The organism is Galbibacter sp. PAP.153, assembly GCF_037029175.1.
Lineage (GTDB): Bacteria > Bacteroidota > Bacteroidia > Flavobacteriales > Flavobacteriaceae > Galbibacter > Galbibacter pacificus.
Genome location: NZ_JAZEUN010000027.1, coordinates 1 through 57,671 on the forward strand (window position 1 = coordinate 1; position 57,671 = coordinate 57,671).

53 protein-coding genes and 1 other RNA gene (1 of these 54 running past the window's edge) are annotated in these 57,671 nt (G+C 38.1%); 25 read left to right on the plus strand and 29 right to left on the minus strand.

From position 1 onward, the window contains the following. Both msrA and UXI14_RS15450 read right to left on the minus strand, forming a co-directional pair. Window positions 1–667: peptide-methionine (S)-S-oxide reductase MsrA (gene msrA / locus UXI14_RS15445; protein WP_335966893.1), on the minus strand; the 667-nt coding region annotated here is incomplete at its 3' end. A gap of 76 nt (window positions 668–743) precedes the next feature. Then, window positions 744–1,082, minus strand: coding sequence for a DUF6249 domain-containing protein (locus UXI14_RS15450; protein WP_335966894.1), 339 nt, complete (start codon window positions 1,080–1,082; stop codon window positions 744–746). 126 nt (window positions 1,083–1,208) lie between these two features. On the opposite strand from UXI14_RS15450, the gene UXI14_RS15455 reads away from it, so the two are divergent. Together UXI14_RS15455 and UXI14_RS15460 are read left to right on the plus strand one after the other, a co-directional pair. Then, entirely contained in the window at window positions 1,209–1,781 is a 573-nt protein-coding gene (locus UXI14_RS15455; protein WP_335966895.1) for an RNA polymerase sigma factor, read from the plus strand. A 1-nt stretch (window position 1,782) separates the two neighbouring features. Further along, window positions 1,783–2,163, plus strand: a complete 381-nt coding sequence (locus UXI14_RS15460) for a hypothetical protein (RefSeq protein ID WP_335966896.1) — start codon at window positions 1,783–1,785, stop codon at window positions 2,161–2,163. A gap of 4 nt (window positions 2,164–2,167) precedes the next feature. Here UXI14_RS15460 and UXI14_RS15465 read toward each other — a convergent pair whose 3' ends face one another. From UXI14_RS15465 to UXI14_RS15515, 11 genes are all read right to left on the minus strand, one after another. Next, a complete protein-coding gene (locus tag UXI14_RS15465) occupies window positions 2,168–3,358 on the minus strand; it encodes a sensor histidine kinase (RefSeq protein ID WP_335966898.1) in 1,191 nt (396 codons plus the stop codon). A 171-nt stretch (window positions 3,359–3,529) separates the two neighbouring features. Next, window positions 3,530–6,886: a preprotein translocase subunit SecA gene (secA, locus tag UXI14_RS15470; RefSeq protein ID WP_335966899.1), complete on the minus strand. Its 3,357-nt coding sequence runs from the start codon at window positions 6,884–6,886 to the stop codon at window positions 3,530–3,532. A gap of 85 nt (window positions 6,887–6,971) precedes the next feature. Further along, window positions 6,972–7,193, minus strand: a complete 222-nt coding sequence (locus tag UXI14_RS15475) for a DUF2795 domain-containing protein (RefSeq protein WP_008612884.1) — start codon at window positions 7,191–7,193, stop codon at window positions 6,972–6,974. A 130-nt stretch (window positions 7,194–7,323) separates the two neighbouring features. Next, window positions 7,324–7,914 carry a cob(I)yrinic acid a,c-diamide adenosyltransferase gene (locus UXI14_RS15480; RefSeq protein WP_335966900.1) on the minus strand — a complete coding sequence of 197 codons (591 nt, stop codon included), beginning with the start codon at window positions 7,912–7,914 and terminating at the stop codon, window positions 7,324–7,326. Window positions 7,915–7,926: 12 nt separating this feature from the next. Further along, window positions 7,927–8,073: a hypothetical protein gene (locus tag UXI14_RS15485; protein ID WP_335966901.1), complete on the minus strand. Its 147-nt coding sequence runs from the start codon at window positions 8,071–8,073 to the stop codon at window positions 7,927–7,929. Window positions 8,074–8,102: 29 nt separating this feature from the next. Further along, window positions 8,103–8,582: a hypothetical protein gene (locus UXI14_RS15490; RefSeq protein WP_335966902.1), complete on the minus strand. Its 480-nt coding sequence runs from the start codon at window positions 8,580–8,582 to the stop codon at window positions 8,103–8,105. Window positions 8,583–8,597: 15 nt separating this feature from the next. After that, entirely contained in the window at window positions 8,598–10,466 is a 1,869-nt protein-coding gene (locus UXI14_RS15495; protein WP_335966903.1) for an ABC-F family ATP-binding cassette domain-containing protein, read from the minus strand. Window positions 10,467–10,713: 247 nt separating this feature from the next. Continuing rightward, window positions 10,714–11,832 carry a 3-isopropylmalate dehydrogenase gene (gene leuB / locus UXI14_RS15500; protein WP_277900847.1) on the minus strand — a complete coding sequence of 373 codons (1,119 nt, stop codon included), beginning with the start codon at window positions 11,830–11,832 and terminating at the stop codon, window positions 10,714–10,716. Between the two features lie 11 nt (window positions 11,833–11,843). Beyond that, window positions 11,844–12,431 (minus strand): 3-isopropylmalate dehydratase small subunit, encoded by a 588-nt coding sequence (leuD, locus tag UXI14_RS15505; protein WP_335966904.1) that lies wholly within the window; start codon window positions 12,429–12,431, stop codon window positions 11,844–11,846. 5 nt (window positions 12,432–12,436) lie between these two features. After that, complete coding sequence (gene leuC, locus UXI14_RS15510; RefSeq protein WP_335966905.1) at window positions 12,437–13,834, minus strand: 3-isopropylmalate dehydratase large subunit; 1,398 nt, start codon at window positions 13,832–13,834, stop codon at window positions 12,437–12,439. A gap of 8 nt (window positions 13,835–13,842) precedes the next feature. After that, the gene (locus UXI14_RS15515) at window positions 13,843–15,015 is read right to left on the minus strand and encodes a 2-isopropylmalate synthase (protein WP_277900850.1); all 1,173 of its coding nucleotides are present in this window, start codon (window positions 15,013–15,015) and stop codon (window positions 13,843–13,845) included. A gap of 153 nt (window positions 15,016–15,168) precedes the next feature. Here UXI14_RS15515 and UXI14_RS15520 point away from each other — a divergent pair, with 153 nt between their 5' ends. Both UXI14_RS15520 and UXI14_RS15525 read left to right on the plus strand, forming a co-directional pair. Further along, on the plus strand, window positions 15,169–16,713 hold the full coding sequence (locus tag UXI14_RS15520) for a hypothetical protein (protein ID WP_335966906.1): 1,545 nt from the start codon (window positions 15,169–15,171) through the stop codon (window positions 16,711–16,713). A 10-nt stretch (window positions 16,714–16,723) separates the two neighbouring features. Then, window positions 16,724–17,596 carry a DMT family transporter gene (locus tag UXI14_RS15525; protein ID WP_335966907.1) on the plus strand — a complete coding sequence of 291 codons (873 nt, stop codon included), beginning with the start codon at window positions 16,724–16,726 and terminating at the stop codon, window positions 17,594–17,596. Between the two features lie 75 nt (window positions 17,597–17,671). On the opposite strand, the gene UXI14_RS15530 is transcribed toward UXI14_RS15525, so the two are convergent. Further along, window positions 17,672–19,396: a DNA polymerase III subunit gamma/tau gene (locus UXI14_RS15530; RefSeq protein ID WP_335966908.1), complete on the minus strand. Its 1,725-nt coding sequence runs from the start codon at window positions 19,394–19,396 to the stop codon at window positions 17,672–17,674. A 98-nt stretch (window positions 19,397–19,494) separates the two neighbouring features. Between UXI14_RS15530 and rnpB the strand changes: the two genes are divergently transcribed. The 6 genes from rnpB to UXI14_RS15560 all read left to right on the plus strand — a co-directional run bounded on the left by rnpB (window position 19,495) and on the right by UXI14_RS15560 (window position 29,355). Beyond that, window positions 19,495–19,818: RNase P RNA component class A (rnpB, locus tag UXI14_RS15535), an RNA gene on the plus strand. Window positions 19,819–20,046: 228 nt separating this feature from the next. Beyond that, window positions 20,047–20,688 (plus strand): sigma-70 family RNA polymerase sigma factor, encoded by a 642-nt coding sequence (locus UXI14_RS15540; protein ID WP_335966909.1) that lies wholly within the window; start codon window positions 20,047–20,049, stop codon window positions 20,686–20,688. Window positions 20,689–20,735: 47 nt separating this feature from the next. Beyond that, entirely contained in the window at window positions 20,736–21,797 is a 1,062-nt protein-coding gene (locus UXI14_RS15545; RefSeq protein WP_335966910.1) for a FecR family protein, read from the plus strand. 13 nt (window positions 21,798–21,810) lie between these two features. Beyond that, the gene (locus UXI14_RS15550; protein ID WP_335966911.1) at window positions 21,811–25,185 is read left to right on the plus strand and encodes a SusC/RagA family TonB-linked outer membrane protein; all 3,375 of its coding nucleotides are present in this window, start codon (window positions 21,811–21,813) and stop codon (window positions 25,183–25,185) included. 4 nt (window positions 25,186–25,189) lie between these two features. Beyond that, window positions 25,190–26,722: a SusD/RagB family nutrient-binding outer membrane lipoprotein gene (locus UXI14_RS15555; protein ID WP_335966912.1), complete on the plus strand. Its 1,533-nt coding sequence runs from the start codon at window positions 25,190–25,192 to the stop codon at window positions 26,720–26,722. Window positions 26,723–26,835: 113 nt separating this feature from the next. Continuing rightward, window positions 26,836–29,355 carry a phospholipase C, phosphocholine-specific gene (locus UXI14_RS15560; RefSeq protein WP_335966913.1) on the plus strand — a complete coding sequence of 840 codons (2,520 nt, stop codon included), beginning with the start codon at window positions 26,836–26,838 and terminating at the stop codon, window positions 29,353–29,355. 63 nt (window positions 29,356–29,418) lie between these two features. Here UXI14_RS15560 and UXI14_RS15565 read toward each other — a convergent pair whose 3' ends face one another. Genes UXI14_RS15565 through UXI14_RS15575 form a run of 3 tightly spaced genes read right to left on the minus strand, consistent with a single transcriptional unit; the run spans window position 29,419 to window position 31,414 of the window. Next, on the minus strand, window positions 29,419–29,955 hold the full coding sequence (locus tag UXI14_RS15565; protein WP_335966914.1) for an RsmD family RNA methyltransferase: 537 nt from the start codon (window positions 29,953–29,955) through the stop codon (window positions 29,419–29,421). Next, window positions 29,956–30,786 (minus strand): DUF3822 family protein, encoded by an 831-nt coding sequence (locus UXI14_RS15570; protein WP_335966915.1) that lies wholly within the window; start codon window positions 30,784–30,786, stop codon window positions 29,956–29,958. Beyond that, the gene (locus tag UXI14_RS15575) at window positions 30,767–31,414 is read right to left on the minus strand and encodes a hypothetical protein (protein ID WP_277900861.1); all 648 of its coding nucleotides are present in this window, start codon (window positions 31,412–31,414) and stop codon (window positions 30,767–30,769) included. Before UXI14_RS15575 ends, UXI14_RS15570 begins: the two co-directional genes overlap by 20 nt. A gap of 109 nt (window positions 31,415–31,523) precedes the next feature. On the opposite strand from UXI14_RS15575, the gene UXI14_RS15580 reads away from it, so the two are divergent. From UXI14_RS15580 to UXI14_RS15605, 6 genes are read left to right on the plus strand one after another with little or no spacing between them, the layout of a single operon-like run. Beyond that, window positions 31,524–32,954, plus strand: a complete 1,431-nt coding sequence (locus tag UXI14_RS15580) for an ATP-binding domain-containing protein (protein ID WP_335966916.1) — start codon at window positions 31,524–31,526, stop codon at window positions 32,952–32,954. A 50-nt stretch (window positions 32,955–33,004) separates the two neighbouring features. Beyond that, window positions 33,005–33,571, plus strand: coding sequence for a DUF4126 domain-containing protein (locus tag UXI14_RS15585; RefSeq protein WP_335966917.1), 567 nt, complete (start codon window positions 33,005–33,007; stop codon window positions 33,569–33,571). A 51-nt stretch (window positions 33,572–33,622) separates the two neighbouring features. Next, window positions 33,623–34,351 (plus strand): 3-deoxy-manno-octulosonate cytidylyltransferase, encoded by a 729-nt coding sequence (gene kdsB, locus UXI14_RS15590; protein ID WP_335966918.1) that lies wholly within the window; start codon window positions 33,623–33,625, stop codon window positions 34,349–34,351. Next, entirely contained in the window at window positions 34,342–35,061 is a 720-nt protein-coding gene (locus UXI14_RS15595; protein ID WP_335966919.1) for an HAD family hydrolase, read from the plus strand. Before kdsB ends, UXI14_RS15595 begins: the two co-directional genes overlap by 10 nt. Before the next feature lie 24 nt (window positions 35,062–35,085). After that, entirely contained in the window at window positions 35,086–36,168 is a 1,083-nt protein-coding gene (locus UXI14_RS15600; protein ID WP_335966920.1) for an iron-containing alcohol dehydrogenase family protein, read from the plus strand. Further along, a complete protein-coding gene (locus tag UXI14_RS15605) occupies window positions 36,168–36,716 on the plus strand; it encodes a 1-acyl-sn-glycerol-3-phosphate acyltransferase (protein ID WP_335966921.1) in 549 nt (182 codons plus the stop codon). The genes UXI14_RS15600 and UXI14_RS15605 overlap by 1 nt, the downstream gene beginning before the upstream one ends. Window positions 36,717–36,739: 23 nt before the next feature. Here the strand turns inward: UXI14_RS15605 and UXI14_RS15610 are convergent, their stop codons facing one another. From UXI14_RS15610 to gcvT, 6 genes are all read right to left on the minus strand, one after another. Beyond that, window positions 36,740–37,342, minus strand: coding sequence for a GNAT family N-acetyltransferase (locus tag UXI14_RS15610; RefSeq protein ID WP_335966922.1), 603 nt, complete (start codon window positions 37,340–37,342; stop codon window positions 36,740–36,742). A gap of 8 nt (window positions 37,343–37,350) precedes the next feature. Continuing rightward, a complete protein-coding gene (locus UXI14_RS15615) occupies window positions 37,351–37,506 on the minus strand; it encodes a hypothetical protein (protein ID WP_335966923.1) in 156 nt (51 codons plus the stop codon). A 112-nt stretch (window positions 37,507–37,618) separates the two neighbouring features. Next, window positions 37,619–38,332, minus strand: a complete 714-nt coding sequence (locus UXI14_RS15620) for a YebC/PmpR family DNA-binding transcriptional regulator (protein WP_335966924.1) — start codon at window positions 38,330–38,332, stop codon at window positions 37,619–37,621. A 273-nt stretch (window positions 38,333–38,605) separates the two neighbouring features. Continuing rightward, window positions 38,606–38,890 (minus strand): 4a-hydroxytetrahydrobiopterin dehydratase, encoded by a 285-nt coding sequence (locus tag UXI14_RS15625; RefSeq protein WP_335966925.1) that lies wholly within the window; start codon window positions 38,888–38,890, stop codon window positions 38,606–38,608. 57 nt (window positions 38,891–38,947) lie between these two features. Next, entirely contained in the window at window positions 38,948–39,760 is an 813-nt protein-coding gene (locus UXI14_RS15630) for a sugar nucleotide-binding protein (protein WP_335966926.1), read from the minus strand. A gap of 41 nt (window positions 39,761–39,801) precedes the next feature. Next, window positions 39,802–40,890: a glycine cleavage system aminomethyltransferase GcvT gene (gene gcvT / locus UXI14_RS15635; RefSeq protein WP_335966928.1), complete on the minus strand. Its 1,089-nt coding sequence runs from the start codon at window positions 40,888–40,890 to the stop codon at window positions 39,802–39,804. Between the two features lie 286 nt (window positions 40,891–41,176). On the opposite strand from gcvT, the gene UXI14_RS15640 reads away from it, so the two are divergent. After that, the gene (locus UXI14_RS15640; RefSeq protein WP_335966929.1) at window positions 41,177–42,256 is read left to right on the plus strand and encodes a Gfo/Idh/MocA family oxidoreductase; all 1,080 of its coding nucleotides are present in this window, start codon (window positions 41,177–41,179) and stop codon (window positions 42,254–42,256) included. An 81-nt stretch (window positions 42,257–42,337) separates the two neighbouring features. Here the strand turns inward: UXI14_RS15640 and UXI14_RS15645 are convergent, their stop codons facing one another. From UXI14_RS15645 to thrA, 4 genes are all read right to left on the minus strand, one after another. After that, window positions 42,338–42,823, minus strand: a complete 486-nt coding sequence (locus UXI14_RS15645; RefSeq protein WP_335966930.1) for a DUF4168 domain-containing protein — start codon at window positions 42,821–42,823, stop codon at window positions 42,338–42,340. A gap of 157 nt (window positions 42,824–42,980) precedes the next feature. Next, a complete protein-coding gene (gene thrC, locus UXI14_RS15650; protein ID WP_335966931.1) occupies window positions 42,981–44,294 on the minus strand; it encodes a threonine synthase in 1,314 nt (437 codons plus the stop codon). A 93-nt stretch (window positions 44,295–44,387) separates the two neighbouring features. Continuing rightward, window positions 44,388–45,308: a homoserine kinase gene (locus UXI14_RS15655; protein WP_335966932.1), complete on the minus strand. Its 921-nt coding sequence runs from the start codon at window positions 45,306–45,308 to the stop codon at window positions 44,388–44,390. 2 nt (window positions 45,309–45,310) lie between these two features. Next, complete coding sequence (gene thrA, locus UXI14_RS15660) at window positions 45,311–47,758, minus strand: bifunctional aspartate kinase/homoserine dehydrogenase I (RefSeq protein WP_335966934.1); 2,448 nt, start codon at window positions 47,756–47,758, stop codon at window positions 45,311–45,313. Window positions 47,759–48,111: 353 nt separating this feature from the next. Here thrA and UXI14_RS15665 point away from each other — a divergent pair, with 353 nt between their 5' ends. From UXI14_RS15665 to UXI14_RS15675, 3 genes are all read left to right on the plus strand, one after another. Next, a complete protein-coding gene (locus tag UXI14_RS15665) occupies window positions 48,112–49,653 on the plus strand; it encodes an NAD(P)H-hydrate dehydratase (RefSeq protein ID WP_335966935.1) in 1,542 nt (513 codons plus the stop codon). A gap of 402 nt (window positions 49,654–50,055) precedes the next feature. Continuing rightward, on the plus strand, window positions 50,056–51,567 hold the full coding sequence (gene hutH / locus UXI14_RS15670; protein WP_335966936.1) for a histidine ammonia-lyase: 1,512 nt from the start codon (window positions 50,056–50,058) through the stop codon (window positions 51,565–51,567). Window positions 51,568–51,786: 219 nt separating this feature from the next. Next, entirely contained in the window at window positions 51,787–52,029 is a 243-nt protein-coding gene (locus tag UXI14_RS15675) for a hypothetical protein (protein WP_277900879.1), read from the plus strand. A gap of 100 nt (window positions 52,030–52,129) precedes the next feature. Here the strand turns inward: UXI14_RS15675 and UXI14_RS15680 are convergent, their stop codons facing one another. Continuing rightward, window positions 52,130–52,663, minus strand: a complete 534-nt coding sequence (locus UXI14_RS15680; protein ID WP_335966938.1) for a lipid-binding SYLF domain-containing protein — start codon at window positions 52,661–52,663, stop codon at window positions 52,130–52,132. Window positions 52,664–52,999: 336 nt separating this feature from the next. Here UXI14_RS15680 and UXI14_RS15685 point away from each other — a divergent pair, with 336 nt between their 5' ends. From UXI14_RS15685 to UXI14_RS15700, 4 genes are all read left to right on the plus strand, one after another. Then, window positions 53,000–53,842 carry an SDR family oxidoreductase gene (locus tag UXI14_RS15685; RefSeq protein ID WP_335966939.1) on the plus strand — a complete coding sequence of 281 codons (843 nt, stop codon included), beginning with the start codon at window positions 53,000–53,002 and terminating at the stop codon, window positions 53,840–53,842. Window positions 53,843–53,947: 105 nt separating this feature from the next. After that, complete coding sequence (locus tag UXI14_RS15690) at window positions 53,948–54,214, plus strand: Atu4866 domain-containing protein (protein WP_277898874.1); 267 nt, start codon at window positions 53,948–53,950, stop codon at window positions 54,212–54,214. 27 nt (window positions 54,215–54,241) lie between these two features. Beyond that, window positions 54,242–55,147 (plus strand): helix-turn-helix transcriptional regulator, encoded by a 906-nt coding sequence (locus UXI14_RS15695; RefSeq protein ID WP_335966940.1) that lies wholly within the window; start codon window positions 54,242–54,244, stop codon window positions 55,145–55,147. Window positions 55,148–55,218: 71 nt separating this feature from the next. Further along, window positions 55,219–56,019: a TIGR00266 family protein gene (locus UXI14_RS15700; RefSeq protein WP_335966941.1), complete on the plus strand. Its 801-nt coding sequence runs from the start codon at window positions 55,219–55,221 to the stop codon at window positions 56,017–56,019. Here the strand turns inward: UXI14_RS15700 and UXI14_RS15705 are convergent. Then, window positions 56,016–57,278 (minus strand): D-alanyl-D-alanine carboxypeptidase, encoded by a 1,263-nt coding sequence (locus UXI14_RS15705; protein ID WP_335966942.1) that lies wholly within the window; start codon window positions 57,276–57,278, stop codon window positions 56,016–56,018. The genes UXI14_RS15700 and UXI14_RS15705 overlap by 4 nt on opposite strands. A 156-nt stretch (window positions 57,279–57,434) precedes the next feature. Here UXI14_RS15705 and UXI14_RS15710 point away from each other — a divergent pair, with 156 nt between their 5' ends. Further along, on the plus strand, window positions 57,435–57,671 hold the 5' portion of the coding sequence (locus UXI14_RS15710) for a DUF805 domain-containing protein (RefSeq protein WP_335966943.1). The gene runs 132 nt beyond the window's last position; the window shows 237 of its 369 coding nt (coding positions 1–237); its start codon is at window positions 57,435–57,437; its stop codon lies off the right edge, out of view.

A 57,671-nucleotide genomic window follows, 5' to 3' on the forward strand; every position in this document is an offset into this window, starting at 1 on the left:
CCTTTAAAAGTTCGGGATATTTTTTTTGAAATTTTCTCAACCGTGGAATGGATACATTTTTAACATAAGGATTGTCGGGGTGGAGGCGTTCGTAATTTTGATGATAATCTTCGGCTTTCCAAAATTTTTCAAAAGGAACCACCTGTGTTACAATAGGTTTAGAAAACACCTTCTCATCTTCTAGCTGCTGTATATAGCGCTCTATAATTTCTTTTTCGTCTTCATTTTTATAAAACGCAATAGACCTGTATTGAGTGCCTTTATCGGGTCCTTGTCGGTTTATGGTTGTAGGGTCCTGTGAACCAAAGAAAACCCTTACCAGAGTTTCGTAGGAAACCTCTTTCGGGTCGTAATATACCATAACGCTTTCTGCATGCCCGGTACGCCCGGCACCTACTTGCTCGTAAGTTGGATTCTTTTCCTTTCCGCCAGCGTATCCAGAAACGGCTTCTTTTACACCCTTTACACTTTCAAAAACAGCTTCTACGCACCAAAAACAGCCACTTGCAAAATAAGCGGTTTCGTATTGGGAGAGGTCTTGTTGGGGAATCGTTGCTATTGTATTTGCTTCTGCTTTGGCCTGTTGGGCATCCTTTTTAGTAGAAGATTGGCAACCTATGGTAAACAGGCACAAAAAAAGTAAAGAATTCAGTTTTATAAGTTTCATAAAAAATATATTTTTTTAATCAGTCTTAAGTTAACCAAATTCCTTACTAGCGCTACACTTTAATTGTAAAAAATGATTATTCCAATTTTTTAGAGAGGTTGAATCCAAGAAATAAACCAATACCCGCCAAGGTAAAAATAGTGCCGGGATATGCTACTTCTGCGTCTACATTAAAATTATAATGTAAAACCCCGGCCAAGAAAATACCAACGCCAACCCCCATTAACAATAGGGAAATGTTTAATATTAATATTTTCCAGATAGGAGCGGTCCTCTTTTTGCTGCTGTAAAATATAGAGGCATCTGCGCCTTTGTCTATAAGCGATAACCGTTCTTTGTGCCTAGCGGTAATGAACAGGTAAAAAATCCCGAAAAGGGTCCCAAAAACGAATCCGGTAACGATAACTCCTTCCATAAATGTGTTTTTTAATTGATTATTTATTGGTATGACGTATGTGGGAACGAAATGGTTACAAAAAAGTAAAATAAAAAAAATCCTGATCTTGTAACCAAAAGCAGAACACCAACGTCTTATTTATAAATGACTAACCAACAGGATACAATATACAGAGACCGGGTACTCAAGGGCGATACAAATGCTTTTTCTTATTTTGTGGACACATACCAGCAATTGGCCTTTACCATTGCGGTACGGATTGTAAAAAATAGGGAAGAAGCAGAAGATATTGTCCAAGAGGCATTTATAAAATGTTACCATTCCCTGGCATCATTTAAAGGGGATGCTAAATTTTCTACTTGGTTGTATAAAATTGTGTACCATAGTACATTGGACAGGGTGCGGAAAAATGCAAAGCAAATCCCTTCAGAAGAAATAGAAAAAATAAATTATAATTTAATTGATGATGTTGAGGACGCACTGGATATCCTGGAAAAAAAAGAAAGGGAAAAAATTATTGGCGCGGCCATTGAAACTTTAACAAATGAAGAACAAACAATTATTACCTTATATTATTATGAAGACTTATCTTTGAAAGAAATAGCAACGATAGTTGGTATAAGTACAGGGAATGTTAAAATAAAATTGTTTCGCGCACGCAAGCAATTGTTTGAAATATTAAGGTGTAGAATTGAATTGGTAAATAAATTACAATGAAATGAGTGGGAAAGAAGAACAAAAACTGCACGGATTAACCCGAAAGATGATAAAAGAGGCAGGATTGGAAAAGCCCTCTACGGGTTTGAAGCTTAATATTATGGATGCCGTAAAGGCAGAATCAACAAATGTTAGGTTTAAAGCTTTGATTTCCAATAAATCAAAGGCCGTAGTTGCGGTATTGGCCGTTATTTTTGTTGTTTTGGCCTCTTACTTGCCCAATAAGGATGTTTTATTGGATAATTCGGTTGAAAAATTTTCTTCGTATTTCAATAATTTTTCCAATAGCTTGCCAAAAACCTTTCTTTACGGTATCATTGCTTTTGGCAGTTTGGTTATTCTACAAATTACCATTTTAAAGAATTATTTGGACAGGCAATGATTTTTTATATTTCCTTAAAGCGGATTAGGTAGGTTACGCCTTGGCTTTTATCTATTTTTTCTAGATTTCCCCTTAATTGGCGCGTAAGGTTATGTATTAGTTTTAAACCCATGGACTTTGTTTTGTTTTCGGCCACAGATGTGTTGTACCCAATTCCGTTGTCGCTAAGGATAAGCGTGTAGAACTCTGGGTCTGTTTTTTCTATGGTAACCGTAATGGCTCCTTCGTCTTTATTAACAAAAGCATGTTTTAGGGAATTGGTAATAAATTCACTAATGAGCAATCCCAATGGAATGGCCGTTTCTATGTTGTATTTAATATTGGAGATGTTGATTTTAAAATTTATTTTTTTGTCTTCTTTATTCAGGGATTTTATGTGGAATTTTACCAATTGCTTTACATAGTCGCGATATTCTATTTTCGAGAGGTCGTCGCGGGCATATAGCATTTCGTGCACAATGGCCATAGATAAAACCCGGTTGTGGCTACTCGTCAATATTTTTTTGGTGTCTTCGTTTTCTGTCGTTCTGGCCTGCATGTTCAATAGGCTGGAAATGGTTTGTAAATTGTTTTTTACGCGGTGATGTATCTCTTTTAAGAGCACTTCGTTTTCATTGCTCTTTTTTTCGATTTCTTTTTTTGACTGATATAACTTATTGTAATTGCCCAACAGTACTTTGCCAAAGATGCCGCCCAATAAATACAAGCTGAAAAGCACGCTCATTAAACTAAAATCATCCTTGGATTTTTCGGGGACTACATTTGGGAAATTAAGGTGTATCTCGTTTCGAAAATAAATGAGCAAGATAAAAAGAAGGATAAGATACATATGAAACTGCCCATAATTACGGGTAGAAATATAACCCGCAAATACAATTAAAGGCATAGTGAAAATAAAGGGGCTGTTAATTCCCCCCGTAACAACGGTCACGATTATGGAGCCTATTACCCCTAAGTTTAAGCTAATGAGATAGGTTACCAATAATTTTTTATGATATTTAAGCAAGAAAATATTTAAAAGACTTAAAACACTGTACCCTAAAAGAACTTGTGGTACAATATGTTTAATGTCTAAAATAAAATAGCATACTAAGGCAATACATATCATTAAGGCCGACGAAAAATAATTGACATATAGGATCAGGTGCATTTTTTCATCCAGCCTACTGGATATAGAGTTGTATTTTTGGGCCATTTATAAACGATATTCAAGAACTCATTTGATTGAGTTACCTATTTGGGTTGGTTTTTCGTTTCTAAAGGTATTTAAAATTTTTCAAAAAAAAAGCGGTAGAAATGATACTTCTACCGCTTTAACTCATTAAACATTAAATGTTTTATAAAGTTCTTGTTATTGCATTGTTTTTTATTCTTCAACAATTACCCATTCACCTTTGTCCAACAAAGGTTCTGCTTGTTTGTATTTAACGGTTTTATTTTCTCCCGACATTACGTTTTTAATGGTAATGCGGTCGTTTCTGCCAATTTTTGGGCGTTCCCTTACAATGGTTTCTGTTACTTGAGGACGTTGCTGTGTTTGTCCGGCTGCCCTGTTTTGGGCGGCAAGTTCATCGCTGTTCGGGATTTCTTCTTTTGAAGTTTTATAGTTTTCCTTTGCTTTAACTTCCCTGGCCTCTTGAATGTTATTGGTTTCTTCGGTAGGCAATTCTCCTTTAAATAAGAAAGAAATGACTTCCCTATTCACCTTATCGATCATGTCCTTGAAAAGCTCAAAAGCTTCGAACTTATAAATCAATAGCGGATCTTTTTGTTCGTGAACGGCCAATTGTACCGATTGTTTCAACTCGTCCATCTTTCTTAAATGCGTTTTCCAAGCATCGTCGATAATGGCCAATGTTATGTTCTTCTCGAAATCGGTTATTAATTTTTTTCCTTCCGACTCATAAGCTTCCTTTAAGTCCGTCACTACTTTTAAAGTTTTAATTCCGTCGGTAAATGGAACTACAATACGCTCGAACCTATTGCTTTGGTTTTCATAAACATTTTTAATAACCGGGAAGGCAGTTTTTGCATTGCGCTCAATTTTGTCCTGATAGTATTTTAGTGCTTGCTTATATACTATGTTGGTAATTTCACGCGGGGTTTTACGTTTAAATTCGTCTTCGTTTACCGGAGCGGTTATGGAGAAGAATTTGATAAGTTCAAATTCGAAATTCTTATAATCGCTGGCCATTTTATTGCTCTCTACAATAGCTTCGCAGGTATCAAAAACCATATTGGCTATATCGAGTTTTAAGCGTTCGCCCTCTAGCGCGTGCCTTCTTCTTTTGTAAACTACTTCCCGCTGTGCGTTCATAACATCATCATATTCCAACAAACGTTTACGCACACCAAAGTTGTTTTCTTCTACTTTTTTCTGGGCTCTTTCTATAGATTTTGTCATCATGGAATGTTGAATAACCTCTCCATCTTCAAGCCCCATCCTGTCCATCATTTTTGCCACTCTTTCCGAGCCGAACAAACGCATTAAGTTATCTTCCAGAGATACATAAAACTGCGAGCTTCCCGGATCTCCCTGACGTCCCGAACGACCTCGTAACTGCCGGTCTACACGTCTTGAATCGTGACGCTCGGTACCTATAATGGCCAAGCCTCCAGCGTCTTTCACTTCTTTAATCAGCTTAATATCGGTACCACGTCCTGCCATATTGGTGGCAATGGTCACCACGCCCGGGTTACCGGCCTCGGCTACAATATCGGCTTCTTTTTTATGGAGCTTCGCATTTAATACATTGTGGTTTATCTTTCGCATTGAAAGCATTTTGGAAAGCAGTTCCGAGATTTCCACGGAAGTTGTACCTACCAGTACCGGGCGGCCTTGCTCTACTAATTTTACAATGTCTTCACTAACGGCATTGTATTTTTCGCGTTTGGTTTTATAAATAAGGTCCTGTTTGTCGTGTCTTGCAATTGGGCGGTTGGTAGGAATTTCCATTACGTCCAATTTGTAGATTTCCCAGAATTCTCCAGCTTCGGTAACGGCAGTACCCGTCATACCGGCAAGCTTTTTGTACATTCTAAAATAATTTTGAAGGGTTACGGTGGCAAATGTCTGCGTTGCCGCTTCAATTTTTACATTTTCCTTGGCCTCAATGGCTTGGTGTAACCCATCAGAATAACGGCGCCCGTCCATAATACGTCCGGTCTGCTCGTCAACGATCATTACCTTGTTTTCCATTACTACATATTCAACGTCTTTTTCAAAAAGGGTATATGCTTTTAGCAATTGGTTCATGGTATGGATGCGCTCGCTTTTTACCGAGAAGTCTTTGAAAAGATCTTCCTTGAGCTCTGCTTCTTCTTCGGCAGATAAGCCTTTCTTTTCAATTTGGGCTATTTCTGTACCTATGTCGGGCATCACAAAGAAATCGGGATCGGTGTCACCCGAAAGATACTCGATCCCCCTGTCGGTAAGTTCTATTTGATTGTTTTTTTCATCGATAACAAACCAAAGTGCTTCGTCTACAATGGGCATTTCACGGTTGTTATCCTGCATGTAATGGTTCTCTGTTTTTTGAAGCAGTTGTTTAATGCCTTCTTCACTTAAAAACTTTATAAGTGCTTTGTTTTTTGGTAGCCCGCGGTGTACCCTTAACAATTGGAATGCACCTTCTTTGGTATTTCCTTCTGCAATTAATTTTTTTGCTTCTGCCAAGACTCCGGTAAGGTATTGGCGTTGTTTGGCAACAATATCGTTTACTTTAGGTTTGAGCTCGTTAAACTCATGGCGGTCTCCCTGTGGAACCGGCCCCGAAATAATCAATGGTGTTCTTGCATCGTCGATCAATACAGAATCTACCTCATCCACGATTGCAAAGTTATGTGGACGTTGTACCAAATCTTCTGGTGTGTGGGACATGTTGTCCCTTAGGTAATCAAAGCCAAACTCGTTATTGGTTCCATAAGTAATATCGGCGGCATATGCCTTTCTTCTTCCGGTAGATCCCGGTTGGTGGTTGTCGATACAGTCTATGGAAAGTCCGTGAAATTCAAACAAAGGGCCCATCCAAGCACTGTCACGACGTGCCAAATAGTCGTTAACAGTTACCAAGTGAACACCGTTTCCGGTTAATGCATTAAGGTAAACGGGAAGTGTTGCCACAAGCGTTTTACCTTCCCCGGTTTGCATCTCTGCTATTTTTCCCTGGTGTAAGGCAATACCTCCTATAAGTTGTACATCGTAATGAATCATGTCCCAGGTTACTTCCTTTCCGGCAGCATCCCAGGAGTTTTGCCAGATGGCTTTTTCATCGTCAAGGGTAACGTATTCTTTTGTGCCCGAAAGTTCGCGGTCGAATGTTGATGCGGTTACGCTAATGGTTTCGTTATTTGCAAAACGTTTGGCGGTTTCTTTTACAACTGCAAAAGCTTCCGGCAGGATATCGTTAAGGGTTTTCTCGCTTATTTCGTATGCTTTTTCTTTAAGTGAATCGATTTCAGCATAAATATCTTCATTCCTGTCAATATCATTAGAAGCATCAGCTTCGGCTTTTAACTGTTCAATCTTCTCGTCAAAAGAAGCTGTGGCCTCTTTAATTTTCTTTTTAAACTCTTGTGTTTTAGCGCGTAGTTCGTCGTGGGAGAGTTGTGTAAGTTCTTCTTCGAAAGATTTTATCTGGTCTACGGTTGGTTGAAGTGCTTTAACATCTTTCTTCGCCTTGTCTCCTACAAAAACTTTTAAAACGGAATTGAGTAAACTCATGTCTGTATGTGTATTTATATTTCAAAATTAAGCAAAAAAAAAGCCTCTCAGGAGACTTTTTTGCTTTATAATGTTAATGTGTTTGTTAATATTCATCCTCGTTCCAGAGGTAATCTTCCTCTGTGGGGTAATCCGGCCAAATCTCTTCAATAGATTCATACATATCGCCTTCGTCTTCCATTGCCTGAAGGTTTTCTACCACTTCCAAGGGAGCTCCGGTTCTAATAGCATAGTCAATTAATTCATCTTTTGTTGCTGGCCAAGGTGCATCGTCTAAATATGATGCTAATTCTAAAGTCCAATACATCTGCTATTGATTTTTAATTTTGTGCAAAAATAAATTTTTATAGTAAAAAGTCAAGTAAAATTTATATTATTTACATATTATTTCTAAGAACGTAGTTTTTAGGGCGTTATATTGATAATTACGTAATGAATTACCTGTCATTTTCAGTAGTTCCTTTCTTTGGAACCCATTTTTCTTCATTTGCCTGTAAATCCGAAGTCAACTTTCGTGCCAACACAAATAAATAATCTGACAAACGGTTTAAATACTGAAGCACCAATGGATCAAAAGGCTCATTTTCATACAAATAAGTGGCTTTTCGCTCTGCCCTTCGGCATATGGTCCGTGCTATGTGACAATATGACACCGTTGTGTGCCCGCCCGGTAGCACAAAATGCGCCATAGGGGGGAGGGAGGCTTCCATTTGGTCTATTTCCTTTTCCAAGATGCCGATATCGCCGTCTGAAATGCTCGGGATGTCCAAGCGCTTTTTCCCGCTCTTTAAAAATTCCTTTTCCGGGGGAGTTGCCAAAATAGCACCAATGGTAAATAAACGGTCCTGAACATGGATTAAAACCTTTTTATAGTCTTCTTTAATTTTTTGGTCCCTAACAAGGCCTATCCAAGAGTTTAGCTCGTCTATGGTGCCATATCCTTCGATACGGATATGGTGTTTTGGGACACGTGTCCCGCCATAGAGCGCCGTGCTTCCTTTGTCTCCGGTTTTAGTGTAAATTTTCACGCAATACTGGTTTTAATGTTTGCCCCTTTTTGACGAATAGCGGTCTCCGAACCTATTATTTCTCCGGTCCCTACGCTTTTTCATGTTTCGCTTGTTGTTAAGCCAAACAAATATAAAAAGGACAGCTAAAATAACGATCCAGATAATATGAGTTTCCATTTTACCTAACTTTTTAATAAAATAACAAATTATATCCGGATTTTAAAATCTTCTTTTACCTGTTCTTTTCTTACAAACAGAAAACCAATGTTAAAAAAATCGATGGATATTGAAAAAATAGGGGCGCACCGTACTGCTTCCCATTGGTTTTTCAGGGCATTGGATGCCCCGATATTGTCAATAATAAAAAACGAACAGCTATTTGCCTTTTCGAGGATTTCCCGTGTGTTTTTTTCTTTTAAGTTGAAATAAATGGTTTTTTTACTTCGGAAAGCATTGTCATGATTTACTTTATAAGTTTCGTCATTGAAATAATTGAGCGCTTTGTTGATGATTTTTTGTTTTCTGAAGCTAAAGGAATACTCCTTTTTCCATTCGGACAATAGCGAATGTTCTGTAGTTTTTTGTTTCTTGTATAAGGCTTTTGTAACCAAACTATACACAAAAGGGGAATGTACCCCATGTTGGTTGGTAGCTTGAAAAAGATATTTTATGTACAAAAAATTCAACTGCTTAAAATTGTTTTATCCCTCCATTTTCATGGAAAGCTCGAACCAAGTTTCGGTTTTTTGGTCTAATTCTTCAATAATTCGTTGGAGTTTAACCGATTGTTCATCAATGGCATCGCCTTCCAGCTCTCCCGTTGCAAATACGGCTTCGGCCTCCTTTTTTTCTTCTTCGAGTTTTTTTATTTCCTTTTCCAAACGTTTAAACTCTTTTTGTTCTTCATAGCTCAAGGAAGGGCTAGCGTCTTTTCTCCAGGTTTTTTTGGTGCTTCCGTTGGTGTTTTTTTCCTCTTCTTTTATGGGCTCAAGGCTATCCTCATAAACCCTATAATCGCTATAATTGCCCGGAAAGTCTTCTATTTTTGCATTTCCTTTAAATACAAAAAGATGGTCTACAATCTTATCCATAAAATACCGGTCGTGCGATACCACCAATAAGCAGCCCGGAAAGTCCATTAAAAATTCTTCCAAAACATTGAGCGTAACAATATCCAGATCGTTTGTGGGCTCGTCGAGGATTAAAAAGTTAGGGTTTTGAATTAAAACGGTACATAAATAAAGGCGCTTTAACTCGCCGCCACTTAGTTTCTCCACAAAATCGTGTTGTTTTTTACGGTCGAACAGGAAACGTTCCAGCAATTGCCCCGCCGAAATTTGCCTGCCTTTGGTAAGCGGGATGTATTCTCCAAATTCTTTAATAATATCTATTACCTTTTGTTCAGGTTTTGGGGTAATGCCACTTTGGGTGTAATAGCCAAATTTTACCGTTTCGCCTATAATTACCTTTCCGGCATCGGGCTTGATGCCTCCGGTTAAAATGTTTAAAAAGGTGGATTTTCCGGTTCCGTTTTTTCCAATAATACCAATGCGTTCGCCTTTTTTAAAGGAATATTCATACTTTTCAAGGATTTTTTTGTTGTTAAAACTTTTGGAGACATTATGGAGTTCCACCACTTTGCTCCCCAACCGTTCCATGTTAATTTCAAGCTGGATTTTATGGTCTTTCCTTCGTTGGTGTGCCTTTTCCTTGATAATGTAAAAATCGTCTATACGGGACTTAGACTTGGTTGTACGGGCCTTGGGTTGCTTGCGCATCCAGTCCAGCTCTTTGGTAAAAAGGTTTTTGGCCTTGTCTACCGATGCTTGTTCGGCTTGTAAACGCGCCTCTTTTTTTTCCAGATAGTAGGAATAATTCCCCTTGTACTGATATATTTTACCATGATCCAGTTCAATAATTTCATTACATACCCGTTCCAAGAAATAGCGGTCGTGCGTAACCATAAAGAGGGTAATGTTCTCCTTGGCAAAATATTGCTCCAGCCATTCAATCATTTCCAGGTCGAGGTGGTTTGTAGGCTCGTCTAGAATTAATAAATCGGGGGTGTTTAACAAAATAGTGGCCAGTGCCAACCTTTTGCGTTGTCCCCCGGAAAGCTTGTTTACTTTTTGGTCGAGCTGATCTAATTTTAATTGAAAGAGGATTTGCTTGTACTGTGTTTCAAAATCCCAGGCATTTTTAATCTCCATTTGTTCAAAAGCTTTTTGGTAAGCTTCTGTATCATCAGGATTTTCAAGTGCTTTTTCGTATTGCTGAATGGTTTTTAGCACATTATTTTCTGAAGCAAAAATAGTTTCTTCAATAGTTAAATTAGGATCTAAATCTGGTTCTTGTGAAAGAAAGGATATACGGATGCCATTTCGGGAAATTACCTGCCCGCTATCGGGAGAGTCTTTTCCTGTAATGATATTGAGCATGGAAGTCTTCCCGGTGCCGTTTTTAGCGATAAAGGCAATTTTTTGGTCTTTGTTAATTCCGAAGGAAATATTGGTAAACAAAACACGTTCTCCATAAGACTTGGCTATATTTTCAACTGATAGATAATTCACGCATACATTTTTTGCAAAGTAAAGGAATTTAGTGTTGAGTTGGGGGATGGAAAAGTGTATAAACTAAAAAAGTGGTAAGAAATTTTTTTAGAAGAAGGCTGCAATAATTTATATTAATTTGGTTTATAATGATATTTATTCAAATCTAGTTTTCCAGCAATAGCCCTATTTTAAAATTGGTTATAAAAATAAACCCCGGCGATTTGGCCGGGGTTTCTCAAAACACTAAAACTAATCAATTTAATCGTTATATGATTGTTGATTGTCCATAATCTATATTCTCCTGATTGTAATTAATAATTTCCTCTGCATTTGCAATATAATCGGCAATAAAATCACCAACCTTTGTGGTGGTGTGTTTACTATCAGGATTGAGGTCGGAAGTAACAATTTTTAGTTCCAAGGCTTTTTCCACGGCCTTGTTGATGGCTTTTGCTTCTTCGTACAATTTAAAATGTTCCAGCAACATTGCCGCCGATAAGATAGAAGCAATGGGGTTGGCTATATCTTTTCCTTTTGCTTGGGGGAAAGAGCCGTGAATGGGCTCGAACATGGCATTTTCATCGCCAACCGACGCTGATGCCAACAAGCCTATGGAACCGCCAATAACACTTCCTTCGTCCGAAATGATATCGCCAAACATGTTTTCGGTTAAAATAACGTCGAACTGGCTCGGGTTCAGGATCATTTGCATGGCCGCATTGTCTACAAAAAGAAAATCCAGTTCAACATCTGGGTAACTTTTGCCAATATTGGTTACCACTTTTCGCCATAAACGTGAGGTTTCCAAAACATTGGCTTTATCAACCAACGTTAATTTCTTTCTTCTGGAACGGGCGGCTTTGAATGCCAAATGTGCAATACGTTCTATTTCGTAATCGGAATATTCACATAAATCGGAAGCAACACTTCCTTCTTCGTTCAATTTTTTCTCACCAAAATATATACCTCCGGTAAGTTCGCGGTAAATGGTGAGATCGGTACCATTTATACGGTCTTCCTTTAAAGGAGATTTGTCTATAAGTGTTGGATAGGCCTTAATAGGACGGATATTGGTAAAGAGGCCAAGCGATTTCCTTAGTTTTAGCAAGCCTTGCTCCGGACGTACCTTGGCCGAAGGGTCGTTATCGTATTTTGGATCGCCGATGGCACCAAAAAGCACCGCATCTGTGTCCAGGCACAGTTTTAATGTTTTTTCGGGCAATGGGTCTCCTGTTTCATCTATGGCGATGGCACCCACGGGCGCTTCCGTAAATGTAAAAGTATGGTTGTATACTTCGCCTACAGCTTTTAATGTTTTTATGGCTTGTTGCGTAACTTCCGGGCCTATACCGTCACCAGCTAATACCGCTATGTTCAAATTCATACCAACTTATGTTAAATTGTTCTCGAAGCTTCAAAAGCTTCAATTTTATCTTTATTGCTTACTAAAAAATCAATATCGTCGTAACCGTTCATCAAGCACATTTTTTTGTAGGCATCAATCTCAAAAGATTCTTTAATGCCGGTTCCTTCCACGGCAATGTACTGTTCTTCCAGATTTACAATTACGTTTGTTTGAGGGTTTGCTTTAATAACCGAAAGCATTTCTTTTAACACTTCCGGAGAAACCTGTACGGGTAATAAACCATTGTTTAGGGCATTTCCTTTAAAAATATCGGCAAAATAGCTTGATACAATTACCTTGAACCCATAATCAGTCAATGCCCATGCGGCGTGTTCACGGCTACTTCCGCAACCAAAATTGTCTCCTGCGACCAAAATTTTTCCTTGGTAAGTAGTATTGTTTAAAACAAAATCGGCATTTTCCTTTCCGTCTTTGTAACGCCAGTCCCTAAAAAGGTTTTCGCCAAACCCTGCCTTGCTGGTTGCCTTTAAAAAGCGCGCCGGGATAATTTGGTCGGTATCTATGTTTTCAATTGGCAACGGAATTGCCCTTGATGTTAATGTTGTAAATTTTTCCATTTCTTTTAAACGAGTTCCAACTCTTTTATTTCTTCCGTTACATCTACAATTTTTCCGGCTATTGCCGTTGCGGCCGCTACCAATGGGCTGGCCAATATGGTCCTGGCGCCTTGTCCTTGTCTTCCTTCAAAGTTTCTGTTGGAAGTAGAGACGCAATATTCGCCGGCCGGGATTTTATCTTCGTTCATTCCTAAACAGGCCGAGCAACCGCTTTGGCGCATTTCAAAACCTGCATTTTCAAAAACGGTCTGTATGCCTTCTTCTTTTATTTGGTGGGCCACTTGTTGGGAGCCCGGAACAATTAAGGCATTTACATTGGCGGCCTTTTGTTTTCCTTTTATATATTCGGCAGCAATTCTAAAATCTTCTATTCTGGAATTGGTGCAGCTTCCTATAAATACATAATTAATTTGTTTTCCAAGGAGTTTTTCTCCTTTTTGAAGTCCCATGTATTCCAGCGATTTTTCAAAGGAAACATCGTCTTTGCTTGGTATTCTTTCTGTAATCTTGATGCCCATTCCGGGGTTGGTGCCATAGGTAACCATGGGTGCTATATCGGCGGCATCAAAAGTATATTCTTTATCAAAAGTAGCATCGGCATCTGTTGGAAGTGTTTTCCAGTAAGAAACTTTTTTGTTGAAATCTTCTCCTTTTGGTGCAAATTCCCTTCCTTTTACATAGTTAAATGTAGTTTCATCGGGAGCAATCATTCCACCACGGGCCCCCATTTCAATACTCATATTGCAAACCGTCATACGGCCTTCCATAGTCATGTTTTCAAAAACATCGCCTGCATATTCAACAAAATAGCCGGTTCCGGAATTGGTGCCCAATTGGGCAATAATGTATAAAATTACGTCTTTTGGCAAAACGCCTTTTTTAAGTTTGCCATTAACGGTAATACGCATGCTTTTTGGCTTGGAAAGCAATAAGCACTGACTGGCAAAAACCTGTGCAACCTGGCTGGTACCAATACCAAAGGCTATGGTGCCAAATGCCCCATGTGTAGAGGTATGGCTGTCTCCGCAGACCATGGTCATTCCCGGTTGGGTAATACCCAGTTCGGGAGCCATTACGTGTACAATTCCTTGGTACGGGTGCCCAAGGCCATATAGGGTGACCCCGTGCTTGTCGCAGTTCTCGGTAAGCATTTCCACCTGTTTTTTAGACAAAAGGTCCTGAATTGGCAGGTGCTGGTCTTTTGTTGGCACGTTGTGGTCTGCCGTAGCTACAATTTGCTCTTTTCTAAAAAGCGGGATATTGCGTTCCTCAAGTTCGTTAAATGCTTGCGGACTGGTAACTTCGTGAATTAAGTGTTTGTCAATATACAGTATTTGCGGTCCATTTTCAACTTGGTGAACCACATGGCTGTCCCATACTTTATCAAATAATGTCTTTCCCATTACGGTGTTTAAGCAGTTGCTTTTATATCTATTTTAGTTATTTCGATGATTTGATGGATATCGTTATCATCTATTTCTTTTTTTCTGTCTGCAAAGTTTAAAAATTCTTTATAAACTTCGTCCAATTGAAGCTTGGTTAATTCATAACCAACTTTTTTGGCCCTGTAAGCTAATGCTGCGCGGCCGCTACGTGCGGTTAAAACAATGGCCGATTCTGTAACGCCAACGTCGGCAGGGTCTATAATTTCGTAGGTTTCCCTGTTTTTAATAACGCCGTCTTGGTGAATCCCGGAACTGTGCGCAAAGGCATTTGCACCAACAATAGCCTTGTTGGGCTGTACGGGCATTCCCATACTTTCTGAAACCATTTTGCTGGTATCGTAAAGTAGGGTAGCATTAATTCCTGTGTCGAGGTTAAGGGTAGGGTGTTGGCGCAATACCATGACAACTTCTTCCAAAGAAGTGTTTCCGGCGCGTTCGCCAATTCCGTTAATGGTACATTCTATTTGTCGGGCTCCGTTAATAACGCCTGCAATGGAGTTGGCAGTGGCAAGCCCAAGATCGTTGTGGCAGTGGCATGAAAGTATGGCTTTGTCTATACCCGTAACATTTTCTTTAAGGTATTTCATTTTGGCGCCATATTCTTCGGGTAGGCAATATCCAGTGGTATCGGGGATGTTTAAAACCGTGGCTCCGGCCTTGACGACCGCCTCGCAGACTCGAGCTAAGAACTCATTGTCGGTACGCCCGGCATCTTCAGCATAAAATTCTACATCCTCGACAAAGGTTTTGGCATATTTTACAGCTGCTACGGCACGTTCTATTATATCTTCGCGCGTAGATTTGAATTTGTATTTTATATGCGAATCAGAAGTTCCAATTCCCGTATGGATTCTTGGCCTTACAGCATGTTTTATAGCTTCGGCAGCAACCTCGATATCTTTTTTAACCGATCGCGTTAGGCCACAAACGGTAGCGTTTTTTACAATTTTTGAAATTTCTGTTACCGAGTTGAAGTCCCCTGGGCTGGAAATAGGGAACCCTGCTTCAATAACATCAACTCCCAGGTCGTCAAGACGCTTTGCAATAACAAGCTTTTGTTCTGTATTAAGCTTGCATCCAGGTACTTGTTCTCCGTCTCGTAATGTCGTGTCAAAGATTTGGACTTTTTCTTTACTCATCTTGATTTTTTAATGTAATTTCAAATTTGTATTACGAATTTATATTTTGTGCTCGAAATTTATTGTTAACTTAACCATTTCTTTACAATGCTTAAGGAAACTTTTTAAGATATAAGTATCTGTTATTCAGTTAATTGAATTTTTATTTTTACAATGACAAGTCAACAAAAAGACACTCTTTTTATCTTGGTGAAATCGCTTTCCAAATCAGAAAAAAGACAATTTAAGCTTTATGTAAACCGATTGGGGGTGAATGCCGATGCAAAATTTTTGGCCTTATTTAATCTTTTGGATAAAATGCACGATTATAAGGAAGCGGAAATTTTAAAAAGCGGAATCGTTAAAAAACAACAACTTTCCAATTTAAAGGCGCACCTTTATAAGCAAATTTTGGTAAGCCTGCGTTTAAACCCCGTGAACCAAAATATACGTTTACAAATTCGCGAGCAGTTGGATTTTGCAACGATACTTTACCATAAAGGTCTGTACAAACAAAGTTTGAAGATTTTGGATAAGGCAAAATCCGTAGCCATAGAAAACCAAGAGAAAGTGGTTGCCTATGAAATTGTTGAACTGGAAAAAGTAATAGAAACACAGTACATAACGCGGAGCATTAGCGGCCGTGCCGACGAGCTGGCAATCCAGGCCAAAGAGTTGAGCATGCAAAATGTGCTAACCAGCAAGCTCTCCAACCTATCGCTACAGCTGTACGGGATTATGCTGAAATTTGGATATGTAAAAAGTGATGAGGAATACATATGGGTAACCGAATACTACGAGGCACATTTGCCGAAATTTAAGTTTTCCGATTTGGATTTCAGGGAAAAATTATGGCTCTACAAGGCACAATTATGGTACAGTTTTTTAATTCAGGATTTTTTATCGTGCTATAAATATTCTTTAAAATGGGTAGAACTTTTTTATGAAAACGAACAGATGATTTACCTTAACCCGGTTTTTTTCTTAAAAGGGAATAATTACTTGTTCGAATCCATGTTCTATGTAAAAAACCGTACCGGTTTTGAAGAGGCGTTAAAGAAAATGGAAGATACTATTGCCAACGAAAAGTTCCCCAAAAACGATAATTTGGATGTGTTGATTTTTCTGTACACATATAATAGCAAGCTAAACCTGCATTTTCTAGATGGTACTTTTGAAGATGCATTCCCTTTGGAAAATGAAATATTGGACGGTATTAAAGAGTACAACGATAAAATAGACGAGCACCATATTATGGTGTTTTACTATAAACTTGCCTGTATGCATTTTGGTGCGGGCGATAACAAAAAATGTATTTCTTATTTAAAGAAAATAATTAACAATAAAAATCTTACCATGCGCGAAGATTTAATGTGCTTTGCGCGGGTATTGAGCTTGGTGGCACATTATGAGGCCGGAATGGATTACCATTTAGAGGTTCAGCTAAAAAGTACCTATAAGTTTTTATTGAAAATGGACGACTTGCACGAGGTGCAGAAAGAAATGATTAAGTTTTTAAGAAACCTTGGAGAAATATACCCGCATGAACTGAAAGACGAATTTAAAAAACTGCACAAAACCTTAAAGAAATATGAAGATCATCCGTATGAAAAAAGGGCCTTTTTGTATCTGGACATTATTTCGTGGCTAGAGAGCAATATTGAAAATAGGCCGGTAGGGCAGATTATCAGGGAAAAGGCAAAATCATTAATAAGGTAGTTTTTGGAGTTTGGCAGAAGATAAGTTTCATTTAAAACATATTTTACAGCTCAATTTGGCGGTACTTTTAATTAGTACTTCCGGGGTATTAGGGAGGTACATTGCTTTGCCGCCTGCACAAATTATTCTTTTTAGGGCAATTCTTGCTTTCTTGTTCTTATTTCTTTTTTGTAGGTTCAAGGGGTTTAGCTTAAAAATAGCCAATACAAAAGATTGGCGCATGGTACTGCTTTGTGGCGTTTTCTTTGGCGTGCATTGGGTTACTTACTTTTATGCGCTTAAATTATCGAGCGTAGCCATCGGGATGTTGTCTATATATACGTATCCGGTAATTACTTCTTTTTTGGAGCCCCTTATTTTAAAAACAAGATTTAAAATGTCGCACATGGCATTGGGGGCCTTGGTTATTACCGGGGTTTATTTTTTGGTTCCAGAAGTAAATTTTAAAAATCAGCATTTTATAGCAGTATTGTTTGGGGTTACGTCGGCGTTTTTTTATTCGCTCCGCAACATTTTAATGAAGCCCAAGGTGCAAAAATACAACGGATCTGTTTTAATGTTGCATCAATTATGGGTTATCGCAATTATTTTATCGCCGTTGCTTTTTGTGGTAGATTTCCGCGAAATAACCGTACATCTTCCGGGGATAGCTTTTTTGGCCTTGGTTACCACGACCATGGGCCATACGTTGCTGTTAATGAGCTTTAAATATTTTAGTGCAACCACGGCAAGCATAATTAGCAGTGTGCAGCCTATTTATGGAATAATTATGGGAGTACTTTTCTTAAACGAGTTTCCGGCATGGCACACCGTTATTGGCGGGATGTTAATTTTAAGTGCCGTATGCATAGAAAGTGGCAGGAATATAAAAAGAAGCGCATGATAATATGCCGGATTTATAATTTTTTAGTTGAAGTTGAAAAGGTTTTTAAAAAAGCAACTCCTGCTGATGCATATATTAAACATCCAAATCGAAATCCCTTCTAAGTTTGTCGATCAAAGGATTTTTCTCACGTAGCTTTTCATATTTTTCCTGAGGGGTAAAAGCATATTGCTTTTCAACATCTTCGTTGATGGTAATATACAGTTCTATATGGTAATTATTGAGTTTCTTTTTAAGGTATTCCATCAAAGGGTATTGATCCCGCTCCACTTCTTTTTTTAAAGTATCGTTGGCCAGTTCTATCCATATTTTTTGTTCCCCTTTTTTTCTTGGTGTATCCGAGCCCAGTGCCGCGCTTAATATTTTTTTGCCCCCTTCTTCAATTTTCTTTACGTACTTATTCCAATATTTTTGCATGGTGGCTTCGTCAAAAGCATCTTTGGGAAGGTTTTCCTCGTCTATGGTTTGGTCTTTTTTGGCCAGTTCGTGCTCTTTTTTCTTTTTGATGCTGGAAAGCGAAAGCCCCGAAACCTTTTTTTTGTTTTGCAGGTTTATTTTAGGGAGCTTTGTTTCTTCTTCAGTCTCGGTTGCTGTTTGGGGTACAGCTATGGATTTTTCTGGAATTTCCTGTGCTGGAGTTTTCTGTTCTGGCGCTTTGCCGGTGTTGTTTTGATGCGTTTTTGTCCCTTCTTTCTTAAATACAGAGGAGGGGATTATGTAGTTACTGCCCTTTTTTTTTTCTCCATCGTGATTGATGGAGGCCAATTGCATTAAGCAAAGCTCTACGAGCAACCGCTGGTTTCTACTGCTGCGGTAATTTAAATCGCACGAATTGGCGGTTTCAATTCCTTCCAGCAGGAAATCCCTTGGAGCTTTTTTACTTTGTTCCAGGTATTTTTGTTTTGTGTCGTCGCCTACTTCAAGCAGTGGTATGGTAGCTTCATTTTGGCAAACAAGTAAATCCCTGAAATGCGATGCGAGCCCGGCAACAAAATGGTGGCCATCAAAACCTAACGAAAGTATGTTGTTAAAATCAATTAGCAATTTAGGGATGTTACCATCTAAAATTAAATCGGTTATCTCGAAATACGTTTGATAATCAAGAACGTTTAAGTTTTCGGTTACAGCCTGTCTTGTCAGGTTTTTACCGGTAAAACTTACCACACGGTCAAAAATGGAAAGGGCATCGCGCATGGCCCCGTCTGCCTTTTGGGCAATAATATGCAGGGCGTCGTCTTCTGCTTCTATACCTTGGTTTTCGGCTATATATTTTAGATATTCCTTGGCATCTTTAACTGTAATCCTTTTAAAATCGAATATCTGGCAACGGGAAAGGATGGTCGGGATTATTTTATGCTTTTCTGTGGTTGCCAAGATAAAAATGGCATGTTTTGGCGGTTCTTCCAATGTTTTTAGAAAAGCATTAAAAGCCGCTTGGGAAAGCATGTGCACCTCATCAATTATATATACTTTGTATTTCCCGACTTGCGGGGGGATCCTTACCTGGTCGATAAGGCTTCTTATATCATCGACAGAATTATTGGAAGCCGCATCGAGTTCAAAAATATTAAAGGCAAAATCTTCATCTTCGTTTTGCGTACCGTCTTGATTTATTTTTTTTGCCAAAATACGAGCGCAAGTAGTCTTGCCCACGCCTCTCGGGCCACAAAACAATAGGGCCTGGGCCAGATGGTTGTTGTCTATAGCGTTAAGCAAGGTGTTGGTAATGGCTTGTTGCCCAACAACATCTTTAAACGTTTTTGGCCTGTATTTTCTAGCTGATACTACAAAGTGTTCCATTACAACAAAGATAAAAATAGAAATATTATATCCTCTTTTTTTAAGTTTATTTTGTCTTTAATTATTAACAAAATCGATTTTAAAAACACTAATTTTGCACCGCAGGCCACCTTATCGCTGCAAACCTTAAAGTTTGTAGAGGAAAGTCCGGACACCACAGTGCAGCATAGCGGCTAACGGCCGTCGGCCGAAAGGCCAGGACAAGTGCAAAAGAAAGGATGTACAGGTAATGCTGTAGTGAAATCGGGTAAACTCTATGCGGTGCAACGCCATGTATACCAATGCCCCGATAGCTATCGGGAGAAGGCTGCACGCCTGATGTTGGAGGGTAGGCGGCTAGAACGTTGCAGCAATGCAGCGTCCAGATAAATGATAAGGATCTTTTTCAAGGTACAGAATCCGGCTTATGGCCTGCTTTTTTCTTCTAGGTTACTTTTTTATTTAATACCATTTTTAATCCCTATTTAACAGTTGTATAAATAAATTGCTGCCAAGCTCTGTAAATTTATCGTTATGTTATTATTTTTAAAACATTTTATCTAAAATTCAATATTACGAAAGGATTAATAAATTTTAAATTTTCATTTAGCTTTTTATTTTTTGTATATTCGTCAGAATGACAACCAATTATTTCTAAAGAATCTACAAGGATGTACAACCTGAATGCATATAAAATAAAGCAGCCCGAGGAGACAGCACTCTCCAAAAAAAAGAATGATGCTTTTAATGATGACCAAAAAAAATTTTCTTCTGATAAAAAATTATGGAAGGCATTTAAACGAGGCAACGAAGATGCTTTTATTATAATATATAAAAAGTATATCGATGGGCTTTATTCTTTTGGGAGGCAATTTTGCAATAAGGAGTTGACTGAAGATCTTATTCAAGATATGTTCATTCAGTTAAGAGAAAAAAGAAAGGAATTACCCGATATAACCAATTCTATCCGTTCGTTTTTATTTCAATGCCTCAAAAGAAGGATTTTCAATAGTAAAAAGAAAAAACAGCCCATAATGAAGACAAATTTATGGGAAGGACTTGATTTTGAAATAACGGTTTCAATAGATGAAGTGATAATGTTGAACGAACAGAAAAGAATGGATATTCAAAAAGTTGAAGAAGCACTAAAAACCTTGCCTAAAAAGTACAGAGAAGTTGTGTACTATTACTTTCATTTAGGGATGAGTTACAACGAAATAAAAGAGGTGTTGAATTTCAGTAATGTTAAGTCTGCTAGAAATATGGTATACAAGGTAATCAAGAAGATTAAAAAAAAAGTTTCAAAAAAGTGATGTCATTATAAAAGCTTTATTGTCTATACTATAAACGGCAAGAAGCTTTGGAGGATAAAAAACACGATATTGACTTTTTTTTGAAGAATGAGCACTTTGTAAAATGGGTACACAATCCTACAGAGGCTGGAAATGTATTTTGGGAAAAATGGCTGGAAGCAAACCCAAAAGACAAACAGTCAATTTCTACCGCAAAATCTATCATCGAAAAATCTGCTTTTAAAGCAGAAAAAATATCTTCAGAAAAAAAAGATGAAATTTTAAAAAACATACTTAAAGTCCTCAATAATAAAGAAGGCAGGAAAAAGAATACCAAAGCCAAAAATGGGAAGCTTTTAAAAAATGTTATTTGGATAGCAAGTGCAGCCGCCATTTTTGCGCTTGTAATAACAATTTATCCATTAATAAAAAGCACAAATAATCCATCCATTCTTACAAAAGAAAATATGGCCTCAGTTATCGAAGTGGCAACAAACAGGGGCGAACAAAAAACAGTGCTGCTTCCAGATAGTACCATTGTCGTGCTAAATGCAGAAAGCAAGCTTGTTTACCCTTCGGCTTTTAATTCTATAAGCAGGAATGTGGAAGTGATAGGAGAGGCATATTTTAAGGTAACGCACAATCCCGATAAAAAATTTACTGTTAGCACAAATGGTATTAAGACCATTGTTCACGGTACAACTTTTAATATAAGATCTTATCCCGAAATGGAATTTTATACCGTAGCGCTAGAGAGTGGCTCTGTTGCAGTAGAAACTCTTGATAAAATTAATGGTAAGAGCAGTTTTTTTATACAACCAAACGAAAAAATCGACATACAGAAAAATTTTAAAAAAGTGGAAATAAACAAATATGATAAAGTTGATTATTTCGGCTGGAAAGATGGAGTGTTAGTATTCGAGGATTGTGGTTTAACAGAATTCATTGCAAAAATAGAAAGGTGGTACAATGTGGATATAAGCGTTGTTGGAAATACCAACGGGCCATGGAAAATTAATGGGATGTTTAAAAAGCAAAGTATCGAGAATGTAATGAAAAGCCTTGAGTTTGCCCGTAAGATAAAATACAGAATGGATAACAATCAAATAACCATATACATTAATAATTAAACTAATTTAAATTATGAAACAAATCACTATTAAAAGCAGGTATTTGTGCAGGAAGCAGGTATTGTGCTTTTTGTTACCTTGTTTTTTTTCCCTTGGACTAATGGCAAATGTACCCAAGAATCAAAGTAATATTGACTTGACCAAATATAGGGTGGCCCTTAAAAAAGAAGTTTATCAACTTGAAGATATCTTTAAAATTGTAGAAGATAATGTTGAGGTTAACTTTTTTTACGATAAAGTATTGGTGAACGAAAAGCAGACGGTTCGTTTAAAAAAAGAAAAAATTACCATCAAAAACCTATTATTAGAGGTTTCATACCAACTAGGTTTAAGTTTTAAGCAAATAGACAATATTATAAACGTAGGCTTAAAAGAAGCTTTAAAGCAAGACCCGATAATAATTAAAGGAAAAGTAACTTCCTCGGCAGATGGTTTAGGATTACCAGGGGTAACGGTACAATTAAAAGATGGAAGTATTGGGGTTACCTCTGATTTTGAAGGCAATTACGAAATACAGGTAAACACCCCAACGGATATTCTTGTATTTAGTTATTTGGGGTTTAAACCAGTTGAAGAGAAGATAAATAACCGAAAACTAATAAATGTTGCTTTACAAGAAGATACCCAGCAACTGGATGAAGTTGTAGTAACTGCGCTTGGAATTAAGCGTGAGGAAAAATCGCTTGGATATGCCGTTCAAAAAATTGGAGGCGATCAGGTTCAGGAGGTAAAAGGGGTAGACGTGGCCACTTCTTTATCGGGTAAAGTAGCAGGTCTTTGGATTCAAAATAGTACAGAGTTTAATGAGTCTCCCGATATTAGGTTGCGTGGCGGTACCTCGAACCCTTTATTGGTAATAGATGGTGTTCCTTATGGAAATATGAATTTATCTGATGTAGCCTCGGATGATATTAAAGAAATAAGCGTGCTTAAAGGAGCAACTGCTTCGGCATTATATGGTGCCAGGGGAAGCGGGGGAGCTGTAATTATAACAACCAAAAGTGGCGGAAATGGCTTGAGCATAAACAGTAATAATATGTTCTTTGCAGGGTATTTGGCCCTTCCCGAAGTGCAATCTTCGTACAGTGCAGGTTTAGGGGGAACTTATAGTGCTACAGATTATGTATGGGGGCAAAAATTGGATATAGGTATCATGGCCGAACAATGGAATCCAGAAACAAAGCAATATGAGAACATGCCACTTACGTCTCGTGGAAAAGATAATTTTAACGATTTTTTACAGCCCGGCTTTATTGTAAACAACAATATTAGTTTTGCACGAACAGGAGACATAGGTTCAATTAGAACTTCTTTTACCCATGTTTTAAATAAAGGGCAATATCCAAACTTAAAGCTAAACAGGTTTAATTTTAATGTTTCGGGAACGCTAAACCTTAGCGATAACTTTGATATAAAAGCAAACCTAGGTTATAACAGAAGTATGGCTCCACAAACCACCGGAGCGGGTTATGGTTCGCAAGGCTATATGTATCAAATATTGCTATGGACAGGGCCAGAGTATGAGCTCTCAAAATATAGGGACTATTGGGTTATACCTAATGAACAACAAAATTGGCATTATCAAGCTTGGTACGATAATCCTTATTTAATTGCATATGAAAAACTGAAAAGCGATGAACAAAATATAACTAATGTAAACATTACTGCCGATTATAAACTTTTTGAAGGGGCTAAACTGACCGGGAGAATCGGCTACGATTTTTATTCCAATGAATCCAATACTCAAAACCCGGCCGGGATCAATTCAACCAGAGGATGGTACGTAAACGGTTTGTATAAGCAGGAGCAATATAGGGGGTATAGTTTAAACTCGGATGTGTTGTTTAACTATGCTAAAGAAGACCTGATTAAAAACTTTGATATAGACCTAACAACTGGAGTGTCGATTTATAAATATGAAGATCAGTATAATATGGCTTCTACCCGTAACGGACTTGTGGTTCCGGGTATTTATTCTTTAAACAATTCGGTAGAACGTCCCGATGTGGCAACTTCAACATACAGAAAACAAGTAAATAGCTTTTTAGGGCTGGCTTCTTTTGCTTATGCCGATACTTTTTTTGTTGATGTAACCGGAAGAAACGACTGGAGTTCTACGTTGCCTTCGTCTTCGCGGTCTTATTTTTATCCTTCGGTAGCCGGAAGCTTATTGTTGACCGAATTGGGCTTAAATCCGTCATGGTTGGATTTATGGAAGGTAAGGGGCTCCTGGACTGTATCTAAAAAAGATTTAGGTGTTTACGATACCAACGTAAATTATTCGGTAAACCTTGGTGTATGGGACGGCTATAATACAGCAGCATATCCTTCAACCATAAAAACGTCTATTGTAGAGCCAGAAACAAGCAGAACATGGGAGTTTGGAACAGCCGCATATTTGTTTAAAAACAGAATTATGCTGGACATGGCATATTATAACATTTACACATACAATCGCCAAGTATCTACCCCAATACCATCTTCGTCAGGGTTTAATGAAACATTGATTAATATTGATGAAACAATAGAGCGCAGAGGTTTGGAATTCACACTAAATGCAGGCGTTGTCAAGTCTGAAAATTTTAGTTGGGACGTATCCTTGAACTGGTCGAAAACACATGCCTATTATAAAGATTTGGATCCAGTGTATTCATCTGATAATTTATGGGTAAAAAAAGGCGGTAGAGTAGATAATTATACCATTCAGGATTGGGAGAGGGATCCGCAGGGAAATGTTGTCTACAATACGGGTGGATTACCGATTAGGAGTAATTATACAACATTTTTAGATTATAGCGATCCGGATTTTTTATGGGGATTCACCAATACGTTTAACTACAAAGACTTTAGTTTGTATTTAAGTTTTGATGGGCGCGTTGGCGGAACTTTATACAATTATACATCGTACAAAATGTGGGATACTGGCTCTCATCCCGATAGCGACAATCAATGGAGGTACGATGAAGTTGTAAATGGAAACGAGTCGTTTGTTGGCAATGGAGTTAAAGTAGTTTCGGGAGAAGTTAGTTACGACCAATATGGACAAATAATGGAAGATACCAGGGTTTTTGCACCAAACGACACTCCAGTATCATATGAAACCTACGCAAGAAGGTATGGAGACGGAAGCTTGGGCGCAAAAGATGCCACGTTTGCTAAATTAAGAGAATTGTCTTTTGGATATACATTGCCTAAAGATGTAAGTGAAAAAATTGGAGTAGCCAATGCAACAATTGCGTTGACGGCTCAAAACGTTTTCTTGATTACTAAAGATTTTGAATTTGCAGACCCCGACTGGAATTCGGATAGTGATCTATCCTCTCCGTCACAACGGTTTGTTGGATTGAACATAAAATTACAAACACTAGCTAAAGGACCTAAAAAATAATATTATGAAAACTATATATAAAATTGCATTTGCAAGTATATTGATATTTTGTGGCGCATGTGCAGATATGGACAAAATTAACACGAACCCAGATGGGATATCATCTGTAACGCCTCAAATGTTGGCCACAAAGCTTATTTTGAATATAACAAACGACGATATAGGAAGCGAAAAAGGATTCATGTTGCCTTTTATGAGGGATAAGTATATTTTATGGAGCGAATATCCGGAGGATGCACAATACAACCGTTTGAACAGGGCCAGTTTTAGCGACATGACACGCTTAACCGATGCCCAGAAAATGATGGAATTATCTCAAGATTTAAAAGAAGGGGAAAAGAACGCCTATACCGGATTGGCATATTTTATCAGGGCTTATTATTTCTTCAATTTAACAATTCAAGTTGGAGATATGCCATACAGTGAAGCAATTAAAGGTGAAACAGAGGGAGATACCAAACCTACTTACGATACCCAAAAAGATATTTTTATTGGTATTTTAAAGGAACTGGACCTAGCAGACAACCTTTTTGCAAATGCCAGCCAGTTTGATGGCGATATAATCTATGGAGGTGATGTAAACAAATGGCGTAAAATGGTAAATTCTTTTCAGTTAAAAGTATTAATCAATTTACACAAGAAAACCGGAGATAGCGATTTAAATGTGGCTCAGAAGTTTAAAGATATTGTAAGTAACCGACCTATTTTCAGTAATAATGAAGATAATTTCAGTTTGGTATATTCCAATCAACAAAATCAAATGTACCCTTTCTTCAAGCAAGGTAATCAATTTGTAATTTATCCAATGGTTTCAAGTGTTTTGATTGATAAGCTAAAAATATTGAACGATTACAGGTTGTTTTATTACACAGAACCATCACCTGTAAAAATAGAAGAAGGCCTATCGGATTCAGATTTTGATGCATATGTTGGGGTAGAACCCTCTTTAGAATACTCGGCGGTAAGTTCTATTTCTTCGTCAAAAGATTATTCAGATATAAATTTAAGATATAAAGAAACCCCCGAAGGAGAACCGGTTTATCTATTAAGTTATGCCCAAGTAGAGTTTATGTTGGCCGAGGCTGCCGTAAGAGGCTGGGTTGGTGAAACCCCCGAAGAACACTATAATCAAGGGGTAAAAGCGGCAATGGAGTATGTAAGGGATAATACACCAATAAATACGTATAACCACGGTATGGATATTACAGATAATTATATTGAGGCATACATAGAAAGTGCTGAGGTAAAGTTGAGCTCCGATCCAAATACTCAAATGGAACAAATTATCACTCAAAAATATTTAAGCACCTTCTTACAGTCGCCATTAAGCGCTTTCTTTGAAAACCGCAGGACCGGATATCCGTATTTTGAAATCAATCCGGCAAGTAATCAAAACGAACCCTCCAATAAATTACCTGTTAGATGGATGTACCCATCCGATGAAGTGCAATATAACCTAGAGCATGTAAATGAAGCAACAAACAGGCAATATAACGGGGGGGATGATAATAATGGAATTATGTGGATACTTCAGTAAGGCTTATCAGTTGTATTATAATCAGGTAAATTCTTCAATTAAAATATATTAATTATAATAAAATTAATGTAGAATTCACTTTTTTACTACTTTCATTTAAAGAAAACCTAAAAATGGATACCAGAAGAGACTTTTTAAAAAAAGCAACATTGTTTACGGGCGGGATGAGTGTTTTGCCTACGTTTCCAAATTCAATAAAACGGGCATTGCAGATCGACCCCGAAAAAGGTTCTAATTTTTACGATGCCGAACATATTGTACTGTTAATGCAGGAAAATAGATCGTTCGACCACTGTTATGGATCTTTAAGAGGGGTAAGGGGTTTTAACGATCCGCGGGCAATAAAATTACCTAATGAAAACCCGGTATGGTTGCAGCACGATGAAAAAGGAAGGACTTTTGCACCATTTCTCCTAAACATGAAAGAAACTAAGGCGACTTGGATGGGCGGATTGCCACATTCGTGGACAGATCAAGTGGATGCAAGAAATAATGGAAAATACGATAAATGGCTGTTTGCAAAGCAGCCAGGAAGAAAGGAGTATAAAGATATTCCTTTTACCTTAGGATATTATAACAGAGAGGACCTGCCGTTTTATTATGCTTTTGCAGATGCCTTTACGGTGTTTGACCAACATTTTTGTTCTTCGCTTACCGGAACAACCACTAATAGGCTGTTTTTTTGGTCGGGAACCCATAAGGATAAGGATGGGTTTGCTCATGTAAGAAATTCGGAGGTGGGCTGGGACAGGGAAATAAACTGGAAAACCTTTCCCGAAAGATTGCAGGATCACGATATTCCGTGGAAAGTATATCAAAATGAAATAAGCTTTTACAACGGCTTGGAAGGTGAAGACGAATCTTATCTTGCCAATTTTACCGATAATAATTTAGAATGGTATTCTCAATTTAATATCCGCTATACAAAAGGGTATCAAAATTACCTAAAAAATAGTCTTAATGATTTACCTGTGGAGATTGATGATTTAGAGGAAAAAATTAAAGAAACACCAAAAAGCAAGGTTCAGCCGCTACAAAACGAATTAGAAGAAAAGAAGGCTAAATTAAAGCATGTACAGGAAGAAAGTGAACGTTGGAACCCGTTAAACTTTGAAAAGCTTTCCGATTATCAAAAACAATTACACCAAAGGGCATTTGTAACAAATAGCAATGATCCAGATTATCATGAAACGGAAGAAATAGCTGTTGAAATTGAAGGTGAAAAGGAAACCTTAAAGGTCCCTAAAGGAGATATTCTGGATGCATTTAGAAAAGATGTCAATGCCGGAACCCTGCCAACGGTTTCTTGGTTGGTGGCACCCCAAAAATTTTCAGATCATCCAAGCGCCCCATGGTTTGGAGCATGGTATGTTTCTGAGGTTTTGGACATTCTTACCAAAGATCCAGAAGTATGGAAAAAGACCATATTTATTTTAACATACGATGAAAACGATGGTTATTTCGATCATGTTCCGCCATTTGTGGCTCCCAATCCTAAAGATGCTCATTTGGCATCCAAGGGGATGGACCTTCATCAAGAATACGTAACACTAAAGGAAGAACTGGCAAAAAATAGGGTTAACGAAAATAACGCAAGGGAAAGCCCGGTAGGGCTAGGTTACCGTGTACCAATGGTGGTGGCATCTCCATGGACGCGTGGCGGTTGGGTAAATTCGGAAGTGTGCGATATAACATCGACCATTCAATTGATGGAAAATTTCATACAAAATAAATATGGTAAAGATGTAAAAGAAACCAATATTAGCGAATGGCGCAGATGCGTTTCCGGAGATTTAACTTCTGCCTTTAGAACTTTTACGGAATATGATTTTAAATTTTCTGATTTTGTAAAACGGAATGAATTTATGGGAGAAGTCGTAAATGCCCGAGCTAAAAAATTACCTTCAAATTACAGGGAATTGTCCGATGATGAAATTTCCACGGCCAAGAAGGCTATAATGAAAGCCGATTTTTTACCACAACAAGAGCCGGGTGTTAAAGATTCATGCGCCTTGACATATGAATTGTATGTGGACGGAAAACTTAACATGGATACACTGGGGGTTGAAGTATTTTTTGAAGCATCCAATAATATTTTTGGAGAAAAAGCCAAAGGCGCGCCGTTTAATGTATATGCTTTTAATCGAAAAAATGTACAGTCAACGTTTAATTGGCCTATAACGGTAAAACCCGGGGATAAATTATTGAATAATTGGAGCCTGAAAGATTTTAGAGAAGAGGAATATCAATTATCTGTGTACGGGCCTAACGGATTTTATAGAGCGTTGCAAGGAAATGCAAACGACCCCGATTTGAATATCGATTTTGGCTATGAAAAAAACACCAAGCGCGTAAAAAGGGTTTCTGGTAATATTATGCTGCACATAACCAATAATTCCAACAAGTTGCATAAAGTAGTTCTCGAAGATTGTTCGTATGGGCAAGAAATGCAACATATAGTTGTGAAAGCAGGAAAGCGTGAAACAATTATTTTAGATGTAAATAAAAATTACAACTGGTATGATTTTAAACTAACGGTTGAAGGCAATAATACATTTAAAAGAAGATACGCTGGTAGGGTTGAAGTGGGTAAAGCATCTAAAACCGACCCGTACATGGGTAGGGTACAATAAATAATTTGGGTTGAGCTGAATTATAATTCCGCAAATGTTTTATTGCATTGCGGAATTTTTTTGTTAAAATTCAAAAAAGCTAAAAACGCTGCTCCCGTATTTTCGCTTTTCGGTAAATCCGTCAATTTCACTGAGGTCGGTTTGCTTGGCATGTTCAATAATTAAAATACCATCTTCTTCAAGAAGCCCGTTCTTTTTTACCAGCATGGGGATTTTGGTAAATTCCGTCAATGGTATGTCGTATGGTGGATCTGCAAAGATAATGTCTGCTTTTTGGATGGATTTTTCCAAATAGGTAAATACATCGCTTTTAATTGACTGTATGGGAAATTCCAGTTCACTTTTTATTTTATTTATGTATTGCACGCAGCCCGAATGTACATCGACCGAAGTAATTTTTGGTACGCCCCTGCTGGCAAATTCAAAACTAATATTTCCGGTACCGGCAAAAAGATCCAAAACGGTTAACTCGTCAAAATAAAATTGATTGTTAAGAATATTGAACAAACCTTCCTTGGCAAAATCGGTCGTGGGCCTTACGGGTAATTTTTTTGGAGCAATCAACCTTTTTCCTTTGTATTTTCCAGAAATAATGCGCATTTATAAACTGTTTAATAAAACAAGTGTTTTAGGGGCGTTGAGCTTTTCTATAACATTGTTTAGTTTTGGCGGGTAATAAGCTTCCCCGATTTTTAGGTTTTTTATATACCTATAGGCAATTTTGTACAATTCGCTTTCCTCAGAAACATTGCCAAGCAAAAAGGTAGGAGTTTCCTCGGGGTTTAGCTGAAGTTGTTCAATTGTAAAAAGCAAGTAATAAATAAAGTCTTCTTTTTGAAGGTATTGAAAGGTGTTGTATAAAACCAATTTCTTTTGGTCCAGCACAATTATTTCAAAATGCATGCTATCTATGTGTACATAAATGGTTTTTGGGTCGCTTTTTTTGGCGTTGTTGATAAGCGTTTCTACCAATACGGTAGAAAAATGTTTGTATTCAAAATCGCCAAATTTTTCAAAAAGGTAATTGTTTACATTGGTAAAGGGCACATATACATTATACATATCGTGCTCTTTAAGCTCGTCGTAATTAATGTAATCGTTTTCTAAAATTTTGACATTATATTTTAAATAATCAGAAAGATTGCTTTCGTTAAAAAGGGATTTTGGCACAAACGACGATAGCTCGTTTTCATGAACCGCAACAATTTTGTTGAAGGAGCTCCCTTTTATGGAATCTTTGTCAAACCAGTTTTCCAGATGTGCCAAAAGGCTTTCTGCGTTCGCCTTTTTGTCAAAACTAACGGTATCTATGGTTTCAATTTCGTTTAAGGCGCTATCTGCAATACAAAAAGAAAGTCCACTCAAGCTAACTTGAATGGACAGTTCTTTAAATGATTTATCTAGTATGTTACTACTCTTTTTTAGTGTCATAATATGGTGGCCAGTTTGCACTTGTGCTTACTTCTGTAAGGCTACCTACTTTAATTTCAGGACCATTAACTTCTTCTACTGAAATAGCAGATTTTTCCTGATCCACAAGATCTTTTGGTTGATCGTACAGTAAAACAGATTTGTTAACCTTCACCTCAAAAACAGGAGCGTTAAATCCGTTTGCATTGATCATCTTGGCATCCATGGTGAATTTCTCGTTGTTTTCTGCATAAGGAACCGTTGCAAGGTTTTTGTAAGAATCAGAACCTCCAAATAAAGAATCCTTAACAGGTACAAATCCTAAAGTATCAATAACTTTAACCTCTCTTTCCATGTCGATACGGTAGGTTTCATCGTATTCCATATAAGAAGAGTCCCTTTGTTGTGTAAGTGTATACTGAGCTGTATCGATGAATTTGATCAAACTAGGAAAATCTTTAGCAAATTTACCGGTTACAGTTCTGTATGCTTCCTGAGCATCCCTAATATCTTTTAACTTATCGATTACGGCCGAATATCTTTCTTTTTTTACTTTGTCAAATTTTATTGGCCCCATTACAGAAGTATAAATTTGATACGCGAAAAAAATACTTAAAAGCCAAAGGACAATTTGTATTACTGTCTTCATTTTTTAATTTTTGAATTAAAGAGGTTTTACGCAAATCTACAATTTTTTTTCATTCATGAAAGAGATAGCCAAAAAAAACATCACTAATTTTGAACGATAAATGGATTTTATGGACGCTGCATCATTTTATAAGTTACTAAAAGAAGAATTCCCACACAGCCCAACGCACAAGCAAGATGTTGTGCTTCAACAACTTTCAGATTTTATATATTCCGAAGAAAGGGAAGAGGTGTTTTTGCTGAAAGGGTTTGCCGGTACCGGAAAAACTACCATAATTGGTGCAATGGTCCATAATTTGTGGAAAACGATGCGAAAATCGGTGCTTTTGGCACCCACAGGAAGGGCGGCCAAGGTAATTACCAACTATTCGGGCAGGACGGCCTTTACAATTCACAAGCATATTTATTTCCCGAGAAAACAAAGTGGGGGCGGGGTAAAGTTTGTCCTGGCGCCCAATAAACATAAAAACACCATATTTATTGTAGATGAAGCTTCCATGATTCCCGATTCGCCCGCCGACTCTAAAATTTTCGAGAACGGTTCCTTGCTCGACGATTTAATGATGTATGTGTATTCCGGACATAACTGCAAACTCATCCTTATAGGCGACACCGCACAATTGCCGCCCGTGAATTTATACCTGAGCCCGGCTCTTGACGAGAACAAACTTTCGCTTAACTATAATAAGGAAGTAAAAAAAATAGAACTGGACGAAGTGGTTAGGCAGCAATTAAATTCGGGAATACTTTTAAACGCCACCAATTTAAGGGAACAATTGCAGGACGATTACGCCAATGATTTTCAATTTCACGTAAAGGATTTTACAGATATTGTCCGGCTAATCGACGGTTATGAAATACAGGATGCCATCAACCAGTCGTACAGCGAAGACGGCAAAGAAGAAACGGCCATTATCGTGCGGTCCAATAAAAGGGCAAATATGTACAACCAGCAAATAAGGAGCAGGATACTTTTTTTGGACAATGAATTGGCTGCCGGAGACTATTTAATGGTAGTAAAGAACAATTATTATTGGGTAAAAACGTCTTCTGAAGCTGGATTTATTGCCAATGGCGATATAATCGAAGTGCTTGAGATCTTCGCCATAAAGGAACTGTACGGGTTTAAGTTTGCTGAAGTAAAAGTACAAATGGTAGATTACCCCAACATGAAACCTTTTGAAACCGTACTGCTCCTTGATACGTTGGATGTTAATTCGCCTTCACTTTCCTATGAAGATGGTAACAGGCTATATCAAGAAGTCATGAAAGATTATGAAGACGAAACGTCCAAGTACAAAAAATTCTTAAAAGTAAAAAACAACAAATATTTCAATGCGCTCCAGGTAAAATTTTCCTATGCGGTTACCTGCCATAAAAGCCAGGGAGGACAATGGAATACGGTATTTGTAGAACAGCCATATTTGCCAAACGGGGTAGACAAAGATTATTTGCGGTGGCTATATACCGCCGTAACAAGGGCAAAAGACAAATTGTATTTAATTGGTTTTAAAGATAATTTTTTTGCCGACATCCATTAAAAGTAAAATGCTTACATTTAATAACATTTTTTACCCATATATAAAAAAGAATGACATCAGAAGCTATTATAAGTATTTTTCTGGGTATCGGTCTGGCGGCTTCCGTTGGGTTCAGGGTTTTCCTGCCATTGTTTGTTTTAAGTCTGGTCGGTCATTTCGATATTATAAATTTAAGCGAGCACTGGGAATGGATTGGTTCTGTTCCGGCATTGATAGCCTTGGCGGTGGCTATGGTACTGGAAATTTTTGCCTATTATATCCCTTTTATAGATAATTTGTTAGATACCATTGCGGTACCATTGGCAGCAATAGCTGGGACAGCGGTCATGGTGTCTACCATGGCAGAGCTTTCCCCGGTTGTAACATGGGCATTGGCAATTATTGCCGGTGGGGGAACGGCCAGTATTGTAAAAGGGGCCTCGGCAGGAACAAGGGTAACGTCGTCGGTAGCAACGGCGGGACTTGGAAATCCCGTTGTTTCAACGGTGGAAACAGGCGGTTCCATAGCATTGTCCTTGGTGGCCATATTTTTACCAATAATAGCTATTGTGTTGGTTATCATTATTTTAATGTTTATATTTTGGTTTTATAAAAAACTAGGGGGTAAGAGCAACTAAATTCTCAATTTTATCTCTTATTTTTGTTAATTCATAAAGGTTTTTCAACTAATGAAGATAATTTCAATGATACCGGCCAGATATGCCGCTTCACGATTCCCCGGAAAGCTTATGCAGGACCTCGGGGGCGAGACTGTAATTTTACGCACCTACAAGGCAGCCGTAAATACCGGCCTTTTCGACGATGTTTTTGTGGTAACCGATAGCGATATTATTTTTAAGGAAATTGAAAATAATGGCGGAAAAGCTATTATGAGTATAAAAGAGCACGATTGTGGCAGCGATAGAATAGCCGAAGCTGTTGAAAACATGGATGTGGATATCGTTGTCAATGTACAGGGCGATGAGCCTTTTACCGATAGGGAAAGCCTGGAAAAAGTAATAGAGGTTTTTAAGGAAGATGTCCAAAAGGAAATTGATTTGGCCTCTCTTATGACCAAAATTGAAGATTGGGAAGAAATAAGCAACCCCAATACCGTAAAAGTAATTACCGACGAGCGTGGGTTTGCCTTGTACTTTTCCCGTTCTCCCATTCCATATCCAAGAGATAAAAACATCCATGTAAGATATTTTAAACATAAAGGTGTATATGCATTTAGAAAACAGGCAATTGTAGATTTTCAGCGGTTGCCCATGCGCTCTTTGGAAGCTACCGAAAAAATTGAGGCTATTCGTTATTTAGAATATGGAAAGAAAATAAAAATGGTGGAAACCGATAGCGAAGGTATAGAAATAGACACCCCGGAAGACCTTGAAAGAGCCAAAAAAGTATGGAAATAAATTATCAGGAAATAAAAATTATCGGCTTTGATGCCGATGATACCTTGTGGGTAAACGAAACCTATTTTAGGGATGCCGAACACGAGTTTGCAAAACTGCTTTCGTCTTACGAAACAGAAAACAAAATCGACCAAGAGCTCTTTAAAATGGAAATGCAGAATTTGGAGACCTATGGATACGGAATTAAGGGTTTTATGCTTTCTATGATAGAAAGTGCCATAGATTTGTCAAATAACAAGGTAAACAATGCAACCATTTCCAAAATTTTGAATCTAGGTAAAGAGATGATCAATAAACCAGTTGAACTGTTGGATGGTGTAGAGGAAGTATTGCAGGCTTTATCGCAAAAATACCGGGTTATCCTTTTAACAAAAGGCGACTTGCTGGATCAAGAACGAAAACTAGAAAAATCCGGACTTTCAAAATATTTTCACCATATAGAAGTTTTAAGTGATAAGAAAGAAGAAAACTATAAAAATTTATTAGATCATTTAGAAATAGACGTCAAGGAGTTTTTAATGATAGGAAATTCCTTGAAGTCAGACGTGTTACCGTTGGTAAATATTGGGGCCAAAGCAATTCACGTTCCCTTCCATACCACATGGGTACACGAAATGGTAAAAAATGAAGAAGATAACGGTACCTATATAAAAGTAGAAAAAATAAAAGATGTCCTTCAATTGATGGAAATGGAAGAAGTACATCGTTAATAACAAAAAACTGAAGAAGCGTACATGAAGTATAAAAATTTTCCAATGGTTCCTAAAGTGGTTTTCGGGCGTGGGTGCTTTAGCCAACTTGATGAAATATTAATGCCAAAACGTAAAAGCGACGAAGCTCCTTTTATTTTTTTGGTCGATGGTGTTTTTGAAAATGACAATTGGATTTTATCAAGAATACCCTTGTTGTTCAACGACCAAATTATTTTTATCCCTACGGATGAAGAACCTAAAACCGACCAGGTAGATGCCCTTGTTGAAAAAATTAGGCAAGATGCCACTCAAATGCCTTCCGGAATAATAGGTATTGGCGGCGGTACCGTAATGGATATTGCCAAAGCCGTTTCTATTATGCTTACCAGCCAAGGAAGTTCGGCCGATTACCAAGGATGGGACTTGGTAAAGAACGAGGCAATATACCATGTGGGAATCCCCACGATAAGCGGAACGGGCGCAGAAGTATCACGGACTACCGTACTTACGGGACCAGATAAAAAATTGGGGATAAATTCAGACTATACCCCTTTCGATCAAGTGGTGCTGGACCCGGAGCTAACAAAAGGAGTTCCCAAAGACCAATGGTTTTATACGGGAATGGATTGCTACATTCACTGTATTGAATCGTTAAACGGAACTTATCTAAATGCCTTTAGTCAAAGTTATGGGGAAAAGGCACAGGAGCTTTGCGATGAAGTATTTTACAAGGGTAATCTCACGACCGAAGAAGCCCAGGATAAATTAATGATGGCTTCTTGGCACGGCGGGATGAGTATTGCCTACTCCCAGGTTGGGGTAGCACATGCCATGAGTTATGGGCTTTCTTACTTGTTGGGAACCAAACACGGTATCGGGAATTGTATTGTTTTCGACCATTTGGAAGAATTTTACCCAGAAGGCGTGGCGCAGTTCAAAAAAATGAAAGAAAAACATGGAATTGTACTTCCAACAGGTCTATGCGCTAACCTTACCGATGCTGATTTTGATACTATGATTAATGTTTCCATGGGAATGGATCCCTTGTGGGAAAATGCATGTGGGAAAAATTGGAAGGATACCATAACTCCCGAGAAATTACGTAGTTTATACGAAAAAATGTAATGAAAGAAATTTCTAAATGGATTTTCTACAAATTATTGGGTTGGAAGCTTATTGGTAAATTTCCTCCATTATCAAAATATATTATAATAGTCGTGCCGCATACCAGCTGGCACGATTTTTATATAGGGGTATTGGTACGGAGCATGGTTAGCATCCCTATAAATTATGTGGCCAAGAAAGAGCTGTTTAACACACCGCTCGGTTGGTATTTTAAATGGACGGGCGGAGCGCCCATAGACCGGTCCAAAAACAGCAATACGGTAGATGCCATTGTTTCTTTGTTTGAAGAACGTAATGAGTTTAGGCTTGCAATAGCCCCTGAAGGAACAAGGAAAAAGGTAACAGAATGGAAAACGGGGTTTTATTATATTGCCAAAGGGGCAAAGGTGCCAATTGTCATGGCAGCGTTTGATTATAAAAAGAAAGAGGTCCGCATAGAACCTCCTTTTTATCCGTCAGATGATATGAAATCCGACTTTAATTTTATGTGCCGTAATTATTCGGGGGTGATGGGAAAAATACCTGAATATTCTTTTGATGAAGAATAAGCCCTTCTTTTGTGCTCATTCTTTTATTTTTTCAAAACGATTAAATCAAAAAACATTAATCTAGTTTTTAGGGCTTCACTTTCTAAAACCCCTGTAAACTCTTTTTCTTGTTTTTCAGAAGAAAACAAAAACTTAAAACCATTGTTCTCGTAATATTTCAAGGGCCGGGGATTATTATAAGAATCGACTACAATAAATCTACAGCCTGTTTTATTGGCTCCATCTATAAACCAAGATTTTATAAAATCCATTAATTGCTTGCCTATTTTTTCATTGTTTATGCGCCTATACTCTTTATGAACGCCTAACCTTCCTATTAATACGGCAGGATAACTTCGCATATGCTTTTTTCGGGGAACATTTTCAATGACTTTTTTCTTTCTTGACCCCGGCAGAGTAGTTGTTTTTATACTGTCGTTTGAAATAGTAAAAGCGCAGACTACTATTTTTGGGTTATCGTCTAAAGTAAAACAATATGTCTTTCCTAAAAGTTGGGATGAGTAATCTTCAGCATCATTTGCAAAGAAATCGTTTAAATCCTCTATTCCACATTCAAATAATTCGCAACTGTTGATTACCTCTTTGTTATAAGGACGTAAAGTGCAATTGTCAAGAAGAAATCCCAAGGGGATGTTTATAATTTTGCTTTGGCAAGTATTCTAGCAGCCATATCAGATTCCTTAGAAAAATCAATAGAGGATTTTTTAGCAGTATTATCAGCTATTTTTGAGGTGAATTGAGCTGCTGCCTTGCTTTTTAGTACCGGTATTGATTTAATTGCTATTGCCATTTATATATAAAAAATTATACAAATATAAGAATAATTATCTCTTTTTAAAGTAATATCCAGGAGACGAAAAATTTTCTGATTATTAGATTACTTCAGGATGTGTTATTCCTCATTAGGATTCCTCCATGGTATGATAAACATTTTGGACATCGTCATCTTCTTCAATTTTTTCCAGAAGTTTTTCCACATCGGCAACTTCTTCTTCATTCAATTTCTTGGTTACCTGCGGAATACGCTCAAATCCTGACGAAAGAATTTCAATTCCACGCCCTTCCAGTTCTTTCTGTATGGCTCCAAAGCTTTCAAATGGGGCATAAATTAAAATGCCGTCTTCATCGGTAAAAACTTCTTCGGCGCCAAAATCGATCATTTCCAATTCCAATTCTTCTGGGTCGATGCCTTCGGCGGGAATCCTGAAATTGCAGGTATGATCGAACATAAATTCAACAGACCCACTGGTTCCCAGACTTCCGTTACATTTGTTAAAATAGCTCCGTATGTTGGCAACCGTGCGGTTGTTGTTGTCTGTGGCGGTTTCAATTAAAATGGCAATTCCATGGGGGGCATAGCCTTCAAATAAAACCTCTTTGTAGTCTTCGGTGTTTTTATCAGAAGCACGTTTTATGGCCCTTTCAATATTATCCTTGGGCATGTTTGCCGTCTTGGCATTTTGTATAACGGCCCTTAACCGTGCATTGGCATCTGGGTCGGGACCTCCTTCTTTAACGGCCATTACAATGTCTTTCCCTAAACGCGTAAACGTTTTGGCCATAGCAGACCAACGCTTCATTTTCCTTGCTTTTCTAAACTCAAAAGCTCTTCCCATAAAATATCCTTAATTATAATTTCCCAGCAAAAATAAATAAAGAGTTTAAAAGTTGAAAGTTATAAAGTTGAAACTTACCAACGACCAAACTCTGGCGAATGTATCAGCAGTTTTTTAATAATACCCTTTTACAATATGCAACTCTTTATTTGCTGTTCACTCACTATGTGAGATTTAAGATGCCCAGACGCTTGCGTCTGAATGTTATATATTTTTCCATTTAATGCTTTGTGTGCTTTCGCCAAGGTACTAGCAACAATCATCAATAGGCAATTACCCTTTAATAATTTCTTCAATCTTATTGGCCAATGCAAAGTCTTTTTCGGTAATGCCATCTGCATCGTGCGTGTTCAGCCTAATGGTTAGGTTGTTGTATACGTTGCTCCATTCGGGATGATGATTTTGTGCTTGTGCTTCAAAAGCAATACGCGTCATCATGGCAAAGGCATCGGCAAAGTCTTTAAAATCCAATGACGTTACCAAATAGCCTTCTTCATAATCCCAATAATCTAGTTTTGCTATGCGTTCTTGTATCTCTTTTTCGCTTAAAGTTTTCATATAATGTCTTTTTGTAAAGGTAAGAAGTTATACAGCCAATGTTTAATTTGCAGGGGTTTATTTAACCTTCAACTCGTTTATTACGTCAAAATGACTAAAATTAAGGTGTTTTGGCAGTTTGTTGTCTTTGGGGAGTACCGCCAAAAACCTGTCGAAATTAGAGGTATATACGTTTTTCAGCAAAGGTTTTTCATAACCCAATGCTTCAATGGCTTCTTTTATAAATTCATCGTGATGTATCAGGTCCGAACTTCCTAAATGGTATATTCCTTTTCGGTTTCTGTTCACAATATAATGTATTTGTTGCGAAAGCTTGTCGGCATAGGCAACATTCATTACCAAGTCTGGAAAAACTTCGTAAGCCTCTTTTTTGTCGATAAAATATTTTAGTTCTTTAATACGTGGCGAATGGCTCCCGAAAACCATTGGCAACCTTACAATGGTGTAATTTTTCTCGGGAAGCTGCATTAAAGCCGTTTCTATTTTTATCTTAAACTTTCCATAGGTGCTCATTGACAGGGTTTTGTCGAACTCATACGATGGAAAATTGCTAAACGCATCAAAAACATTGGCCGATGATAAAAAAATAACCTTGCTATTGCTCGCCCTGCAATAGTCTGCAATATCTTGATGCGTATCTATTTGTGCTTCAAAATCCCCTCTTAGGGCAGAAATGATGACATTAGGGCGAACCTTGGTTACAATATCGATAAGGTCGTCGTTTTCCATGTCAAAACGGAAAAAATGTTTGTTATTGGAGTATATCTTTCCCGTATGGTAAGTGCCATAAGTATCATAATAGGCGCACAGTTCTTTATAAATTGCCCCTCCAATAAATCCGCTTGCCCCTAATATTAATATCCTTTTCAATAAATGCTATCTTTCTTTTTTTAGGAGAACTTATAGTTTCCTTATTTATTTTTATAGAATGGAAGTTTAACAATTTTTGCTTCCACTTTTTTCTTTCGTATCTGCAAATATATGGTGGTTCCCTCTTTGGCATAGCTGGTTTTTACATATCCCATGCCTATACCTTTGCCCAACGATGGGGCCATGGTTCCACTGGTAACGTTCCCGATAATCTCATCAGAGTTGTTAATAATTTCGTACCCGTTTCTAGGGATTCCGCGTTCTATCATTTCAAAACCTACAAGTTTTTTGGCAACGCCATTTTCCTTTTGCTCTTTCAGGGCTTCGGCATTCACAAAGTCCTTTGTAAATTTGGTAATCCAGCCAAGCCCGGCCTCTATAGGAGAGGTGGTGTCATTGATATCGTTTCCGTAAAGGCAATAGCCCATTTCCAGGCGCAACGTATCTCTGGCGGCTAGGCCTATTGGTTTTATGCCAAAATCTTTTCCGGCTTCCAATACTTTGTTCCAAACCTGTTCCACTTCGCTGTTTTTACAGTAAATTTCAAAACCGCCGCTTCCGGTATATCCCGTTGCCGAAATAATTACGTGTGGAATTCCGGCAAATTCGCCCACTTCAAAATTATAAAACTTAATGGCCGAAAGGTCAACAGGCGTTATGGATTGCATAGCTTCCACAGCCTTTGGACCCTGGATGGCCAATAGCGAATAATCATCTGAAATATTTCGCATCTCGGCACCGATCCCTTCATTATATTTAGAAATCCAGTTCCAGTCCTTTTCAATATTAGAGGCATTTACCACCAGCAAAAACTGTTCTTCCTTTATCTGGTAAATAATCAAATCGTCCACAATCCCGCCATCTTCGTTAGGCAGGCAAGAATATTGTGATTTCCCGATACTAAGTTTAGAGGCATCGTTGCTGCTCACCTTTTGGATAAGCGTCAGGGCATTTGGCCCGCTAATAAGAAATTCCCCCATATGGCTTACGTCAAAAACACCCAAATGTTCCCTTACGGTCTCATGTTCAATAGTAACACCTTCATATTGCACCGGCATGTTGTAGCCTGCAAACGGAACCATTTTGGCACCCAATTCAATATGTGTATCAGTTAAAGCAGTATTCTTCATTTTTGTATATTTAAAGTTACAATGCCTATACGTTAGGCGTTGCAAAATTATTTAAAATATCCTCAGAAATAAAACAAACCAATAAAGAATAAAATGGCGAAGTTTTTTATGGGGAGCATAAAGGTAAAAGTTATGTTTGCAAAAGCTGTTGCCCGCCTTAACTATTACACACCTGTCTGGTGTTCCAGCCAGGTGGGGTATACGCTCAGTCGGGGCTAGATGGCTACGCTTGCGATATTTTTTATATGTTTATAGCAGATTTTAATTTAGTATAAAATTTTAAAAAATGAATACCAACAAATTAAAAGTATTGGTAGTTGGATGCGGGAATATGGGCGCATCTCATGCAAAAGCATATCATGCAATGAAAAATAAAATAACCATATGCGGATTGGTATCTACCGGGGAGAGCAAAGAAAAACTCAATGCTCAATTAGGCCATGAATACCCACTTTTTACCGATTATTACAAGGCCTTGGGCGCCACCCGCCCCGATGCGGTATGTATATCAACATATCCCGATACACACGAGGCATACAGCATAGCTGCACTGGAAATGGGCTGCCACGTATTTCTTGAAAAGCCACTGGCCGATACTGCCCAAGGTGCTGAGCGCGTAGTACAAGTTGCCAACAAGATGAACAAAAAAGTGGTCGTGGGCTATATTTTGCGCCATCATCCTTCTTGGCAAAAATTTATAGAAATGGCGCACACCATGGGCAAACCATTGGTTATGCGCATGAATTTAAACCAGCAAAGCCACGGTTATATGTGGAATGTACATAAAAACCTTATGAAAAGCTTGAGCCCGATTGTAGATTGTGGGGTGCATTACATAGATGTTATGTGCCAAATGACCCAGGCCAAACCCATACAAGTGGCTGCTATTGGGGCACGCTTAACCAATGATATTCCGGCGGGGAATTACAATTATGGTCAGTTGCAAATACATTTTAGCGATGGTTCGGTTGGTTGGTACGAAGCCGGTTGGGGCCCTATGATAAGTGAAACGGCTTTTTTTGTAAAAGATGTGTTCGGCCCAAAAGGAAGCGTGTCCATTGTTGCCAATAAGGCCGGTGGGGAAGGGGCATCAGATAACGTGGGCAGCCATACCAAAACGGAGAGCCTAAAAGTTCATTATGCCGATATCGATGCCGATAACGAGTTTACAAGGGAAGACACATGGATCAATCTAACCGATGAACCGGACCATCAAGAATTGTGCAACCGTGAACAGCAATTTTTTATAGAGGCCATACAAAACAATATAGATCTAAGCGACCATATGAATGATGCCGTTAATAGCTTAAAAGTAGCCTTGGCCTGCGACAAGTCGGTAAAAACAGGAGGAATTGTTAAGTTATAGGGTATAACTATATTAAAATAAAATACCCGACTAAGTTTGCTTAGTCGGGTATTGTAATCTTGAATTATACTAATTTACTGGCTATCCTTGGGTTTTTTTCACCATAATGCCCTGTAGTTTTTGCTGTAATGCCTTATCTGCTTGAATGGCTGCTCCAACGGACTGGTAACGTTCTACGGTCAAACCGCTGTCTTTAATAATGGCTTCCATTTTGGATTCAAACTCCGGACGCATTTTTTCAATTTCGGCAATTGCATTTTTATGCTTGGTTTTTTCCTCTTCGGTAGCATCTACTTCCTTATTTGGGTCGGCAGTTGCTTCTTGTATCTCCTGAAAGCGCTCAACTTCCAATCCTTGGCCTTCAATGGTTTCCATAATTTTTTGTTGCGCTTTTTGGTTTTCCATCTGCATTCCCATATAAGCTGTGGCAAAGTTTTCCAATTCGGCATCAGAAACGTTGGTTGCCTGCTCGGGAGCGACAGGTTGTTGAACTTGGGCAAACAAGCCTGCACTTCCTATTAAAGTTACAAACAAGAGGGCTATTTTAATTTTTTTTGCTGCTAACATAATTTCTAATTTAAATTTCTCGTAATTAAACAACAAGGTTAATAATTATCTGTCCACTTAAAAAAGAATTTGCAGGAATACATTTAAATTTAACGTATGTTTAATAAATAACCTTACTGTTTTGTTAAAATGATGTGGTTGGATATAAATTCAGTATTTATTTTAGTTGTTCCCTATTTTTTAAAAAAGATTTTAACGCTTCGTAATTTTTTACGGAATGGCTAACTTTTTTTCTGTCGATTACGGTCTTTATTTGTTCGGGAATTGGTACCATAACATCTAGCGTTTCTTCCACAACGTCTAAAAACTTAACCGGGTGGGCTGTTTCCAAAAATATCCCCAAAGTATTTTTGTCTTCGCCTAAATACTGTTTTAGGCCCATGTACCCAACGGCCCCGTGCGGATCGGCAACATACTGCGAAGTCTTGTAAATGGCCTGCATGGTTTTTTTGGTGGCTTCATCGGTAAAACTATAAGAGGAAAACAGTTTTCCCAATTTTTCAAAATTGTTATCCAGTAAAGTTTGTATTCTTATAAAATTGCTTGGATTTCCAACATCCATGGCGTTCGAGATGGTTTGTTGCGAAGCTTTTGGGCTGTATTTTTGTGTAGCCATATATTGCGGAACGGTGTCGTTAATATTGGTAGAAGCAACAAAATGCTTTACAGGAAGCCCTAATTTGTATGCCATGATCCCTGCACAGATGTTCCCAAAATTTCCACTTGGGACCGAAAAAACCAATTCTTGGTGTTTGGATTTTAACTGTTTGTACGCAAAGAAAAAATAAAACATTTGTGGCAGCCAACGGGCTACATTGATTGAGTTTGCCGAGGTTAAATTTTCAGCTGTTAAATCAGGGTCCAAAAAGGCTGTTTTAACCATGTCCTGGCAATCATCAAAAACACCATCTACTTCCAGTGCGGTAATATTTTGCCCTAATGTTGTTAACTGTTTTTCCTGTATATCGCTTACTTTTCCGCTAGGGTAAAGAATAACAACTTCTACACCTTTTACCCCTAAAAAACCGCTGGCCACTGCACCACCGGTATCTCCAGAAGTTGCCACCAAAACGGTAACGGTTTCATTTTTTTTATTTCTGTTGAAATATCCCAGACAACGTGCCATAAAGCGTGCCCCAACATCTTTAAATGCCATTGTGGGTCCATGAAAGAGCTCCAGGGAATATACATTGTCTTCAATTTTTACCGTTGGGAAGTCGAAGCACAATGTCTCTTTTACAATTTTCTTTAATTCCCCGTCTGGAATTTCACCGTTTACAAATTGATGAATTACTTTAAATGCAATTTCTTCGTTTGAATATTGCTCGATATTATCAATAAAATCTTTGTCAAGCGGTTTTATTTCGTTAGGGAAATATAGGCCCCTGTCTGGGGCAATTCCTTTTACTACAGCTTCTTCAAAACTGGTAACGGCATTATTTTTAGTGTCGTTTAGACTGTAATATTTCATTTTATCGGTGTTCGTTGTTTGTATTTTTTATTTCAATCAAAAGCATCAACGCGTTCTAATTGTAAGCCATTTTTAAATCACTTCGGTATTTATTTACAAAAGCCTTACGCCTTCGGTATTGATTTTTGATACATGAATATCGTAATCTACCCCAAAATCTTTGTAAACTTCGGCCATGGCTTTTGCAGCTTTTTTTGCAGTTTCCCCGCCTTTTGACAGTGCAAAAATGGAAGGCCCGGAACCTGAAATTCCGCTTCCGAGGGCTCCTGCCTCTTTTGCGGCTTCCTTTACTTTGTGAAAGCCGGGTATTAACGGACTGCGCATGGGCTCTACAATTTCGTCGTGCAAACACCTTGAAATTAAATCGTAATCTTCGGTGTAAAGAGCACTTACCAATCCAGCTAAATTACCCCATTGTTTAATGGCTTTTTTCAATGGGATATTTTGTTTGATTACTGAGCGCGCATCGGCTGTTTTTACTTCTATTTGCGGATGAATAACCGTTGCAAAAAGCTCCTTTGGAGTGTTTAATTTAAGCACTTCCAAAGGTTCGTATCCTTTTACCAAAGTGAAACCGCCCAAAAGTGCCGGCGCAACATTATCGGCATGCGGTGCGCCGCTTGCCAACTCTTCACCTTGCATGGCAAAGGCAACCAATTGATTTTTTGTAAAAGGTTTGTCGAGAAGTAAATTTACCCCATAAACTGCACCAGCGGCACTTGCGGCACTGCTTCCAATACCGCTTCCGGGCTTAATTTTTTTAATGATTTCAATTTCAAACCCAAAATCACTTTCAATTTCATTAAGCATGGCTAGAACAGCTACGCCCGCAACGTTTTTTTGGGCTTCCAGAGGAAGTTCCTGCCCGGTGATTTTAGAAATGCGTACTCCTTTTTGCGAAGTTTTCCTTATAATCATTTCGTCTCCGGTACTTTCTAAACAGAGCCCTAAAACATCAAAGCCACAGGAAACATTGGCAATGGTGGCGGGACAGAATAATTTAACCTCGTTCATGATTAAAAATTACCAATTCTTATGATATCTGCAAAAATACCGGAAGCTGTAACATCTGCACCGGCACCGGCACCTTTAATGAGCAAGGGCTGTTCGCTATATCTTTCTGTAAAGAAAAGTACAATATTGTCTTTTCCTTCCAAGTTGTAAAACGGATGGTCTTGCGGTACATGCTGTAACCCAACCTTGGCCTTGCCGTTTTCAAATTGCGCTACATATTTAAGTCGGCAGTCCTTGTTGGCCGCTTCTTTGTAAATAGTGTCGAAATGCGCTTTGTTTTTAACCAATGATTTGTAAAAATCGTCAACATTGCTGGTGTCCAAGCTTTCTTGTGGCAAAAAGGCTTCATTTTCAATTTGTTCAATATCAAGTTCGTTTCCGCTTTCCCGGGCAAGAATCAATATTTTTCTCATGACATCAATTCCGCTTAGATCAATTTTAGGATCTGGTTCTGTATAGCCTTCATCTTGTGCTTGCTTCACCACTTCATGAAAATCGGTTTTGTCATTAAAATTATTGAAAACAAAATTAAGACTTCCCGAAAGAACAGCTTGTATTTTGGTTATTTTGTCGCCAGAGGCGATTAGGTGCTTTAGCGTGTCTATAATTGGCAATCCTGCTCCTACATTGGTTTCAAAAAGGAAAGGGGCATTGTATTGCCTTGAAAGTTCTTTTAACTTTAAATAGTTTTTATATGGAGAAGAAGCTGCAATTTTATTACAAGTTACAACAGAAATACTGTCGTTTAAATAGTGTTCGTATGTTTTTGCAACGGCTTCGTTGGCGGTATTGTCAACAAAAATACTATTGCGGAGGTTGAGTTCTTTTACTTTTTGATAAAAAGCATCCAAACCGGTTTTTTCGCCATTATTTAATAACTCTTTCCAGTTTTTTAAATCCAGCCCATTTTCGTCAAAAACCATTTTTTTGGAATTGGAAAGCGCAACCACACGGATGTTCAATTTTAATTGCTTCTTTAAAAATTTACGCTGTTGCTCGATTTGAGCCAAGAATTTTTCACCAACATTCCCAACGCCCATTACAAATAGGTTGAGTTGTTTTACATTGTCTTCAAAAAATTGCTCGTGCAAAGTATTGAGCGCTTTTTTTACATCGTTTTTATTGATAACTGCCGAAATATTCCTTTCGGAAGCCCCTTGAGCGATGGCCCGGATGTTGACGTTGTTTTTTCCTAATGCACTGAACATGCGTCCGCTTAAACCTTGGTGGCTTTTCATGTTATCGCCTACCAAAGCAATAATGGCCAAGTCGTTTTCAACCATTACCGGGTTGATTTTCTTTAGGGTCATTTCGTATTCAAATGCCTTCTCTAAGGCACTTTTGGCTTTTTCGGCATCATCAGAGGCAACCCCGATGCAAATAGAATGTTCTGAAGAAGCTTGGGTAATAAATACTACGCTCACTTTAGCTTCAGAAAGTACTTCAAAAAAACGTTTAGATATTCCGTGGATACCAACCATTCCACTTCCTTCAAGAGAAAGGAGCGAAATATTTTCCACATGGCTTATTCCCCTAACTGCACGTGCTTTTCCGTTGGAGCTTTTTGTAATTAAGGTCCCTTCTTCTTCTGGGGCAAAAGTATTTTTTATATGGATTGAAATTCCTTTGGACAATACTGGCTGGATTGTTGGCGGATAAAGCACCTTGGCACCAAAATGAGACAGTTCCATGGCCTCTTCGTAAGAAATATGAGGAATGGCAAAGGCTTGCTTTACCAATTTTGGGTTGGCGGTATACATCCCGCTCACGTCTGTCCATATTTCCAGTGTCTCGGTATTTACAGCCGCGGCAATAATGGCAGCGGTATAATCAGATCCGCCACGCCCCAAAGTGGTCGCTTCTCCTTTGGCCGATGACGCAACAAAACCGGGTGCCACGATAACCTGGTAGGTAACTGTGCCGAAGTAATTTTCGCAAAGTTCGTTGGTGGCTTTAAAATCTACAACGGCCTTGCCAAAACTGTCGTCGGTTTTTATTAATAGTTTGCTATTTTTATGTACGCTGTCAATGCCTTCTTTTATAAAATATTCATTTATGATGTAAGAAGACAATAATTCTCCATAACCAACAATTTTATCTAATAGTTTAGGAGTGGTTTCCCCAATTAAAAAGGCACCTTCAAGCAGGGTCTCCAAGACATTGAGTTCCCTTTTTACATTACTTATAACCTTACTTTGATTATTTATGTCGATTAGCTCCTGAATGGTTTTAAGGTGCTTGTCCTCAATTTCTTCAAGAACGTTTTTGTACGATTCGTTTTGAGAGGCTGCCAATAACGATGCTTTTATAAGCATGTCCGTCACCCCGCCAAAAGCAGAGACAACAACCACAGCTTTTTCGTTCTTTGAAGAATTGGCAACAATATTTTTTACCTTTTCTATGTTTTGAGCGTTTGCTACCGATGTGCCGCCAAATTTTAAAACTTTCATTAGTCAGTATTTTATTTTTTTGTTTTTAGTATCAAGATACAACGTAAATGGATGTATGTTGAAATAAAGGATGTGTATTTTATGTAAATGTTCCCGCTTTGTTGTAAAAACAAATATGGATTATGGACGATATGTAATATGTTATACCCCAAAAGGGGTAATAATGGTAGTGTTACGAATAATAGAAATAATACATGCGTTCCCGATCGGGAAAGTAGATATGGCATGTATTTTTTTAAAACTTTGCATTTGTTTACTCGTATTCGTTGTCAAATGTAGTACTTTTATAGTATTAAAAAAACTAAAAAGTTATTATTAAGAATTTAATAATTTAACTAAAGATTTATTATAAAATGAAAATTTTTTCTGTTGAACAGATACGTCTTGCTGATAAATATACAATCGAAAGACAAAATATTAGCAGTGGGGAGCTAATGGAAAGGGCAGGAAAAGCTGTTTTTAAATGGATGCACCGTCAATTAAACGGCAGCGATGTTAAAATTCACCTATTTTGTGGGGTAGGAAACAATGGAGGCGACGGGTTGGTGGTTGCCAGGTATTTACTGGAACAAGGTTATGCCATTTCGGTATATGTGGTGAACTTTAGCGATAACAGGTCCAAAGATTTTTTACTGAACTTCGACAGGATTAAAAACATAAAATATTGGCCACAGCTCTTAACCGAGGACGATGATTTACCCTTTATTGAATCTAATGATATTGTTGTAGACGCCATTTTTGGAATAGGCCTAAACAGGCCGCCAATAACATGGGTTAGTAAATTGATTCATCATATAAACAAAAACCGGGCTTTTGTACTTTCCATAGATATTCCTTCGGGTTTGTATATGGATAAAGGCATAACTACGGAAGATGCTGTTGTAAAGGCAGATTATACATTAACGTTTCAACTGCCAAAATTGCCTTTTCTTTTGCCTGAAACGGGTAGGCACACACAATATTGGGAAGTTTTGGACATTGGTCAAGACACACAGTTTTTATACGAAGAGCCAAGTAATTTAGAGTATGTAGATAAATGGGTAGTTTTAAACAAATATAAGCCACGGAGCCGTTTTTCCCATAAGGGCACCTATGGGCATTCCCTTATTATTGGGGGGAGCTATGGAAAAATAGGAGCGTCCTTAATGTGCAGCGAAGCCGCTTTGCATGCAGGTTCTGGGCTGGTAACGGCTTTTGTGCCCAAATGTGGCTATCAAACCATTCAAACAGCATTTCCCGAAGCCATGGTCGTTACAGATGTTAACGACAATTTTATAACCGATATCAACTTTAGTATCGACCCAAGCGTGATAGGCATTGGGCCAGGATTGGGAAAACACCCCAAAACGATAAAAGCATTTGCTTCGTTTTTAAAAAGAAACAAAGCACCATTGGTAATAGATGCCGATGGAATTAATATTTTATCAGAAAATAAAGAACTGATTCAGTTTATAAAAGGAAAAGCCGTTTTAACGCCACACCCCAAGGAATTGGAGCGTTTAATAGGGGCTTGGAAAGACGATTACGATAAGTTGGAAAAAACAAAACAGTTTTCTACCGAAAACGATGTTGTGATTTTAATAAAAGGGGCCTATACGGTTACGGTTTACCACGAAAAAATGAGTTTTAATTCAACCGGGAACCCGGGAATGGCAACCGGCGGAAGCGGAGATGTGCTTACCGGTATTATTTGTGGGTTATTGGCGCAGGGATATACACTTTTTGATGCAACCGTCCTTGGGGTCTATATTCATGGAAAAGCGGGCGATTTGGCCGTTTTGCGTGCTGGCGTGGAAGCCTTGACGGCAACCGATTTAATAGATTTTACAGGAGATGCTTTTTTGGATCTCATCAAGAAAGGCCCCGTGGATTATATGGAGGGTAATGCCGAATAATTTTTTGTTAATAGTTGTTTTGGGATAAGGGAGTAGTGATTAGGGGTTAGTTAATAGTTAACTGTTAATTGTTGAACTTTGACCCTCTGGCCTCTCAACTCTCAACAACATAGCATCGTAACAACATAACAACAAACCTAAAACCTTGATTAGTGATAAGGGAAAAGGGATTAGGGAAATTGTTAATTGTTATTAGTTAATAGGTCAATTAATGAGAATAAAGAGTAACTATCAACGAATAATAGCATAGCAACATAACAACATAGCATCGTAACAACATAACAACAAACCTGAAACCTTGAATAGATAACCTAACAATCAACACCGGACCAATTAACATTCGGTTTTTTTGCATAATTAAATGGGAATACAGATTTTTGCGCACATTTATTACACAGTTTAATGGAAGATTTTTATTATATAAGTTCAGACGTTTTAGATATTGAGACCATAGCTACTATTAGCAATGAAAAATTGAAGCTGAAACTGTCTGATGAGGCCAAACTTAATATAAAAAAGTGCAGGGAGTTTTTAGATCATAAAATTGCTTCCGACAAAATACCGGTTTATGGCATTAATACGGGTTTTGGTTCCTTGTGTAATGTAAAAATTGCCGATACGCATTTAAGCAAATTGCAGGAAAATCTGGTAATGTCGCACGCATGTGGTACCGGCGATTTGGTACCCCGGGAAATCGTTAAATTGATGCTGTTGCTTAAAATTCAGTCATTGAGTTATGGGCACAGTGGCGTTCAGTTGGAAACGGTATGCAGATTGATAGATTTTTATAATGAAGACATCGTCCCGGTAGTTTACACTCAAGGCTCCCTTGGCGCATCGGGAGATTTGGCGCCTTTGGCCCATTTGTCGCTTCCGTTGCTTGGAAAAGGAGAGGTTTATTTTAAGGGAAAACGGATTTCTTCAGAAGAAGTTTACAAAGAAAAAAAATGGAAACCAATCGAACTTCAGTCTAAAGAAGGGCTGGCATTGCTTAACGGAACTCAGTTTATGAGTGCTTATGGCGTGTGGTGCATTATAAATGCCTATAAACTTTCGTACCTGGCCGATCTTATCGGGACCATGTCGCTGGATGCATTTAACGGACTTACAGAGCCTTTCAATAAATTGATTCATTTAGTGAGACCACACCGCGGACAAATAAAAACGGCCGCCCGTATTCTAAGTTTTATTGAAGGAAGCGAAATTTCCCAACAGAAAAAAATACAGGTTCAGGATCCTTATTCGTTTAGGTGTATGCCGCAAGTGCACGGGGCCTCCAAAGATGTGCTTGCCCATGTGCGGAAAGTGTTTAAAACCGAAATAAACTCGGTAACCGATAACCCGAATATTTTTGTGGAACAGGACGAGATTGTCTCCGGCGGTAATTTTCATGGGCAACCTTTGGCAATGGCCCTTGATTATCTGGGAATAGCGCTTGCCGAATGGGGAAGTATCTCCGAAAGGAGAACGTACCAATTGATATCCGGGCAAAGGGGACTTCCTTCCTTTTTGGTGAATGATCCCGGCTTAAATTCCGGTTTAATGATACCGCAATACACGGCCGCCAGTATTGTAAGCCAGAACAAACAACTGGCCACTCCTGCAAGTGTAGATACCATTGTTTCTTCAAACGGACAAGAAGATCACGTAAGCATGGGGGCCAATGCAGCTACCAAATGCTACAAGATTATGCAGAACATTAAATCGATTTTGGCCATAGAATTGTTAAACGCTTCTCAAGCCTTGGCATTTAGGCGTCCGGCAAAATCTTCTAAAACCATAGAAAAGCTTTTTAAAGCATATACGCAACAAGTACCTTTTGTTGATGAAGACCGTATTTTTCATGACGATATTGTAAAAACTATTGCTTTTATGGAGCAATATCCCATCAATAAAGAGATATTTCAGGATTAAGTTTAAGTATTATTGAAGACTACTTCGTGAACCCTAGATTGTTATTGACTGAAATGCCCTAGGGTAGATAACTGAGTGGGAATCGATTTCTATGGAGTGAACAAGCTGTACTAATAATTCTTTTCAGCTAATTTTTCTACGGATATGGTCAATGTGTTCAAATTATTTATGTCAACTTTAAGTGAATTTCATTGAATCAATAATTAAAAAAGCATACTGATGAAAAATAAATGGTTGATAGCACTCATGATGATTACAGTTTTTATGATTGTTTCCTGCAAGCAAAATAAAACAGCACCTTCAAAGACAGAGACGCCTAACGAGGACATAATGGAAAGCAAACAAGAGGGCATGGAGCAGGCCAGGGAATGGAAAGGCGAGCGACAAGAAGCTGTTGATACCGCTTCGAGCGATACCGCAAAGAAGGACACGCAAAAAAAGGACAGTACGGCAAAGAACTAACATTTATAGGTATGAAGCAGAATTGTTCTGTTCTTCAAGGGCATAAAAAAAACCGGCTAAGCCGGTTTTTTTATTAGATATCAATATTGTGTGCTGTTTATCATTCAAATGGCTTATACTTGAATTTTTGGCCACCTACCGATAAATCTGCCATTAGCCCTTTTTTGGGTTTTGTAAATACAGCAACCCCGTCGTTGTAATTGGCATTTTTGGCAGCTCCTTTTTTTACAGCTATTGCCGAAGCTTCGGCAGAAAACTTATAAACCCCTTGTTTAAATTCGTTAAGGGCATCTTCGGTTTCAAAAAATATAATCTCGGTAATCTCCTGGCCACCGGCCTGAAGCCCCACATCTATTTTTTTAAGGCTCGCTATTCCCACGGCGGCACCATTTTCATAAACTACACCATTTCCAGAGGCTCCCCCTACAATAAAGGCTCCTTCACCAACATTTGGGAAGATAACGTACCCAGAGGCATTGTCAAAAAAATGTTCAAGGCCACTATCTGCCTTTTGTAGTTCTTGCCTGGCCGTTTCGGCATCAGATATAATTTTTTGGTCTTTCTCGCTTTGCGAAAAGCCTATAAATGTTATAAATAAACAAATTATTGTTGAATACAATTTTAATGTCTGCATAATAAAAAAGTTTTTATATTAATACTCTTTTTAATTTTTCTGGAATTATAAATCGTTTAAATTCAGTGTTTTAAAGATATAACAAAATTTCCATATTTATTAACAATTTATAGTTTAAGATTGGTCATTATTAACGCTTTCGATGTTTTTTTTAATGCAATCGTCATCAAGTATTATTGTTTAGTTTATGGAATGGACAGAGGCTCCAACTTCACCTTAAAAAAAAAGCAAAATATAAATTCTGTTACAACAATCATTGATTTGGTTACATATGGATGCAAGAATCCATAGAACTTTGTAGTGTATCATTTTTTAAAAAATTAAAAATATAGAGCTATGAACAACGAAAAAGTATGGTTAGTAACCGGGGCATCAAAAGGATTGGGGTTGGTCCTAGTGCAAAAATTACTGAACAAGGGCTATAAGGTAGCGGCTACTTCAAGAAATAAAGAAGCCCTGCTAAGTGCAGTAGGGGAGGGCAATAACTTTTTACCTCTTCAGGTAGATTTATTGAGCGAACAAAGTGTTTTATCGGCAATTAAAAATATTATCCAAAAATTTGGAAAGATAGACGTAATTGTAAACAATGCCGGTTATGGGCAAATAGGCACATTGGAAGAGTTGACCGATCGCGAGGCTCGACAGAATTTCGAGGTAAACGTATTTGGTTGTTTAAATGTTATACGCAATGCCATGCCACATTTACGTGCCAATAAGGGAGGCAGTATATTCAATATTTCTTCCATAGCCGGATTTATAGGAACGTTTCCGGGCTGGGGAATTTATTGTGCCACAAAATATGCCGTTGTAGGTTTTACAGAAGCTTTGGCGGCAGAGGTTAAATCTTTTGGGATTAGTGCAACCATTGTTTATCCCGGATATTTTAGGACAAATTTTCTGCAAGAGGATTCTTTAAGTCGCCCTAAAAAACCGATAAGCGATTATACAGAGGCTAGAGAGTTGGAGTTAAAACATATAAACGAAATACAAGGGAACCAGTTAGGAGACCCCGAAAAGGCTGCCACTGTACTTATTGAGGTGGCAGAGAATGGAAATCCGCCACAACATTTGTTTTTAGGGCAGGATTCTTATGATATGGCTCATGCAAAACTGGAGCAGGTCCAAAAAGACATGACGGCATATCGGGCCTTGGCAACAACCACGGCTTACGATCGTTAAAAAAGTATGTTTGAACCCATGTTCAAATGGCCTTTTCTATTTAGGGTATCTTTTTTAATGCATCACATTAATTTTTTAGATCAACCATATTTAAAAATTAACATTATGAACAAATTTCAAACAAAGACCATAGAAGAAACAAAAGATTATATTGGAACCTGGATTACTAGGGAAGGTGATATCTTACACGAATTATTTCCCAATTACCGCTATGAGCAGGCAAGGGGAACAGAAAAAAAAGTATTTCAAGGCACATACCGCGTTACCGGAAATAGAATAGATTATATTGACGACTCTGGTTTTACGGCCGAGGGGGAAATTAAAAACGGAATGTTATTTCATGGGTTTATGGCTTTTCTGAAAGCAAATTGATTGTTAAATTTACAAAAGAAGATGAAAATGTATAAATTTAAAACCATTAGCGACTATCATCAGTTTGTAAGCCTACCAAAACCGGAGCATCCGTTGGTGAGCTTGGTGAATTATGGCAACTTACGCTACCCTTTGGATCTTCGGGAAATACGGTGGACTCAAAATTATTATTCCATCGGACTAAAAAGAAATGTAAGGGGAAAACTAAGGTACGGGCAACAGGAGTACGATTTTGATGAAGGAATCCTGTCGTTTATAGCTCCGCAACAGGTATTGCATGTAGAACTCGACCAAAGCTCTCCGGTTAAGGCAACGGGATGGCTTTTATTGATCCACCCTGATTTTTTATGGAATACCTCTTTGGCCAGAAAGATTAAAAACTATGATTTTTTTGGTTATGCTGTTAATGAGGCACTGTTTATGTCGGAAAAAGAAGAACATATGATGATTGGCATTCTCAAGAACATCCAAAGAGAATATAGATCGAGCATAGATAAATTCAGCCAGAACATTATTGTTTCCCAAATTGAAGTCTTGTTGAATTATGCCGAGCGTTATTACCAACGGCAGTTTATAACGCGTAACATTGCCAATAACAGGGTTTTAAGTCAAATGGAAGATTTATTGTCGGGTTATTTTGACAAGGAAGAAATTATGGAAAAAGGACTTCCAACCGTGCATGATGCCGCCGAACAATTGCACATGTCGCCAAATTATTTAAGTAGCATGTTAAAAACCCTTACCGGGTTGAATGCCCAACAGCATATCCATGAAAAATTAATAGAAAAGGCCAAGGAAAAACTTTCAACAACGGGTTTATCGGTTAGTGAAATAGCTTATACCTTGGGCTTTGAGCATTCTCAATCGTTTAGCAGGCTTTTTAAGAGCAAGACAAAACTTTCGCCCCTAGCTTTTAGAAAACTGTACAATTGATTTATTTTTTTATGTAACATTTTAATAAATTGTACTACTAACCCAATAAATCAATTAATACATATTTTATTATGATAGCACATGAAATAGATTACCAAATATATGGCGAAGAAATGCAATATGTGGAAATAGAATTGGATCCACAAGAAGCCGTTGTTGCAGAAGCAGGAAGTTTTATGATGATGGACAGTGGGTTGCAAATGGATACTATTTTTGGTGATGGCTCTAACCAAGAACGCGGGGTTTTGGGTAAACTGTTCTCTGCGGGAAAGCGCTTGTTGACAGGGGAAAGTCTTTTTATGACCGCTTTTTTGAATACCGATATTGCCAAACGAAAGGTGAGTTTTGCCTCTCCATACCCAGGAAAAATAGTGCCTATAGACCTTACTAGGTACCAAGGTAAATTTATTTGCCAAAAAGATGCTTTTTTATGTGCTGCAAAAGGAGTCTCCATCGGGGTAGAATTTTCAAGAAGATTGGGGCGCGGTTTTTTTGGTGGCGAAGGCTTTATAATGCAAAAATTGGAAGGGGACGGAATGGCTTTTGTTCATGCTGGTGGTACATTGGCCAAGAAAGAACTGGCTCCAGGCGAGGTTTTAAAAGTAGATACGGGGTGTATTGTTGGCTTTACAAAAGACGTGGATTATAACATAGAATTTGTTGGGGGCATTAAAAATACGGTGTTCGGTGGCGAAGGGCTGTTTTATGCAACTTTACGCGGCCCGGGGGTGGTTTATATCCAATCGTTGCCATTTAGTAGGCTGGCAAGTCGTGTTTTTGCAGCCGCACCACAACAAGGAGGCAAAAATAAAGGAGAAGGCAGTATTTTAGGAGGTCTGGGAGATATGCTGGATGGCGATAATAGATTTTAATAATTGTCGCGAATCCATTCCAATAAAGGGGTCATATGTTTTTTTACATCAGTACTGCCGCCTCTGTAATGATTGTTCATAAAACTAAAAATAAGTGTTTCTCCCGATTTGGTTTTTAAATAACCGCTTAAACAATAATTATTGCTCAGCGTACCCGTTTTTGCATGGATATATGGTGTTGGATTTCCCTTAAAATAATTTTTAATCGTTCCGGTTTCCCCTCCCGTTGGAAAAATATCAAACAATTCGTCGGTCGGTATTTCTTTGTATAGTTTATTAAGTACAAATACCATGGATTGTGGTGTAAACAAATTATATCTTGACAAGCCAGAACCATCTACCCACCTTGGGTTTTGTGGTATGCCCGAAAGTTCATTATCCAATATATAATCTCTTGCCTTATTGCTGCTTAAAGTATCGCTTAACATAGAAGATGAAAGAATTAACAATTGTTCGGCAATAAAGTTATCGCTTACGTGCATCATTCTTTTATAAACCGTATCTGCTTTTATACCGTATAAAATGGTTTTTTCTCCTTTAGGAAATTCGTTTGTAATAGCTATAGGCTTTTCAACAATGTTTTCCAATATATGTTTCGTGGTAACGCTGTCGGTTATAAAGGGAATCTCAATGGTGTCTTTTTCTTCTGGGTCCATATAAAAATGGTTGTTTTTCATAGCCCTTTGGTACTTGGTCTTGGCTAGGGTTATGCTATCCTTAAATAGTAACGGCGAGGCATACAGCGAGTCGGTCTGTGCCAAGGTAACTACATTGCCATATAGCGGCAAAGGGTTTCTTTCTGGGGCATAATAAGCATCAAAGTCGTCCCAGGACCATCCCGGTCCGTAGCGGTGGTCGGTAATATTATTGTAATAAAGCCTGATATTGTTCTGGTTTTTTAAAAACTTAACTAGCGAGCTGTCCTTTACATAAGGGTGTAAAGTGGCGGGGTTTCCGAGCCCCTCGATATATAATTGCCTATCTTTTACTATGTATTTTAATACGGGAAGGTTTTCTGGTAATAAAGTATGGGCCGTATAGAGTGTAAATATTTTGGTATTGCTGGCCGGGGTAAAATACTTTTCGCCATTGTAATTAAAAATAGTATCGCCAGACTTAGGATTGTAAACAAAAAAGCCGGTAAACTGATTTTTAAAAAAGTCGGCTTCAAGCTTATCGGTGGTCGTTTTAACAAGGTTTCTATGGGAAGCGCAACCAATTGTAACAATGCTAAGAAAGAGAAGGAGGTTTTTTTTCATTTGATGCAAATAGTTTAAAAATGAAAATTAATAAAAAAATGAGGATAATGTAACGATATTTTTAATTTGCAGGAAAAATACTAACCATTCGTCGGAAAAATATTCGGTATGTAATATATTTTTTTATATTTGGTATCAACCTAAATCTTATTACTAATGTTTAAAAACCCCTTTTCCTTCCATGGAAGAATTCGCAGGACCGAATATGGATTAAGTGTAATAATAGCTGTCTTTGGCTATTTCTTGTCAATTTTTATAACCTCTTTATTAGTCACCCTAATTAAAACAGATGCTACAGGCATAAGTTTATTGTTTTGGGTTTTCTACATTCCGATAGCATGGTTTAATATAGCGCAAAACACAAAACGCTGCCATGACCTCGGAAATAGTGGA

Coding starts and splice junctions, on each gene's coding strand:
- UXI14_RS15700 (WP_335966941.1), top strand. CDS start 55,219: ATGATAGCACATGAAATAGATTACCAAATATATGGCGAAGAAATGCAA.
- UXI14_RS15605 (WP_335966921.1), top strand. CDS start 36,168: ATGAAAGAAATTTCTAAATGGATTTTCTACAAATTATTGGGTTGGAAG.
- UXI14_RS15560 (WP_335966913.1), top strand. CDS start 26,836: ATGGATACCAGAAGAGACTTTTTAAAAAAAGCAACATTGTTTACGGGC.
- UXI14_RS15485 (WP_335966901.1), bottom strand. CDS start 8,073: ATGGAAACTCATATTATCTGGATCGTTATTTTAGCTGTCCTTTTTATA.
- UXI14_RS15680 (WP_335966938.1), bottom strand. CDS start 52,663: ATGCAGACATTAAAATTGTATTCAACAATAATTTGTTTATTTATAACA.
- UXI14_RS15655 (WP_335966932.1), bottom strand. CDS start 45,308: ATGAACGAGGTTAAATTATTCTGTCCCGCCACCATTGCCAATGTTTCC.
- UXI14_RS15465 (WP_335966898.1), bottom strand. CDS start 3,358: ATGGCCCAAAAATACAACTCTATATCCAGTAGGCTGGATGAAAAAATG.
- UXI14_RS15555 (WP_335966912.1), top strand. CDS start 25,190: ATGAAAACTATATATAAAATTGCATTTGCAAGTATATTGATATTTTGT.
- UXI14_RS15550 (WP_335966911.1), top strand. CDS start 21,811: ATGAAACAAATCACTATTAAAAGCAGGTATTTGTGCAGGAAGCAGGTA.
- UXI14_RS15540 (WP_335966909.1), top strand. CDS start 20,047: ATGTACAACCTGAATGCATATAAAATAAAGCAGCCCGAGGAGACAGCA.
- UXI14_RS15515 (WP_277900850.1), bottom strand. CDS start 15,015: ATGAGTAAAGAAAAAGTCCAAATCTTTGACACGACATTACGAGACGGA.
- UXI14_RS15645 (WP_335966930.1), bottom strand. CDS start 42,823: ATGTTAGCAGCAAAAAAAATTAAAATAGCCCTCTTGTTTGTAACTTTA.
- UXI14_RS15615 (WP_335966923.1), bottom strand. CDS start 37,506: ATGGCAATAGCAATTAAATCAATACCGGTACTAAAAAGCAAGGCAGCA.
- UXI14_RS15460 (WP_335966896.1), top strand. CDS start 1,783: ATGAGTGGGAAAGAAGAACAAAAACTGCACGGATTAACCCGAAAGATG.
- UXI14_RS15690 (WP_277898874.1), top strand. CDS start 53,948: ATGAACAAATTTCAAACAAAGACCATAGAAGAAACAAAAGATTATATT.
- thrC (WP_335966931.1), bottom strand. CDS start 44,294: ATGAAATATTACAGTCTAAACGACACTAAAAATAATGCCGTTACCAGT.
- thrA (WP_335966934.1), bottom strand. CDS start 47,758: ATGAAAGTTTTAAAATTTGGCGGCACATCGGTAGCAAACGCTCAAAAC.
- UXI14_RS15705 (WP_335966942.1), bottom strand. CDS start 57,278: ATGAAAAAAAACCTCCTTCTCTTTCTTAGCATTGTTACAATTGGTTGC.
- UXI14_RS15575 (WP_277900861.1), bottom strand. CDS start 31,414: ATGAAGACAGTAATACAAATTGTCCTTTGGCTTTTAAGTATTTTTTTC.
- UXI14_RS15685 (WP_335966939.1), top strand. CDS start 53,000: ATGAACAACGAAAAAGTATGGTTAGTAACCGGGGCATCAAAAGGATTG.
- UXI14_RS15600 (WP_335966920.1), top strand. CDS start 35,086: ATGAAGTATAAAAATTTTCCAATGGTTCCTAAAGTGGTTTTCGGGCGT.
- gcvT (WP_335966928.1), bottom strand. CDS start 40,890: ATGAAGAATACTGCTTTAACTGATACACATATTGAATTGGGTGCCAAA.
- UXI14_RS15475 (WP_008612884.1), bottom strand. CDS start 7,193: ATGTATTGGACTTTAGAATTAGCATCATATTTAGACGATGCACCTTGG.
- UXI14_RS15570 (WP_335966915.1), bottom strand. CDS start 30,786: ATGACACTAAAAAAGAGTAGTAACATACTAGATAAATCATTTAAAGAA.
- leuD (WP_335966904.1), bottom strand. CDS start 12,431: ATGGAAAAATTTACAACATTAACATCAAGGGCAATTCCGTTGCCAATT.
- UXI14_RS15595 (WP_335966919.1), top strand. CDS start 34,342: ATGGAAATAAATTATCAGGAAATAAAAATTATCGGCTTTGATGCCGAT.
- UXI14_RS15565 (WP_335966914.1), bottom strand. CDS start 29,955: ATGCGCATTATTTCTGGAAAATACAAAGGAAAAAGGTTGATTGCTCCA.
- UXI14_RS15520 (WP_335966906.1), top strand. CDS start 15,169: ATGACAAGTCAACAAAAAGACACTCTTTTTATCTTGGTGAAATCGCTT.
- UXI14_RS15695 (WP_335966940.1), top strand. CDS start 54,242: ATGTATAAATTTAAAACCATTAGCGACTATCATCAGTTTGTAAGCCTA.
- UXI14_RS15455 (WP_335966895.1), top strand. CDS start 1,209: ATGACTAACCAACAGGATACAATATACAGAGACCGGGTACTCAAGGGC.
- UXI14_RS15580 (WP_335966916.1), top strand. CDS start 31,524: ATGGACGCTGCATCATTTTATAAGTTACTAAAAGAAGAATTCCCACAC.
- UXI14_RS15675 (WP_277900879.1), top strand. CDS start 51,787: ATGAAAAATAAATGGTTGATAGCACTCATGATGATTACAGTTTTTATG.
- UXI14_RS15625 (WP_335966925.1), bottom strand. CDS start 38,890: ATGAAAACTTTAAGCGAAAAAGAGATACAAGAACGCATAGCAAAACTA.
- UXI14_RS15530 (WP_335966908.1), bottom strand. CDS start 19,396: ATGGAACACTTTGTAGTATCAGCTAGAAAATACAGGCCAAAAACGTTT.
- UXI14_RS15640 (WP_335966929.1), top strand. CDS start 41,177: ATGAATACCAACAAATTAAAAGTATTGGTAGTTGGATGCGGGAATATG.
- leuC (WP_335966905.1), bottom strand. CDS start 13,834: ATGGGAAAGACATTATTTGATAAAGTATGGGACAGCCATGTGGTTCAC.
- UXI14_RS15585 (WP_335966917.1), top strand. CDS start 33,005: ATGACATCAGAAGCTATTATAAGTATTTTTCTGGGTATCGGTCTGGCG.
- hutH (WP_335966936.1), top strand. CDS start 50,056: ATGGAAGATTTTTATTATATAAGTTCAGACGTTTTAGATATTGAGACC.
- secA (WP_335966899.1), bottom strand. CDS start 6,886: ATGAGTTTACTCAATTCCGTTTTAAAAGTTTTTGTAGGAGACAAGGCG.
- kdsB (WP_335966918.1), top strand. CDS start 33,623: ATGAAGATAATTTCAATGATACCGGCCAGATATGCCGCTTCACGATTC.
- UXI14_RS15665 (WP_335966935.1), top strand. CDS start 48,112: ATGAAAATTTTTTCTGTTGAACAGATACGTCTTGCTGATAAATATACA.
- UXI14_RS15450 (WP_335966894.1), bottom strand. CDS start 1,082: ATGGAAGGAGTTATCGTTACCGGATTCGTTTTTGGGACCCTTTTCGGG.
- UXI14_RS15620 (WP_335966924.1), bottom strand. CDS start 38,332: ATGGGAAGAGCTTTTGAGTTTAGAAAAGCAAGGAAAATGAAGCGTTGG.
- leuB (WP_277900847.1), bottom strand. CDS start 11,832: ATGAATTTGAACATAGCGGTATTAGCTGGTGACGGTATAGGCCCGGAA.